The following is a 56,035-nucleotide window of genomic DNA, read 5'->3' on the forward strand; positions in this document are numbered from 1 at the left end:
GTGCCGCCCTTGCGCTCCCCGCGCTTGGGCTTCTCCAGCACGGAGGGGTCGGTCTCGTAGCCCTCGATGGTGGTGAAGGGGATGTCCTTGCCGATGAGCTTCTCGATCTCCTTGAGCGTCTTCATGGTCTCGCGCGTGACGAAGGAGATGGCGAAGCCCTCCTCGCCGGCACGGCCCGTGCGGCCGATGCGGTGCACGTAGTCCTCGGCCATGTCGGGCAGGTCGAAGTTGATGACGTAGTTCACCTCGGGCACGTCGATGCCGCGCGCCAGCACGTCGGTGGCCACCAGGATGTCGGTCTTGCCGCGGCGGAAGTTCTCCAGGGCGCGACGGCGGCGGCCCTGGGTCTTGTCGGAGTGGATGGACTCGGCGTGGAAACCGGCGGCCTCAAGCGCTTCGGCGCATTCCTCGGTGCGGTTCTTGGTGCGGGCGAACACGATGACGCGCTCGTGGCCCTTGTCGTTGAGCACCGCTTCCAGAAGCTCCTGCTTCTTGCGGTTGGCGATGGGCATGATGTACTGGGCCACGGTGGCAGCGGTCTCGCCGTTGCGGGCGATCTCGATGATGGCCGGGTCCTTCAGCAGGTTGCCCAGGTTCTTCTGGATGGAGCTGTCGATGGTCGCGGAGAACAGCAGCGTCTGGCGCTCGGCCGGCGTGTGCTCCACGATTTTGGTGACGTCGGGCAGGAAGCCCATGTCAAGCATGCGGTCGGCCTCGTCGAGCACGAGCACCTTTGTCTCGGACAGGTCGACCACGCCGCGGTCCATCAGGTCGTTCAGGCGGCCGGGAGTGGCGATGAGCACGTCGGTGCCGCCGCGCAGCTCGCGGATCTGCGGGCCGTAGGGCGTGCCGCCGTACACGGTGGTCACGAAGTGGCCGGTTTTGCGGGAGATCTGCATGCACGTGCGGCTGATCTGCTGAGCCAGCTCGCGCGTGGGGCTGACGACGCAAACGCGCGGTGCGCGGCCGCGGCCCTTCATACGCTCGAGCGTGGACAGCGTGGGCAGCAGGAACGCTGCGGTCTTGCCGGTGCCGGTGGAGGCGGCGGCGATGACGTCGCGGCCTTCCAGGATGTAGGGGATGGACTGCTCCTGAACGGGCGTGGGGGAGTCGTAGCCCATGCGCTCGACGGCGGCGAGCGCTGCCTCGGACAGGCCCAGTTCTGCAAATGCGGTCATGTAAGATCCGTTTCTCTTCGCGGAAGCAGCGCGCAGCAAACCAAGGCGTCCGGAAACGGGCGGCATCGGTTTCAGTCAAGCGCTTGCAACCTATGTACCAATTCATCGCACCCGCCCCAGGCGGCGTGCTTGCGCTTGACGCGAGCCGCTTTCTATATGCCTTGCGCGGTGCGTGGAAGAGCGCGCGAAAAGAAGATTAGAAAGAATTTCGTGAGAAGCAACCCGCTTATTATGATGGTGTTTTCACAAAAGGGAAACGCTTGAGCCCGAAAAGTCCGCGATTGTGCACGAATCTCCACGGCTTTCGGTCTTTTCTGCTGAAGTGGAGCAACTTTGTACCCGCCCCTCCACTGCGGGATATAATGGTAAGGCTATTGCCCCGAGACTTGAGAGGTTTATTCATGACATTGCTCGAGCTGCTTCAGCTTATGCGCAAGCATCTGAAGCTCATGATCGTCCTGCCTATCGTGTGCGCGCTTGCGACCGCCTTGGTCTGCTTCGTCGCGCTGCCCAACACGTATACCGCTTCCACCAGCATGTACGTGCTTGCGAAGCAGTCTTCGGCGAGCTCCGACAATGCTGCGAACTACTCCAACCTCAACGCCAGCCAGATGATGGCCAACGACGTGTCCACGCTGCTCAAGAGCGACCGCATCGAGGCCGACACCGCAAAGGACCTGCACCTCGAGTCGCTGAAGGGGTACTCCACCAAGGTCACCAGCGAGACCACCTCGCGCGTCATCACGCTTTCCGTCACCGGCACCGACCCGGATATCGCCGCCACCATCGCCAACGACATGGCCAGCAACGTCTCCAAGGTCGCGCAGCAGGTCATGGACGTCCAGTCGGTCAACGTCATCGATCAGGCCACGGCCCCCACGGCGCCCTCCGGCCCCAATCGTCCCATGTACATCGCCGTCGCGCTGCTCGCCGGCTTGTTCGTCGCCATCGCCATCGTCGTGGTGTCCGATATGCTCAACACGAAGGTGCGCAACGCCGACGAGATCGAAGACCTGCTGGGCCTGCCCGTCATCGGCCGCATGCCTGCTCTCAAGGGAGGTAAATAAGCTATGGCTCGCAAACCCAAAGGCGACGATATGGAGATGCAGAACGCCGCGAAGACCCTGATGGCCAATATCCGCTTCATGAGCGTCGATAACCCCATCAGTTCCCTGGTGTTCACTAGCTCCATTCCCAATGAAGGCAAGTCCACGGTCGCGTGCAACGTCGCCCGCGCCATCGCGTCCTCGGGCATGCGCGTGTGCCTGGTCGAGTGCGACATGCGCAACCGCACGCTGGCGGGCATGTTCGGCGTGCGCTCCACGGGCGGTCTGTATTCGGTGCTCTCCGATACCATGCCCATCCAGCAGGCCATCGTCTCCACCAACACCGAGAACATGTTCCTGCTCGATGCCGAGCCGCACATCCCCAATCCCGCCGACATCCTTGCCTCCAAGCGCTTCGCCGCGCTGGCCCATAAGCTTGAGCAGATGTTCGATTACGTCATCTTCGACACGCCGCCCGTCGGCATGTTCGTCGATGCCGCCGTGGTCTCCACCATCGTCGACGCCGCCGTGCTGGTGGTGCGCGAGAACTTCACGAAGCGCCAGGCCGTGCTGCAGGCCTACGACCAGCTGAAGAAGGCCGGCGGCAACGTAGTGGGCGTCGTCATGAACTACTGCAACGTCGAGAAGTCCGAGTACTACTACGCCTACTACAACCAGCAGGGCAAGCGCGAGAAGGGCACCTCTTCCGCGGTGAAGGTCGATTCCCGCAACCTCGGTCCCAACGTCCCGCGCGGCGGCGGTAAGCATGGCGGCGCCGCGAACCCCGCTAACTACGGACATCAGAACAACGGTGCTCGTAGAGGGTAGTCGACGTGCTTGACCTGCATTGCCATATCCTTCCCGGCGTTGACGACGGGGCAAGCTGCCTCGGCGAGAGCGTGCGCATGATCCATGCCGCGTACAAGGCCGGCATCACCGAGATCGTGTGCACGCCGCATTGCCGCGACCCGTACTTCGATTTCGATGCCATGTGGGATGCATTCAACCAGCTGGCCCCGCGTTCGCCCATCCCCATGCGCATGGGCTTCGAGGTGAACATCCGCAAGCTGCGCGAGCTGGGAATGGACTGGGCGCCCTACCTGTGCTTCCAGGATTCCAAGACGCTGCTGCTCGAGCTTTCCACGCATGCCACCAAACGCGATTTCGAGGAATACGAACGTGAGATCTATGAGCTGCAGGGCATGGGGCTCGACGTGATCATCGCCCATCCCGAGCGTTACAAGGCCATCCAGGAGGATGCCTCCATTGCGGCGCGCTTGGTCAGCTGTGGGTGCGTGTTGCAGGCATCGTCCGACTTTATCCGTGGCGGGCGTATGGGCAAGGAGCGCAAACCTGCCCAGCGTTTGTTCGAAGCCGGTTTGTATACCTACATCGGCAGCGATGCCCACTGCGTCGAGCACTACGAGGCGTTTTCCGAAGCGGTGTATAAATTCGGGCATATGTTGCGAACGGAATAGCCGGCAAAGGAACAGAATGGATCACAGGTTTTTCGGCCTGCCCTCCCAAACGGAGGGCGGGCCTTTTTTCGATAAGGAAGCGCGAACTGCACGAATGGGAGCGGCGAACAGGAGACGGGGGTGAGTGTGAACACGCCTCCGTTCCCTGTCTACGATATGCTTGCGAGTTGAGAGAGGAACGCTTGTGCGCACTATTTCTTTGGGATCTACCGGTATCGTCACGCCGCAGAATGCGTTCGGGGCGTTGCCGATTCAACGCGTTTCCGAGCAGGACGCCGTCGCATTGGTTTGCCGCGCGTTCGAGGGCGGCATGACCTTCTTCGACACGGCGCGGGCGTAGTCCAATAGCGAGGAGCGCGTCGGCCTTGCGTTCGAGGGCATGCGTGATAAGGTGGCCATCGTCACTAAAACCCAGGCCCGCACGCCCGAGGCGTTTTGGGAGGATCTGGAAACGTCGCTGCGCCTTTTGCGCACCGACCATGTCGATCTGTACCAGTTCCACTGCGTCGACCAGTACTACAAGCCCGGTGACGGCATCGGCATGTACGAGTGCGTGCTCAAGGCCAAAGAGCAGGGCAAGATCGCCCATATCGGTGTGACGGCGCACAAGCTTGAGGTGGCCTTCGAATGCGTGGAAAGCGGCCTGTATGAAACGCTGCAGTACCCGCTTAGCTACCTTGCCTCCGATCGCGAGCTTGAGCTGGTGGCCCTGTGCGAGCGGCGTAACGTCGGCTTCATCGCCATGAAGGGCCTGGCCGGCGGCCTCCTCAACAACGCCCGCGCCTGCATGGCGTTCATGACGCAGTCCCCCAACGTGGTTCCCGTCTGGGGCGTGCAGCGCGAGGAGGAGCTCGACGAGTGGCTTGCGTTCATGACCGCCACGCCGCAGCTCGATGACGGGATGCGCGCGTTCATCGCCTCCGAGCGCGCTGAGCTTGCCGGCGATTTCTGCCGCAGTTGCGGCTACTGCATGCCGTGCCCGCAGGACATCGTCATCAACCAGTGCGCCCGCATGTCGCTCATGATCCGCCGCGTGCCGTCGAAGGGGTGGCTTAGCGAAGAGTGGCAGCAGCGCATGGGCGTCATCGAGGACCGCACCGAGTGATACGCCTGCACCGCCCGCTGCCCTTACGAGCTGGATATTCCCCAGCTTCTGAAGAAGAACCTGGCCGATTACCGTGCCGTCCTGGCGGGAGCCGTCGACGTGAAGGGCGCAGGGGAGGAATAGCCTCAGGACAAGCTCGCCGCAGCATGTCATCCCTGGTAATTTGGCTTCTTATGTGGTTACATAATCGCTAGCAAGCGAAGCGGGCGCGCCCCTTTGGCGCGCCCGCTTTCACGTTCGGCGGGCTGAATAGGGGTTCACATGGAAGCTTGGCTGCAGGGGATCTTCGCCGACACGCCGGTGCTCACGGTGCCGTGGAGCATCGACTATTTCAGCGTCATCGCCGGCGTGCTCACCGGCGCGCTGTTCGCGTGCGATCGCAAGCTCGACATCATCGGCACGGTGGTGTGCGGCCTGATCACGGGTTACGGCGGCGGCGTGCTGCGCGACACGCTCATGCAGGGTACGGGCGTGTACTTCACCTCGCATCCCGACCTTATCGTCACCTGCATCCTCATCTGCGCGTTCGTGTTCTACTTCCGCGGCGTTTTCAAGCACCTTGAGGCAACGGTATTTCTAGCCGATGCGTTGTCGGTGGGCCTGTTCGCGTTGGCGGGCGCCTCGAAGGCGGTGGCCTTCGAGCAGGGCATGGTGCTGTCGGTCATCATGGGCGGCATCACTGCGGTCGGCGGCGGTGCTATCCGCGACATCTGCGTTGGCGAAGTGCCCGGCGTGTTCCAGCGCAGCAACTACTACGCCGTTGCGGGGCTTGGCGGCGCGGCGGTGTACGTGGTGCTGGCGCGCTTCGGGTGTCCCTTGGCGCTTGCGGGCATCGCATGCGTGTTTGCCGTGGTGGCGCTGCGTTATTGGAGCGTGTACTTCGATTGGCGCACAACCTCCGAGGCCGACCTGACGCCGCGTGTCGCCCGCGGTCTGCATTGCGCAGGCGAAGTGCTGTCGGGGCTTTTCCTGCACGGCGGCGACTCCGAGCGGCATCAGCGGCACGCCGGCGCGCGCATCGCGCGCGGTGCGAACCGTGATGACGAAGCGTGCGGGGGCGCATCGGGCTCCGGCGGCGATGCCGCGAACGGCGACTGGCCCGCCAACATGCGCTAAGCGGGGCATGGGGGTCTTGCGGCGATTGGCGCTGCGGGAAGCCCGCGTGCGCGGCGGCTGGTACAATAGCGCAATCGATCTACGTTATCTTGCAGAACCGAAAGGCCCCATCACATGGCTGATTACATCGAAGGCAAGCGCCCCGTCATCGAGGCGTTCCGCACCGGCGTCCCCATGCGCCGTATCCTTATGGGCGACTACATGAAGCGCGACCCCATGATCGAGGACATCATGCGCAAGGCCAAGCGCAACGGCGTGAAGGTCATCCAGGTGCCGCGCGACGAGCTTGACCAGAAGTCCGCCCGTGGCAGCCATCAGGGCGTTATGGCCGAGGCCGCGCCGTTCAACTACGTGGGCATCGGCCAGGTGGTCGACGCCGCCAACAGCTACGCCGAAGAGCATGACGGCCGCGCGCTCGTGGTCCTGTGCGACCACCTCACCGATGCGGGCAACCTGGGCGCCATCAGCCGCTCCTGCGAGGCCGTGGGCGCATCGGGCCTGGTCATTCCCAACAAGCGCAGCGCACGCGTCGAGGCTTCCACGTACAAAAGCTCTGCGGGCGCCATCACGCACGTGCCTGTGGCGCAGGTGTCCAACATCGTGCAGAGCATCCACCGCTTGCAGGAGGAGGGCTTCTGGGTGTGCGCCGCAACCGAGCACACCGACGACCTGGTGTGGAATGCGAACCTGAAGGGCAAGATCGCCATCGTCTTGGGCAACGAGCACGACGGCGTGTCCCGCCTGGTGCTCGAGCATTGCGACATGTACGCGAAGCTGCCGCTGGAAGGCGAGGTCGCCAGCCTGAACGTGGCGCAGGCCGCCACCGCCGTCATGTACGAGTGGCTGCGCCAGAATTGGGTTTCGCTGGCCTAACGGCCAGCGAACCTGCTCGACGTTGCGGGGCGCTCTCGCACCCCGCCTTCGACTTCAGCTGCACGGCATGGCCCAAAGGCCTATGCCCGCTTGCTTCATCCGAATTCGGGGCACGAGAGCGCCCCTCGCTGACTTTTAGTGAACCTGTAATGCGCAATACGTGAAAGGAGGGATGCGTGATGGCAAAGCAGCGCAAGAAGATCCTGCTGGTGGACGGCTACAATTATCGCTCCCTCCTATTTTCGAACCCCCTGTTCAGGGGGCTTTTTCATTTTTAGGGCGTGGAAACCTCCCGCACCCATGGCTCCGGATCCGACCGAAAGCCTACCTATCCCATGGGCGAACCGCGGAAATGCCCCCGATCGAGTTGTGTTTTTCTCTCCATATGGACCGTTTATGGAGAAAAGCGCCTTCGTTTGCCGCAAATCGCGCAACCCGCGCGTTGAAACTCCCCCTCAATGGGCATAAAGAGCCCCAGGCCGCCGCAGCCGGCGGCTTAACCTCCGAGACGGATGGCTTGGGAAGGAAGGAGTCGGGGTTTGGAAACGGTCAACAGGATCGTGGTGTCGGGGCTCGTGTTCGGGCCCGTGGAGTTCACGGAGCCGGACAGAGGGCCCGCGCACGCGCGCTTCTGCCTGTCCCAGGAGAAGGCGGCGGGCTCGCGCCGCGTCGAGCACAGGTTCCACTGCGTCGCGTTCGGCCCGGTGGCGATGGCCGTGGCGGCCTCCCTCGCCCCCGGCGTCGCCGTGGTGCTCGAGGGGGAGCTGGCCGAGACGAGGGCGGCATCGTTTCTCGACGGCCGTCCGAGGAGGGCCGAGGCCGGCGGGCAGAGCGAGATCAAGGTATCGACTTTCCTCAAGGTCGACGCGCGCTGATTCAGGCACGGGTCCAAACGGCCTGTGCCTTTTTCATCCCACGCATCAGCATACATACGCATGTACGCATATGCGCATATACGCAACCGCACATTTTCGTTTTTGCGTATTTGTGCGATTACGCATCTGCACATTTGGGTAGATACAGACACAGGATGCGGGCCTGGGCCCGCGATGGATGACCATGGAGGGATGGCATATGGGAAGGAAAGATTCCGCCGGGAATCAGGCCGGCACGGCGAGGATGACGGTCGGCGATAGGTTCTGGGCGCGGCGTATCCGCCCGATCTTCGACGACGGCGACCTCACGCTCGAGCAGAAGTCGGTCTTCTGCTGCATCGTGGCGCGCGATCCCATGTCGGTGGCGATTGAGTGCCCGGCGCGCGACATCGCGGCGGCCGAGGCCGGCCTGCCGCGCCGCGACTACGACGAGGCGCTGGCCGCGCTCGAGCGCGGCGGCTACATCGTCGATATCGTGACGCCCTACGGCGAGGACCGGGACGGGGAGCTCTGCATGGTCCCGATCCCCGCCGAGGTCGTGCGGGAGGGGGTGCAGTGCCGTGAGTAGCGCAAAGGAGCGCGGCATGGCGGCACAGCCCGCCGGCCGCACCCGCGACGAGCTCGACGAGACGTTCGAGATCCTGGACCGCGACGGCGCGGTCGTCGTCTTCGGCGGCGACCTCATGGAGCGCGGCTTCGGCATCGTCTCGGCCAAGGCGACCGAGGACACCCGCCTGTCGTCGTCGGCCAAGGGCGTCTACGCCTACTTCTGCGCCCATGCCGGCGCGGGCACCCATTCGCTGTTCCCGTCCGTGGACACGATCTGCACCCACCTCGCGATGTCGCGCAACACCTACTACCGCCACCGCCGAACCCTGGTCGAGTGCGGCTACATCAGCGTGCACCAGGGTCGCGCGCAGGGCCAAGGGCGCTATCTCTCGAACCGCTACGTGGTCAATGCCGAGATCCCCGAGGAGCGCCGTTTCGTGCCTGTCGATAACTCGAAATCGACTGAGGCGGGCGCTGTTGAAAACTTGCCGGGGGAGGGGGTCGAAAACGAGGTTATCAACAACCCGCAGGATTCACCGTGTACCAAAAATTGGTACACGGGCGACCAAACTAACGTTAGTTTGCAACTAGATTCACCGTGTACCAAAAATTGGTACACGGGCCCAACTGGGGAAACGATTTCACCGTGTACCAATTTTTGCGACACTAACAAGGATGTTGTTATTGATGTTAGTGGGAGAGGGCGCGCGGGCGCGCTGCCGTCTGTCGAAAACTCGGCGGTGTCGAAGGCCGCGGGCGACTCGGTCACGGTCGTGAAGGTCGCATCGGAGGCCGGCCTTGGGCTCGAGACGGAGGTCCCGGTCCCCAACGCCGAGGTGCTTGCCCTCATGCGCATGTCCATCGGCAAGGCGGAGGTCTTCGCCGACGTCGCCGAGGCTTATGCCCGCGCCCTCGCGGACGGCTGGACGCTTCCGCGCATCGGTCGCGCCTACGACACATACCGCCGCGAGTACGCGGCATCGCACACCGACGGCCGCTACATCATGTCGCTGCCCAAGTTCCTCGCCGCCGGAAACGGCCTGAGGTTCTACGACCTGAGGGCCGATCTCGTCGATTCCGGCGCCGTGGCCGCAGCCGAGGAGAAGGCCGCCCCGTCGAAGGCGCCGACCCGCGAGCAGGTCCGAAAGTACGTGCACGAGAAGGGCTATGACGCCCCCGACCCGGACAATCCCGCCTACCGCGTGATCGACCCCGACGAGTTCTTCGACTACTACGAGGCCACCGGCTGGGTCCGCGCGGGCGGCGTGCCGATCGTCCGATGGAAGAACGTCGTGAACACCTGGCGCCGCAAGCCCGCGCCGCGCTCCGCCCGTAAGTCCGGCCCGTCTGGCGCGAAGAGGGCCATGAGCGTCGCCGAGCGCGTGGCCGCCGACAGCGATTTCAGCGAGTTCAACGACGATTAGCTCAGACGGAGGGAGAACCGAGATGAACGACACGCAAGCGCAGGCGAGGCCGAAAAGGCCCGCGCTCGAGGAAGTCGAGGCCTACGTCCGCGGGAAGGGCTACGACGACCGCGGCTCCGCCAACGCCTTCTACGGCAACTTCTTCTATGCATACCACGATGCCCGCGCCTGGCGGCGCGCGGACGGCACGCCGGTGCTCGATTGGAGGGCGGAGGCGGACGCGTGGCACGAGATGGGGCCGCATTACCTCGAGCCGGAGCACCCGGCCCTCGCCGCGGCGCCCGTTCGGACTCCGGTGCCAGCGGCGCCCGTGCCCGAGGCCCCGGCTGCAACAGCCGCGCCGCTTCCCGTCGGCGGCGCCCTGCCTCCGCTCGAGATCGCGGACGTAGCCGCCCTCGCCGCGACCGATCCCGCGTTCCATGAGGCGGTCGTGCGCAAGACCGGCATCCCGCCGCGCTTCGCCCGCCGCATCGCCGAGGGAGTGGCCGCCCCGGAGCATGCCTACGACGCGCGCCTCGCGCACGGCGGCGGGCTGTACATCTACGGTCCGCGCGGGGTCGGCAAGACCGAGATGGCGTGCCGTATCGCCTACGACTACGCCGGTTCGCGCCTCGATCCCCGCTTCGGCAACTGGGCGTACCGGCCCGTCCCGAAGGGCAGGCCCAAGCACGGCGTCAGGTTCGTCGTCTCGGCGGACCTCATGACCGAGCTCCGCTCGACCTTCGACAAGGGCGGCGACAGCGAGGCCGACGTAATCCGCAGGTACGTGAACGTCCCGGTCCTGATCATCGACGACCTGGGCAAGGACTCCTCGACCCAGTGGGTGCTCGCGAAGCTGTTCCAGATCGTCAACGGCCGCTACGAGGCCGAGCGCGCCACGATCGTCACCAGCCAGTACACCCAGGCGGGCCTCGCCGCGGTGCTGTCGGAGTACGGCCGCAAGGAGGACGCCCTGGCTATCGTCTCGCGCCTGGCCGAGATGACCGAGCGCGTCAAGATGGACGGCCCGGACCGCCGCATGGCGCCCTGCGATGCCGAGGGGGCCGGGCGATGAGCCGCCGTGCCCCCCAGGAGGGGCGCAGCTACGAACAGGCCCTCTACTCCGTCGTCCTGCTGGTGCCGCGCCTCCCGCGACCCGAGCGCACCGGGACGGTGAGGGTCCTGCTCGACTTCATCGCCGACCTCTGGGAGCTGGACCGGTCGCGCGTCGATGCGGACTTCGCATCGCTCGTCCGCGGGCTTCCTCGCTGACGTCCGCATGGGTATGCACATGCGCGTCCGCACATCTGCGCGTTTGCGCATGCGCATACCTGCGCAGATACACACATACGAGGGCGCACGGCCGCGCGCCCTCCCTGAGGGATTGGGGTTTCCCGTGGAGAAGATCGAGGACATGTCCGCCGGCGAGGCCGAGGAGCACATCGCCGCGCTCTACGGCGACGAGCTGTACGGGCTCGAGCTCGACGGCGAGGTATCGGGCGAGGGCGCCATGCGGTGCGCCTGCTCGCCGGTCCATGACGAGGTGAGGGGCATCTGCGATATGCTGGGGCTGGACTTCACCCGCGTCGACCGGATCGCGACCGGGCGCGCCGGGATGCTCTGGGCGGGCGAGGGGATGCCGCACCGCTTCGACGCGTGCTTCGAGATCCGCGACATCGCGCGGCGCCTGCGCGCCCTGCGGCCCGACGGCGCTTCCCGTTCGGAAAGCCCCGACCCGCACCGCCGGCCCCATCGGTGATCGGCGCTAGCATTTTGCAGAAGGACACGCATGGGCCAGATGCGCCTGGGCAATGGAATGGAGTTTCAAGATGGACGGGCAGATGATCGAGGGCATGCTGGGCGACGCACTCGAACGTGAGATCATCACGGCGAAGATGGTAGACGGGGCGTATCCTCCCGCCGTCGCAGTCGGGATCCTTGACGGCCGCGGCGGCGAGATCGGCTTCGGGCATGGGGAAAGCCAGCTGACGGTGATTCTCCCTGACATCGGGGACTGCGCGCGCTTCGTCGACTCATGCAAGGCCCTCGGCGGCAAGGTGCCGTTGGGAACCTATGGCGGCGAACTTGTCTCGGCGATGGCCCGCGAGCTCGAGCGCGAGGAATCCGCCCCCGCGCTCGCCGCCCTGGAATCCGCCCTGGATGGCGCGAGGCGAGGCGGCTATTGCGTATTCGACCGGGGCATCCACGATGACGTCCCGGACCCCGGCCTGGTCTACCTGTGCTCGACCTACCCGGCGGCCGTCCGCCTGAAGGATTCCCTGGACTCCGTCCGTGCCCAGGGCAACGACCCCGACTGCCGCACGCTGGGCGTCTACCGCGTGGTGGACGGGCACGATTACTTCATCATGGGGGAACTGTACGGCGACACGCAGGCGGACGCATACGCCGTCCACGGCGACCTTGCCGGGGACTGGGGCGCCGGCGAGGTCGCCTTCCGCATCTCCGACCTTAAAGCGAAGACGTTCTCGTACGATATCGATGCCGACGGTGGGCAGAAGGCGTCGACGCTCGTCTACTACACCGATGAGGGGGCCGACCCGGTCCTCTTCCAGCAGGCCGACGGCGACTGGCGCCTGGCGAGCGACAACTTCCTCGCGGAGAACGCGATCGTCGAGGACTTGGAGCGGGCCTATACCGGCGAGATCTCGCCGGTATATCTCAATCGGGATATCGTCGACATGGAGGAGATGGCCGAGGCCTACGGCTGGGTGAGGCCGGAGAGGACCCCGGCCTCCATCGCCGCCGTCGCCCGGAAGGCCGCCGCGTCCTCGGCAGCCGAGAAGCCGTCGCCCGGCAAGGTCGCCGACGCTGCCAGCGAGGTCTCGAAAGACTCCGCGCCCCGGCACTGATACCATGGGGGTGCGGATGCGCCCGCAGGCGCTTTGGCATACACACGCAAACGCTCAACCGCGCATCCGCACATACCCATACATCCGCATCCGCATATATGCGTAAAGGTGGCACGCCATGATCGGGAACGTTCTGAAACCCGACGGCACGGTGCATATCGAGCAGCAGGTCGGCAACATGCGATACGATCTCACGACGGGGCAGGTGGATACGGTGGTCCCCGGGGCGGGCGCCACGAACCTCGTCTTCGGCGCCGACGGCCGCCCGCACGTCGAGCTCACGACCGGCAGCATTCGCCAGGGTCTGGGCAGGCCCGGTTTCGATACGCTCCTGCAGGTTCCGCAATCGCGCATACGCATACACGCACATATACGCAGTTGCGCATACGCACACTCGCACAATGGAACACATGCACGTCGGCATATCTACGCACATGCACATAGCCGCACACGCGCCCATCGGGCTCCCGCCCCGGTGGGCGCCCTGTTTTTCCAATCGTTTTCAGTTCCGGTGTTTAAGCCTCTGCATACGGGGAATAACCACCTGAGGGGAAACGGACAGCGCCGAGGGAGGGCGCGCACCGGAATATTTCGGAAGGAATGGAGAACTGAAATGAGAATGTCCGCAAGGGCGCTGAAGCCGCTCGCCGCCATGGCCATAGCCGCAGCATCGTTCGGCTGCATCGCGCCCGCGGCTTACGCCGAGAACGCGACCGCCGCCGTGATCTCCGACGACGGCGGCCATGTCGTCGTCGACGTCGACCTGAACGGAAGTGCGCCCGTCGGCGACGCGACCGAACAGGCCGATATGAAAAGCAGTCAGGGCGAATCGGTTTCCGACGCGGAACCGGACGAGGCCTTGAAAGCATTCGAGGCCCTGATGACGGCCAACGACATCATTATAAGATCAGCGTTTTACTACATCTTACTGCCGTCTCTCTTCGCGATGGCCTTGCCTCTCCTCTTATACGAATTGCTGGAGCTACATGATCGCCGCCGCCTTTGAGTCCCGACGGTTGGACTGAACCGGTGCCGTGCCGATCGTGAGCCCGGCCCGCGCTCGACGAAGTTGTCTATAACCGGGCGGCTCTGCCCGAGCCGCCCTTGAAGGGAAGGAAACCCTATGATGCTTTTCGAATCTTTGATCTTCAACCTGCTCCCCGCAGCCGTCGGTATCATGGTTCTCGTGCTGGTGTTCGAGAGCTGCTGGCGCAAATGCCCGCCGGATAAGCTCATGATCGTCTCCGGCGCCGGCAAGATGCGCTCCGTCTCCGGCAAGGGCACCTTCGTGATCCCGCTCCTCCAGCGCGTGGACACCCTCTCGCTGGGTGCCGTGCAGGTGCAGCTGACCACCGAGAACGATATCCCGACGCAGGACGCAATCCTCATCCACGCCTGCGCGGTCGCCAACTTCCAGATCGGCCAGACCCCCGAGCTGATCGAGACCGCGTCCAAGAACTACCTGAATTTGGACAAGGAGGAGATGACCCGCCAGGTCACCGAGGTCATGCTGGGCAAGATGCGCGAGGTCATCGGCCAGATGGACCTCAAGGAGCTCATGCGCGACCGTGAGAGCTTCAACGCGAAGGTCTTCGGCGGCTCCAAGGATGACCTCGCCAACCTCGGTCTCGAGCTGCGCACCTTCAACGTCCAGGACTTCTCCGATTCCCAGGGCATCATCCGCTCCATGGGCGCCGACCAGGCGGCCGAGATTAAAAAGGAAGCCGAGCTGGCGCAGATCAAGGCGGCCGAGGAGGTCGCCATCCGCCAGAACCAGCTCGACTTGAAGCAGGCCGACTTAAAGAAGCAGGCCGACAAGGCGAAGGCCGAGGCCGATATGGTGAAGTCCACCGTGACGGCCGAGAAGCAGCGCGAGCTCTACATCGCCCAGCAGGAGGCCGAGATCGCCGCGGAGACCAAGAAGGTCGAGCTCGCCGAGCGCCAGGCGGACGTGAGGGAGCGCGAGCTGAACGCGACCGTGAAGAAGCAAGCGGAGGCCGACCGCTACGCCGCCGAGCAGGCGGCAGAAGCCGATCTCTACAAGCGCACGAAGCAGGCCGAGGCCGCCCGCATCGAGCGCCAGAACCAATCCGACGCCGAGCTGTATTCCGCCCAGAAGGACGCCGAGGGCATCCAGGCCCGAGCGAAGGCCGAGGCCGAAGCTACGCGCCTGAAGGGCGAGTCCGAGGGTGCGGCCGAGAAGGCCCACGGCGAGGGCGTCGCGGCGGGCATCAAGGCCCAGGCCGAGGCGTACAACGGCATGGATAACCCCTACCTGCTCGCCAGCCGCTACATCGACATCATGCCCAAGGTAGCCGAGCAGGTTGCGAAGCCCCTCACCGCCGTCGATTCCATCAAGATGTACGGATCGGGCAACGCGCAGAAACTCGTAAAGGAGACCACCTCGATTGTCGACCAGGTCGCATCCGGCCTGAAGGACAGCACGGGAATCGACCTGCCGTCCCTGCTGAACGGCCTGATCTCGAACCCCGATATCGATGCCGACTCCGCCAAGAACTCGGTGGAGTGATGGTCGTCCCGCTGATCGCCTCGGCCTTGCTGCTCGATTTCTTCGGCTGCATGATGCCCCTGGCATTGGTCGAGGACACCAAGGCATTTAAGGTCGGCGTGTTCCTGATTTGGGCGGCGCTGGTGGCGGATTCCGTCCTGATGGGCTTGTTCTATCCGAGGGAGCTGGCGGGGGTGAATCCCCTGTTGGCGGCAGGTCTCGAATCGATATGCCTCATCTGCGCCATGTATCCCCTGCATGGGTTCGCATCGAACTTGGCTCCCTGTGGCATCCGGGTCGATACTGCCGCGGCCCTCGCCTTTATAGACTTCCTCGTGACCGCTGTGGGATATGTCTCCCTGCTCTTGGGTACGATCTGGCTTATATTCTTCTAGGCTCGCAGGCATATGAACCTGTCGACCATCAAGCCGGAGGGTTCCGAGGAGTAGTACCGGCGCGGGCCGCCCGCACGTCGCGCAGACCGTCGGGCGGCCTTTTACATCGAAGGGGAGTGTGTCCCATGGAGGGGAAACGAAACCGCGGCGAGGTGACCGCCGAGCTTTCCGAGAAGGTATGGGCGAGGCTGAGGCGGAAAAGCTCATGCGAGACCGGCGCCGGTTTTCCCGTATAGATCACCGGCACATCTGTCCGGATGCATATCCGCACATCGGCATACATACGCCGAGGCACATACGCGCACACGCATATATACACACCAGCACCATTGCACATATGCGCGCACGCATAAAGACATAGACGCACAGATGAACAGGCCGCGACCCCTTACGAGATCGCGGCCTGTTCTCGGACCGAAGTCCCGCCCATGAAAGAAATCCGCGATGCCCGCATGGGAAAGACAAGCCGTTCGGCTGCGCGGGACCCACATCATTCTGAGGCTATCGTACCCGTTTGCGCATCGGGGTATACGGGCGCGCGGGGAAATGCGCGGAAGCATATCCGCCCCGCTTTCCAAAACTTCCTATAGTTTCTGCGAAACCCCCGTTCAGCGTATATTTTTTCGCTTGCGCGGGTATCAATTCGCCGTTACTGGTCGAACGGATGACGGGATATGGAAATGGCAGACGGTGACCGCTTTACACCGGAACAGGCCGAGGCGCTGAGCGCGCTGAGGGACGGGAGGAACGTGTTTCTCTCGGGCAACGCCGGCACGGGTAAGAGCTACGTGCTCAACGCCTTCATATCGGACCTGAAGGCGCGCAATGTCGATTTCCTCGCCCTGGCGCCCACCGGCATCGCCGCGCTGAACCTCACGGACGGCTCGACGATCCACCGCACGCTGAAAATCGCGCCGGGGGTCTGCGCCCCCGATGGCCCCAAGGGGTCCCGCAAGGTGCTCGACGCCGCGAAGGTAATCATCATCGACGAGATCTCGATGTGCCGCATCGACCTGTTCGACCACGTGATGGGGATGATCTCCCAGTCCATGACGCGCAACGGCGCGAAGCAGGTGGTCCTCGTCGGCGATTTCTTCCAGCTGCCGCCGGTCGTGACCGAACGCGACTCCGCGCTGCTGATGAAGTTCTATCCCGGAAACCTCCAGGGCTGGTGCTTCAAGTCGAGGTACTGGACCGGCTTCGATTTCGAGCCGCACGTCCTCAAGACGGTCGTGCGCCAATCCGACCCCGATTTCATCGACAACCTGAACCGCGCCCGCGTCGGCGACGCGTCGTGCCTCGATTACTTCAACGCGCACTCGAAGAGCTCCCGCGCCTACCTGCCGAAGGACACGCTGGTGCTGTGCGCCAACAACCGCATCGCCGATTCGATCAACCGCGAGAACGTCGACGCGCTCGACGCACCGAAGGTCGAGTTCGCGGCCGCCGCGACCGGCACGGTGTCAAACGGCGACAAGATGGCGCCGGAGAGGATCGTCCTGTGCCGCGGCGCCCGCGTGATGTCGCTCGTGAACAGCCCGCAGGAGGGTTACGTCAACGGCACGCAGGGCACCGTCACCGACGCGTCCGCGGACGCCGTGACGGTCAAGTTCGACGGGGTGGACGAGAAGGTCCGCATCGAGCGGCACAGATGGGAGATCAACAAGTCCGAGGCCGTCGTCGAGATGGACGAGGAGGGCAGGCCCGTCAACAGGGTCAAGACCGCCGTCGTGGGCACATATACCCAGATCCCGCTCAAGCTCGCCTACGCCATCACCATCCACAAGTCGCAGGGCCTGACGTTCGATGCCTGCTGCGTCCACACGAAGGTCTTCGCCGAGGGCCAGCTGTACGTCGGCCTGTCCCGCGTGCGCTCCGCCGCCGGCCTCACCGTGTTCCCCAAGATCGAGCCGAACCGCCTGATCGCCAGCCGCGAGGTCGTGGAGTTCTACGATTCCCTCGAGCACAGGATGGAGGAGCCGGTCCAAATCGAGTGCCCGCGCCGCTACGAGTCGCGGGTCCGCGCCTACATCCGAGACCTCATGGACGGCAGGGACCCCGACGCCCCCCCGCCTTCCGCCCTGGAAGGCGCCCTGGAGAACAGCAAGGGAGGTGCCCCGGAACCGGGGACCGAAAGGCCGGCTCGAACCCTCGAAGAGAAGATTGGGGCGGATATAGTTGCCCGTGCCACCTTCGCCCTCAAATTTGCAGTTTCGGGCGCCATGTCCAAGGACCATCTGGAGGCCAAGATGCTCCTTGCCGGGTACGTACTTGATTGGGGACGCGCTCCGCATGAGCTCTATGTCGTCTGCAAGGAGGGCGGTTATCGCGTCAGCGCATCGGAACTGGGCATCCGGCGCTCCGAGATTGAGGCGAGGATCGCGAAAAACTCCGGCTTCGACTTGGGCTCCGCTCGTCGTCAGCCGAGCCCGTCCGACTCTCGTCCTGGGAAGCGGAAGGGCCCGGCGAAAGAGTCCGCCGGTCGCACCCGAAATACACGCAAGGCGAATAAGCGGTAGCGACAACGGAAATGGGAAGGCCGAATCTCCCGGCCTCCCCATTTCATTTTCGCGGGCGGGTCGCTACCGTCTGCCGGTGAGCTCCCAGTCCCAGATATACTCCTCGACCTGCTCGGCGAGATGGAGCGGGGCGGGAAGGTTCACCCTCATATCGTTCTTGTAGAGCTGCACCATGCAGCCGCGCAGGGCCTCGGCGTATTTGACGCTGGCAAGCGCCTCGGCCTCGCCGCCGGGCGACAGAAGGCAGTACTCGTTGATCGTCTTCTCGCAGAACGCCGCGGTGGGCGAATCGTACTTCGATCCGCGTGCGGACCATTTGTACTGGGCGTCGCCCGGTCGCGGGGCCAACGCGAGGAAGTAGCCGTCCATCTTGAAGAGTCCCTGCTTGTCGCGCCTGTTCGGCACGGTGCCGTCGTCTGCGCCGCTCGCGGCCACCTCGTCCGTGAACCAGTCGGGGACCTCGCCGTTGAGACCGGAGCGTATACGCAGGATGCGCAGCTTGCTGCCCGCGAGGTCAAGCGGCTCCTCATAACCGGTCGGTCCGTAGCTCAAGGGTCCCGACTCGAGGCCGGAGTCGCTGATGCCGGGCCACCAGTCTCTCTGGCGGATGCGGCCGTAGGAGTTGACGAGGAGGAGTTCCGGTCTGTCGCCGGTGGCGCGGACTATGCCGTGGAGCATCCTCTTCAGGGCCATTCCGTTCGCCCGCTTGCAGGAGTCCGGAAAGCCCTCGGAACCGCTCAGCCGGGCGAACTCGATGAGGGCGCGCCAGTACGGTAGGCTTCCGTCAGGTAGGAGGGGGCAGTACACGGTGACGGCACCGCTTCTCATGTCCTGTCGGACGCAATAGGGGAAGCTCGCCCGCGCCTTGCCGTTGCCGGAGTTGTAGACCTTCAACCCTATCGCCGGGATCGAGATATCGATGCCGCGCGAATTGCGTGCCGGTTCGGGTACGAAACCGAGCTGACGCATGAGGTCGCGGACGGCGACGCGCGCGCGGATCTCGGGACTGTCCTTCGAGTCCTCGGGTTCGATGAATTGGGTCAGGCGCCCGGTTTTCGCGAACGCGATGCGCAGGGCGCGCTTGGGGTCTCCGCCGTCGTCTTTGCCCTTGGGCTTGTAGCTCTCGGCGCCCGGCAGGACCACTATGCACGCGGTCGGGTCGGTCGCCTCGGGAAGCGCGGCGGCGACTTTGCGCCAGCGGATCTTCGCCTGGCTGTCGCCGGTATTCTCCATGCGGTTCAGGAGTTCGTTTGCCGGGATGTTATCGATCTCGACCTCGAAGCCGTCGACGGCCCCCTCCCCACCGAGAAAGCGGGAGATCTCGGCCCTTGCCATATCGAGGAGCCGGGCATCGTCCTGGTTGCCGATCAGCTGGAATACGGCCCTGTCCCTGCCGGTGCAGCGGGCGAGTCTGGCGCGGTTGGCCCGGCCCCAGGCGTCCTGTCTCGCCCGTGCGCTGACGGGGTCCTTGTCCCAATCCGCCTGCCTGGGTTCCTCTATGGACGCCTTGAGATGGGTCAGTTGAAGCGAGTCGAGCGCACCGACGGGCTCCGCGATATCTTTGAGCCGAGCCGCGACGGCCTCGAAGAACATGGCCTTGTCGATGACGGATGCCCCGCTTGCGACCGAGGGCTTCGATGCCCAGGAGGCGGTCATCGCGTAGGGGGATAGGATCTGCGGCTGCGAGCCGTCGCGGGCGTACCTGCCCATGTCCTCAAGATACTCGCGGACTGCGGGCAATCCGGTCCCGCTGGCGAACTCGTAGTTCGCCAGGGCCGCGGGGTCCCAGGCCAAGTCGCGCTTCTGTTTGTCGTAGCCGTAGGGGACGACGCGGAGCGTGCCGCCTTCCGTGCGGACGTAGGCGTTGACATCGTGTTTGAGGAACGGGTCGTCCTGCCATGGCTTGCCGATGAAGCGGCGGACGGCGACATCCATGTTGAGCCTTGCCTTGCGGCCGACCGGCAGCGTCTCGACGTGGAATCTGAGGGCGAACGCCCACGGGTCCTCCTTGTGCCAGTGGATATCGGAAATCAGCTCGTAGACGTTTCCGTTTCCGCGTGAGACTCTGCTGAAGTTCTCGACCATGCCGTTGGCGAGTTCGAGGGGGATGTCGGCGATGGCGTCGGCGACTTGCGCGGAGAATGCGGGGAAGGTGAGCCCGCCCGTGGGACGGCCGTCGCCGCTGAACAGGCAGATCTCTTCGCCACGCACGGCCTCCTCGAACGTCTCGGGGTGCAGCATCCCCATAACCTTGCGGAAAGCCGGGGATTGGGTATCGATGTCCTTGCGGGAGGAGATCCAGACCGCGATGACGTTGCATAGCTTCGCGAGATCAATGGGGGCGAGGGCGATAAGCCAGCTGTCGGTATGTACGTTGGGGCGTACGGGGTTCAGCTCGACGGCCCGGTCGAGCCAGCAGCGCAGGTCGTCCTTGAGGACTTTGGTGTTGAGGTAGCCGCCCTCTTTCCTCGGGGGCATGAGCGTGAAGAGGGCGTCGCGCAGGCTGTCGGGCAAGCCGACGACGTGCACGGTCGTCTTGGTGTCGGGGACGGGTGCGAATGACATGAGGTGCAGCTTAGAGTCCGACATTTCCGATTCCTTTCCTGAATGACTCGTAGAACGGCCCGTAGAGGGCTTTGGCGACCTCCGGCTGGTCGCTATCGTGCATGAGGCGTTCCATGTAGGCGCCGAGCTCTTCCAGGGTCCTGAACGAGAGCTTCCCGTCGCCGCCGCGGAAGGCCGCATCGGCGAAATAGACATGCGGCGCGGGCCTTTCCTTATCGGCAAGCCTCGCCAGGCGCCCGAATATCTGGATGATCGTGACCATGAGCGTGGAGATCGCGTCGTCTACGAGGAATTGCCTTCCCATGGTCCTCCATGCGCCCATGGGAAGGTTCTCGTCCCGCTCCATGGTCTTCCATGTGCGCCAGGCGGAGGCCCTGACCTCGGTCGCGAACTCCCCGGGATTGGCCGGGTAGTCGCCGACCTCCCTTTCGATGAGGCCGTTGAGCTTGCGGTATCGCCCGCCGAGGTCGTGCGGTGTGCCCATCGGGCGCACCGAGAAGATGAGGCTCGTGAACACGGCATGGCCGCCGCGGTCGACGATATTGAAGCCGCGCTCGATGGCCATGGCCGGCGCCACGAGCACTTTGGCCGGATGGTCGCAGAACTTGTAGACTTCGCTCCGGGGCACGAAGTGCTCCCTGTGCTCGTGGTTGTTGCGCACCAGGGCCGCGACCTTGATTGCCTGGCCCTTGCGTCGGAACTCTTGCTCGATGCGGTCGCGTGCGTCCTCGGCCTCCCGGTAGCTGTTCACGATGACCAGGGCCTTTCCCGCGCCATCCGCGTCGAGTTCGTCCCTCAACGTGGCCATGGTCTGCGATAGGACGATGCCGAGGTTGCCGGAACGCATCTCGGCGGCGCTGCCGGACACGTTCTGCTCGATGCCGAGGTCCCTCACGGTCGAGGTGGAGAGCTTGGCCGCCTTCCACGGCTCCGCCTCGAGGAGGTAGTCGACCGGCCTGTTCACGTGGTATTGCAGGCAGCCGGGCTCCCAGCTCGAACCGGAGAGCAGGAGCGCGTGCGGCCCCAGCGCCGCCCCGGCGGGGTCGGTATCGAGCCAGGGCAGCGAGCACATGAAGGCCCGCCCGAAGGCGAACTGCCGGAAAAGCCTGAGGTCGTTGCCGTCGAGCTTCATCCCGAAGATGTTGCCGATCAGCGAGTTGGGGAGATAGTGCTGCTGGCGCGTGTAGCTGAACTTGAGGAAGTTGTACAGCTCGTCGACGGAATCGTCCTTGAAGCTGAGGAGGTCCTGCGCGGAGGCGAGTTCGCGCAGATACGAGTCGAACCGGATGACCTTGAGGGCGAAGGAGAACCTGGTCCGCAGCTCGTCGGGAAGCTCCGAGCATCCGCGTGCAGCGAGGTATTCGTTCAACGAGTAGCTGTGGGTGTCGTCGTCGATGCCCTCGCAGGAGGTCGCGACCGCCTGCGAGAGCTTGTTGAGGGCCGCGTCGCCGCCATCGAGGCTCTTCTTGGCAATCTCGAATCTATAGGGGTTGATGAGTTTGTCGGCATCCTCGTAAACCTGTTTGGGAAGGCCCTGCTCCAGGAGGTCGTTCAGAAGCGAGAGCGACGTGAACGCCTCGTCCTTGACGATGCGCCATTTCGCCACGCGGTCGTCCCTGACGGATTTGAGCAGCGCCTTCGCGACGGGCTCGGATTTCTGGCGCAGGTCGTAGAAAAGCTCCTCGTTGAAGTCCCTCATCTTGTCGTCCGGGCGCCGCTTCATGGCCGCGGCTGTCGGGTCGGCGGCGTTGCGGATGAGCTCCTGGAAGCTCATGCTAGGGGCGAAGCAGCCGTCGAGCTGCGCCTGCACGCGGTCCGCCTCATCGAACAGGACGACGTCGAACTGCTGAAGGGCCTCCTCGAAGAATGCCTTGCGCTCCCTTCCGACGATCATGGTGGCGAAGCCGGTGGGAGTCGTGACCACGACGTCGGATGTCAGGGACTCGCGGGCCATGGCCTGCGATGGGCACACGTCCCAGTACGGGCATGAGTTCGCGCCGCCCTTCTTGGACCGGAGGCCGCGGCATGGCGTGCTGCCGTATCCGCAGGCCTCGGGATCGGAAAAGGAGAGCCCGTCCATGATGCAGGCGGTCTCCAGGTATTTGGATGCGGAATGGCCGAGGAGCATGGAGTCATCGTGGTCGAAGAACTCGTCGAGCCGTTCGATGCGCCTGCCGCGCGACACCAGGGGCGAGGCGCTGATTCCCGCCTCGCGAAGCAGGATGACGCTTTCCATCACGTCCGATACCGAGTTGAGCAGGGATACCGCGCGCAGGCCGCGCTTCGCGAGGCAGACGATGAGCATGTTGGCGAGGACGGACTTGCCGGCGCCGACGAGGCCGACGAGGCTCACGACCTCATCGAGGCGCAGGCCGTCGGCGACGGATGTGCCGCCGCCGCGGGCCCGCTTGAGGAGCCCCTGGTCCTTGACCCTTCTGAGCACGGCGGCGTAGTGGGTCTTCCCGGTCTTCTCCCCGACTTCGTCCGCGGTCGAGATGAGCTCGTCGAGGGTGATATCGATGGGCGGGCGCCTGCTCTTGCGGGGGATATCGTCAATCTTGCCCGTTTGGGGCGGCACGGCATCGGGTATGGTCACCCAACGGATCGATCCGGTTACCGTGGTATCGCCGGTCGCCTCGGGCTTGCATGTGTAGGAATACCGTCCTTTGGGTCTCGCGACCACGTTTTTATGGGAGAGTTTGACATCGCCGAGGAGGCGGTCTATATAGATCGGCATGCGGTCGATCCCGGTAAGGGGGTGCTCGCGCAGGGCCATTCCGCCGTTGGCGATATCGAAGAACCGGTACCGCTCATATTCCGCGCGCTCGTAGAGGCCCAGCAGTCGCCGCCAGGCCGTGGATGAGGCCAGCGAGAACAGGTGTCGGCGCGCCATCTGCATGAGGTGGCCGTCCGCGCCGATGGTCTCGGGCCTGATGAGCTGGTAGTTCGATAGGAGCCTGTCGGCCTTTCGGGGATCGGCTCCGGGACCGCATACGCGTACCGCGAGCGCGAGCAGCGACTCCACATTCAGGAACTCGTCGAGGGATAGGTCGCTGTCCTCGGGATAGCGCACCTCGAGATTGCGCTTCAGCTGGTCGAAGCCTTCCTGGGCTGTATCATTCGGCTCGTTCATCGCGTGCCTCCCTTCGCGGCGGCATTGAGTCGTTTCGAGAAGTTGCGCAGCGTTTCGCATGAATAGCCGGTCTTGCCGCGCAGGACGGCATTGCATAGCGCGCGATATCCGGGATGGTCCCGTTCGACTTGGTCCGGCACGACATAGGCCACCTCGTCCGCGCACATCTGGGTGATGCCGGTGTCGTCCTCTATCTCGCGGGCAAGCCGCTCGGCGCGGCCGTATGCTTTGGCGTCGACGGCAAGCTGTCGGCCGTCCGGCAGATGGATCAGGATGTCGCAGGTGTCCTTGAGGGGCCACATTTCGTATTTCAGACCGAGGCCCGCTGCGGCCTCGGCGATCGCCAGCTCGAGCTTTCCGGGGGAAGAGATGTAGTGCATGACGCCGCGGGATAGGCGGAAGGCGTCGTGCGCGACGCTGTCCAGCTTGTCGAAATCGCCTGTGACGGCCTTGGCGCACGTCGCCGATGAGCAGTGGGGCTGCTTGCCTCGCATGGTCATCGTCCAGCCGCAATTCGGGCATACTTTTGCGGCGCCCGGGACAGGTTCGTAGGCCATGGAGACGAATTCCTGCAACCACACCGGGTCGATGGTGTCGGCTTCGCCCTGGTCGAGGGGGTCGGGGTCGCCCAGGACGAGCCCCGTCTTGATCCTGACGTATTCGTTCCAGGTGAGCAGCGGGTGGCGGATGAGCATCCTGCGTCCGTACACGTATTGCTCCTGGGTGCCGGCTCGGAGGAATTCATACACCCTGCGTTCCTGATGGCCGCCCAAGAGGTCGTTTTCCGCAAAGCGCAGCACCTCGTAGCATTCCGACGTCGCGGCGAAGTAGTCGCCGTCTACTGACGCCAGGGGCCCGATCTCGATGGACCGGCGCCCTTCGACGGCTTCCCTGCACTCGTCGCGCCACCGGGCCGTCCACTCGCGCACGTCTGACGCTGCGCTGTTCCTGATGAAATCGGACTCATTGAACGTCGGCAGCAGCTCTTCCGCATCGTCGGAGCACTCGGCGCACAGCGCGGCGAGGATATTCATGCCGTGTCTGAATGCCTGGCTGTAGGGATACCTATGCGGGTCGGCCTCGTAGAGGCCGTCCTTCTCGGCGATGCCGTATGCGATGAGGAATACGGCGGTCTCGAAGCGGTTGGCGATATCGCGGGCTTTGCCGGCGGCTTCGGCCGCGGCGATCGGGTCGGACATGGACCACCTCTTTATTGGAATTGGCATACACAGCAGCTTTGATACCCGTCCCCGCCGCGCTTTACACGCCCCTACCGAAACTCGACGGATAAAAATGCCCCCGCACCGGCTCGAATCGAGTGAAAGACTTCCCGCACACGGGGTAGAAACAGCTGGGACGGTACACATCCGCGCGAAAGGTCGGACATGTCTAGGGTGGCCTACGGGCAAAAGGGATACAGCGGCGCTTCCATGAGCGTGAACGCGCGGGCGGCCTACGAGGCGGGGGAGATGCCCCGCTCGAAATGGACCAAGGCGGCGATCCTCGGCGCCTTGAGGGGCTACTGCGATGAGATGGACCTGCTCTACGACCCTGCGGTCGAGTCCGAGACCAAGGCCGCGCTCTTCGACCGGTTCATCGCCTACTCGTCCTGGCACCACACCGGCGCCTACGCCCGCGAGACGGAGTTCTTCGCCCTGGACGAGGCCGCCGTGGTCGGGGCGTTCCGCGAGCTCGGGCCCGAGGAGGCGGCCGAGCGCGACCGGATCCGGGCGCAGGCTGCGGCCCGGGTGCAGGAGGCGGAACGGCATCGGAGGGAAGCGGAATGCCTATTCGAGTACCGCTTCTCCTGCTCCCCATATAGCGCCATGGCGTACGAGGCGTTCCATCCCGAGCTGTGCGAGCGCCGCGTGAGCAAACGCAGGAAGCAGGAGCTCGTCGTGTACCGGCTGCCGGACGGCAGCGAGCCGTCGGGCTATGCGGAGATGTCCGTCCCGGCGGACTATGCGGACAGCAGCCATGTCGTGCCGTCGGTTTTCATATCCGGCACGGGCGGGGATCGCGCGTGGCGCGATATCGACTTCGACGAGGCCGAGCGGAAATTCGCCGCGGCGGCGAGAAGGGCCGCGGCCTTTCGCGAGGGGAGACCGAAGCTCGTGCAGGACGAGGCCAGGCGCGCTGCGATACGTGAGACTCGGCACCGCGCCTGCACCGCCCCCATTTTGAAGAGCATAAAGGAGATTCACAGGTGACGGGGAAGAATGTCTATACGATGACGGCGATGACGAGGCGAGCGTTCGTGGGCCTCGCGGTCATGGCGGCGCAGGCCGGGCTCGCGGGCTGCGTGAGGAACGGGGCGCCGGACGCCGGCTCCTCCGACGACGGCGCCGGGAAGTCGGGCGATGCCGGCACCTCGTCGCCGTTCGCGCCGCAGCAGTCCGCCCAGGCGTCCGTGGACGGCATCTCGATCGACCGCGTGACGATCGAGGAAGGCACGGGGCCGGACGGCAAGCCGTTCCGCTACATCCGGGTTGCCTATATCTTCGAGAACGTCACGGACTCGGACACTGTCGCACCCTATACCGACATCAACGCATACCAGGACGGGATCAAGCTCGACAGGTCCTACAAGGTGCAGGATCAGCGGGCGCAGAAGCAGATCGAGCCGGGCGGGAAATTGAAGTCGTTCACGGCGTTCGCCCCCGATTCCGAGACGGTTCCGGTCACGGTCAAGGTGATGGCGCCCGGCGAGAAGGAGCCGAGGTCGGAGCGATGCTACTGCATCGTGAACCCGGGCCTGCAATAGGCCGCCCCGCTCGCACGTCCACACATATATGTATATGCGCGTCTATGCGTTTACGTACATGCGCATATGGGTAGACTCACATCGAATAGAGACGAAACGGGAGGGGATGGTCCGCACGGCGCCGTTCATCAGTGAAAATATCGACCTGGTTCCTTGCATGGCCATGGCATTCAACGCGGCGATTGCGACCATGGGTTTTCTGAAAATGGTTGCATGGACCGAGCACGGCATGTCGTCGAGGATGTCCAGATACATCGACAGGTTCGGCAAGATGGGCATCGACCGCGAGATTTTGGAGGTCTATGCGCGATCGTATCTCGACGAGTCGCGCAACGCGCTCATCTGCTGGATCGTTGGCCTCGCCATCACTATGGCTGTGGGGATTGTCATCTGGGCCCACGACGTCGGCGTGGCAGTCCTCCTGACATCCGTGGTCGCGGCGGCGGTATCGATCAGGTGCATCGTCATGGCAGTGAGGGATGTGGCGGATATCCGCGACGTCCTGGCCGAAACCGACCTAGGCACCCCGACCGCGTGATTTGCCCTGGCATCCAATCAATAGGGACAAGCAGACATTCAGAAGGGACTCGATATGGGTATGCAAAGCTATATGGCGACGGTATTTGTCGGCGAGCGTGAGATTGGCGGGCCTTTTGTAAACGGTGATTTTCGTTCAAGCCTGAACTTCGCGAGGCGAGAGCTTCGCGGATACCTGCGCCTGGCTGAGAGTATCTATCGGCAGGAAGTCATGGGTGGTCGCCGTCATGGCCTTCGTTGTGCAACCGCCCCGGCGCTTGATTTTGGCATCCTTACCGAGACGAAGGATAGCGAGACCGGCACCGTGGAGTCCAGCTTTACCGTGACGTCGGCCTACACGGCCGAGGATTTCGTATCGGATACGCGAAGCGCGTTTCTTGCCTGCGTCACCGAAGATTTCGGTGAGCAGGTCGCATCGGGGGCTGCAAGTCTCGTCGATGGTCAAATCGCGTCGATGTCGTGGTATAGGCGCTTCGAGATATGGAACGACCTCGCATCCTACGACATATGCGGCGTTGCGAACGCCGATCATCTCATCGACGGGCTCGAGGAGCTTTCCGTCGCGCTCGCCGATGGCCGCGCGTTCGACGCAAACGGTGGAAACCCCGTCTTCCATGCTTTTCACCGGGCCGAGCGGCAAAGTGGCGACAGAGAGTTACCTGTGCCTGCCAGACGTACTCATCGACATCATTGAGACAGGGGCTTCGGGCAACCGGAGCTCTTTTCTAATATGAGCCGGCACCTCCACGGTACCGGCCCAATAACGACTGCCTACATATCCCGGATCTCGCTCAGCCGCTCATCGTCCGCGGCCTCCTCCTCGAAGCGAAACTCGTAGGGGATGGCCAACCTGGTGAGCTCGAAGGCCACCTTTCTGGTCATGGCGTTCGAGATCCGCGCCGCGCGCGCATCCTCCGCGGCTAAGCCCTGCTCGCGGAAGTAGGGGAGCGGGTAGGGGTTGACGTCCGTCTCGCCGACAATCTTCTCCACCAGGCACCCGACCTCGCGCTCCTGGACTTCTGCTAGGTTCTCGAGGTACTTCCATGCCTCGGCCGTGGCGCGGCACCGCGGCAGACGCGGGCTCTCCCAGTTCTTGACGGTCTTCACGTCGACGCCCGCGACCTGCGCGACGTCGGACTGGTAGAGTCCCAGGCTCTCGCGCAGCACCTTGAAGCCTGCCTTAGTGTGGATGGTCTGCATGTCCGTTCCCTTCATCTTAGATCCTCTTCTCGAAGAGCCCGTGATAGACCCCATCGATCTCGTCCTGGTATTCGCACAGGAATTCGCACTGTCCGCCCTCGAGCGCGGCGAAAAGCCCGCGCAGGGTGGCGATGCCGTAATCGTGGAACCCCGCGGGAAGGTAGAGCGTCCCGTTGTAGGGCGCGCGTCCGACCCGGTAGCACGTGAAGTCACCGAAGGCCGACCCCTCGACGCGGTAGAGGCTGTAGACGTCCCCGCCGCACCGAGCGGATCCGATCGGCTCCGTAGCCCCGGCGATATCGCGGATGATCTTCCCGTCCGCGCGTCTCGCGGCGGCCTCGCGCGCGAGCGTGCGCAGCTCGGGCACGCGGGCGAGCGGGTCGACGGTGTTGACCGTCTCCTCGCTTTCCATGGACCCCTCGCCGTCGAGCGTGATTTCGCTCACGGTGGCGACCCACCGGGCGAAACCGCGCTGACAGGCCTCGACCTTGGAGGCCGCCGCGGCCTCGTGCGCCGCGCGCAGTGCCACCTCCCGGCTGTCTCCCTCGTAATGCAGTACCGGCGAATGGAGCGGTCGCACGTCGATATCCTCGGTTCCCGTGAACAGCAGCTCGCGCGACTCCGTCACGAAGAGCGTTTCCATATAGTCCTCCCATATGCGCGCCGGGCGGCCCCATGCCGCCCGCTCGGTAGTCCTTGTACCCCCTGAGGGGAAACATAAACACGCGTAGCCGAAAAGGATGCCGACCGGTTTTCCCGCCAGGCCGAACCGCCCCGGCGCCCACCGGTACTGGGCCAACCGAAGGAGAACGCAACCATGGATAACCACCACATCACCCGCGCGATGGTCGCTGCGGCCATCCAGCAGGGTTTGATCGTCCCCACACTCGATTCCGGCGCTCTGGTTGCCGACATGGCTGGCTTGGGGAAATACTATGAGAACGACGACTATGGATACGCCCTCATGCTCGGCTATATCGTATGCCAGGAGACCCGCGACTACACCGAGGACATCGAGCAGGGCCTTGAGGCTTCCGACCTGGACTTCGGTGAGGTATGCGACGCGGTTTTCCATACCTTCGAACTGATGGCCGAGGATGCCGCTGCCGATCCGGGCGCCTACGCGACTCATTTCCAGCGCTGCCACGACTACCTGGCCGACGGCCTCGGTGAGGGCTTCGACCAGACCGCGTCATACACCTACACCGACCCTGCGGACGACAGCTGGGAGATCGAGATCCGCGGCGACGACGAGATTGCATCGCCCGCCGCCGCACCCGACGCAAAGCAATCTGCCCGCCGACGCTAGGCACACCCGAGGCATACTAACGCAAAGGACCCGCACGGTTCGAGAGATCGGACCGTGCGGGCCCTTTGCGCATTATCTCGTAGAGCCCGCCCTATTCGCACACCATCCCGCGCAGGGCCACGAGGTCGTCGCGTACCTCGTCGAGCAGCTTCCTGCCCTTGAGCTCCGCGTCCTCCATCGGGCTAACGTATCCCTCCTCATGCGGATCGAAGAGCATATCCGGGTCGGGCAGCCATTTGCCTCCGTCCTCGCCCAAAGCGGTCTCGGTCATGATGTCGCAGAAGCCCAGGAGCTTGACGAAGGTGTCGCTCTCGCCGACATAGGGGGTCGCGCGTCGGCATGCGCGAAGATACGCGGAAAGCGTCTGCAGGAACAGGTCCTCGGTGTCGATCTCCCAGGGAGGGCAGGCCTTATCGGACTCCGGGTTCACCTTGACGTCGTGCAGGATCGAGCCCGGCACGCAGCGCAGGTTCGTGGTCGGCCAGACGAGATGGTCAGTCTCCTCGCACAGGTCGAGGAAGTCGTAGGCCTGGTTCCAGAGTGCGCAGAGCACGTCCAGCTGCCTTTCGCTGAGTTTTTCGTCCATGGTTCCATCTCCTGATTCTATAAGCAGGTCGGAGGCGTCGATGTGCGCCCAGCGGGCGATATCCTCGACCTTCTCGAGATCGCTCGGCGCGTGCGCCCCGCGTCGCCAGTCCTTGATCGACGAGACCGAGACGTGCACGGCCTCACCGAGCTCCCTCATCTTCGCGGCGCCTGCGGCGCCATGCCCCAGCAGCGAATCGAACACGGCGGGGGAGAATGTGAACGGCTTGCCGCCGATTATGTAGGCATCTTTCCGCAATGCGGCAACCTCGCTTCCCTGGTCCTTGAGTCGATGCTATCCGATGCGGGCGCGGCTATGGAGACGAAGCCGGACGGACCTCTAACCGTCCGGCTTCACGGAGAACCACAACCCGTCGTCGCAGATAAGCCCGCGCACGACATATCGCCCGCCGACGTCCACGACCGCGCCGGTCACGGTCGCGTCCGTCTTGCCGAACATGCTGGGGCAGGGCAGCGTCGCCCCGACCCTGGCGATCTCGAAGCGCCGTCCCTCGCAGATGAGCGCCTTCGGGGTGTTGAGCCCGCACCTTCGGTCAATCTCAACCGTTATGGGGACGACTTTGGCGTCGAACCTGTTGCACCCGGCCATGTGCCGGACCCCCTCCCGCTTGGCCGTGCGCCTCGCGCACGGGGCCTCACCGTATCCCTCCATGGATGCCGCCCTGTGATTCCACCATGAAAGGCATCCAGGGCGATACCGCCGCCACCCACGTCGAATCCCGCGGCAATCCCGCGGCACGCGGCTCCCAGCCATTTCTATTCGGCGGGCCCGATGCGGCGTCCGCGCCTGTAGTCGGAATAAGCTCGCTCCCACGCATCCTGGACCCTGCGGGAGTCGCGTATCTTGCAGAAGATGCCCGTCTTGGGCGATCCGTCGCGCAGCATGAACGTGATGAAGCAGAAGTCGCCGATATCGGGGTTGTCGTCCGTCATCATGGCGGCGCACTTGTCCAGCACATCGCGATTGCCCTCCTGCGACCCGTCGAGGATGTCGATCGTGCAGGTGGCGGTATCCGACGGTCCGACGAGGTTTTCGGGCACCGCGGGCAGCGCATCCGGGTCGGCACCGTCGATCTCGCCGAGAAGGCGCGTCTCGAACGTCGGCATCGCCGCGCGCAGGCGCCCGAGGGCGTCCGCGTAGGCGATCGACGAGACGAAGCGCTCGAGCTCGCCGGCAGCCTTCTCGGGGCGCTCCGCATATCCCTGTGGGTCCATATCCATGAGCGCGTCGGCGAGCATGGCGACGGCGGCCTCGGCGATCCTGCCGGACTTGCCCATATCGTCGGCGCACTCGCCGGCGAGGGCTGACAGCGCGCTGGAGTAGAAGGGGATGTCCCCGCGGCGCCCGAACCCCTCGGCGGCGCGCCCGCAGGCCTCCCTCCATTTCTCCATCAGCGCGAGCCTCAGATTCGCCGTATCGTCGTGCTCGACGGGCGGCACCGCTCCGTGATCCGTGGCCATATCCGTTTCCTTCCATCCGTTTCCGGCCGCGCCCGCGGCCTCTCTAGAGAGCCGTTTACCCTGAATCGCCCCCGCTCATGCCCGCTAAATTGAGATCGGGGCGGAACTCCGGGCACCCGTATCTTCCCGCCATCATCGAAACCGGCTGTTTCCGATGCTCCCGGACGGGGTATCAACTAACCGTGTCAGATCGACGACTGGACCGAGGGGGCACTATGTGCGGCAACGATGGGCATATGGACGAGAACGAGATCGAGCGCGCCGTCGCGGGCGATCTGGAGGGGTGCTGGCGGGGCGCGGGCTGGTACCGCGTCTGCTTCAGCGACGGGGCGGGATCGTATCCGGCCGCGTGGTACGAAACCGAGGCCGAGCTTGCCGACGACCTGCGCGGCGCCTACGAGGGCGCCGGCGAGCTGCATCTGCCCTATGCCGAGATTTCCGTGATCGACCAGACGGTCGAGAAGGTCTGGCAGGGCGAGGGATGGTATCGGGTGACGGACGGCTACGGCGAGGAGTGGGAGCCGGACTTCTATGTGACGCGCGAATGCCTCGTCGCCGACATGCGGGACGCCTACGACCAGGCGCGCGTATGCGTCCCGTGCGTCGAGCCGGTCCCGGACCCCAGCCTGCGCCGCGCCCGCTCCCTCTAATCCGTCCTGGAATCCAAACTGGTAGACCGACCTGAAGGGATACCCACGCGTTTCCCACACCCGGCTGCCTACGGGACGGATGGGGTCCCTTCGGGCATCCGGCCATGGAAAACGCGGCCTGCGCGCACGCACGGGCGGGCGAGCGACCGGAAGTCCCCTATAAAAACAAAATTGCGTAAACGCACATCTATGCGTTTACGCAATTACGCATCTGGGTACATACAGACCGACGGCGCGGGCCGCCGCGCCCGGAATGGATACGCAGGCGGGAGGATCAGCCTCCCGCCGGAACCGAAAGGATAGAAGTCAATGAGCATCAACCGCGTCAACATCACCGGAAACCTCACCCGAGACCCCGAGCTGCGCGCCACCCAGAGCGGTTCGCAGGTGCTCAGCTTCGGCGTGGCCGTCAACGACCGCCGCCGCAACCCCCAGACCGGCGAGTGGGAGGACTATCCCAACTACGTCGACTGCACCATGTTCGGCACCCGTGCCGAGGCCGTGGGCCGATACATCTCCAAGGGAAGCAAGGTCGCGATCGAGGGCAAGCTGCGCTACAGCTCTTGGGAGCGAGACGGACAGCGCCGCAGCAAGCTCGAGGTCATCGTCGATGATATCGAGTTCATGAACGCCCGCCCCGCTTCGTCCCCGTCGGCGTCTCCCGCCGCAGGCGGCGGCGAGCCCCAGTACACGGCCCCCGAGGCTCCCGCCCTCGAGATCGCGGACGAGGATATCCCGTTCTAGCCCACATATATATAGCCCTCATGCCCACGCGATTGCCCCGCCGGAGATTTCGGCGGGGCTTTTTCATGCCGCGATCCGCTCTCCACACGTTACCCACAACCGGCGGCCTGCGGGACCGATGGGGTCCCTTCGGCTCACCGGTCATGGAAAACGCAGGTCAGGGCCCTGCCGCCCGGAACCCGGGCAGTGTGCGGCGCACATTCTCAAGTTACACAAACGCGCATTTGCGCATTTACATATTTGTGCGTATACGCATGTGCGCAACTGGGTACATACATACCGGCGGCAAGGGAGGCCGCGACCGCATCGGCGCGGGATCGCCGAATATCGGAAGGAGGCCGTCATGGCCGGTTGCAAGAGGGAAGTAATGGAGCCGAGCGGAAGGGAGAAGGTCGCCGCCGCCGCCGCGCTGGTCGCGGGGCTCGTCGGGATGTGGTTCATGCTCGCATACAGCTATGTCTACATCAACTGCGCCGTATTCCCGGTGGCGGGCGCGCTCATCGCGTACGCCTACGACGTGGCGGAGAGGACGGTGGCGGCACGGAAGGAGTACTGCCGCGAGGTCGAAACGCGCCGCGCGTATCGCGCCGCGAGGGCGTCGGAATACGGCGCATAGCGGCGCCGACGGGCAAGAATAAGTAAACGTGCATCCGCACAGGTATGCAGATGTGCGTTTACGCATCCGCATAACTGGGTACATATATGGCAGCGGCAGGGCCCTAGCGCCCCGCCGTCGGTGGATGCGGGACCGGTAGCGACTCGCCGGCCCCGCATCCACCGCCGGCAGGCGGCAGATATCCGAGAGGGCCGCCCGGAAATCGGGCGGCACCCGTAGAAGGGAAACACATGAAGACAATCGTTTTGGTCAATCAGAAGGGCGGCGTCGGCAAGACGACGTTCGCCGACGAGATCGCCTGGGGCCTCGAGCGCCGCGGGCGCGAGGTCGGCTTCATCAACCTCGACCCGCAGGGTGGCGCGAGTCACGAGCAGAGGACCGTCGAGGGCGAGAAGGCCGTCACCGTCGTCGACACCCCGGGCTATCTGAACGACAAGCTCGGCGGCTGCGTGGAGGTCGCCGACATCGCGATCGTCCCCGTCGAGCCCAGCCAGCGCGGCCTGCGCGCTATGAAGCGCACGATCCAGCTCATCACGAGCGTCAGCCCCGATCTTGAGATCGGGCTGATCGTGAACCGCTATTCCGACAAGCGGGTCATCGACCGCAGCTTCACCGATTTCCTTGCAGCCGACGACCTGCCCATCCTGGGCTGCGTGCCGACTGCCGAGGCGTTCAAGCGCGGCGCGTCGTTCAACAAGCCGGTATCCGAGGTGCAGCCGGGCGGCCGCGCCGCGGACGCGATCGAGGGGATTCTGGACAAGGTGGAGGCGATGCTGTAATGGCACGGACGAAGAAGGCGGACTCCGCCATCAACAGCTTTTTCACGGACACTTCCAAGGAAATGATCGACCGCCAGGAGACGATCGTCGAAAAGGTCGTGAACCCCGCCCCCGAGCCCGAGGCGGGGGAGGCGAAGGCCGAGGGCCCGTCGCACCGCCTGAGCGTGATCGTTCCCGACGACCTCTACTGGCAGCTCAAGAAGTACCTGGTGGAGCACCGCGGCGAGGGCTACCGCAGCGCGAGCGATCTCATGCGCTCGCTGCTCGAGGACCATCTGCGCAAGGACCGCTAGGCGGGCCGTGCGGTATCGAATAGAAGGGAAAACGGAAATGACAGCATTCGAATACAGCGCTCAGGGCTACCGCGTCGCGCCCTATATCGCGGATCTCGGCAAGAAGGAGGCCTAGATGGATGCCGATGCCGGGCGCGTCCGCACTGCCCTGCGACTCCAGGCCGTCGCGGCCCGCGTCCACCACATGGACTGTGCGGGTTTCGCCGAGGAGGTGTGCGATGCCGTGGACGTCGCCGGGCGTCTGGGCTATCTGGGCTGCTTGCACGCGGTCGTGAGGCTCGCGGCGGCCCGCGAGGCGATGCCGGACGCCGACGGGATGACGTGCGGCGAGCTAGGCTGTCTCGCCGGCCTCCGCCGCCAGGCGCGCGCCACCGACACGCTGGATGCCGACAGCTTCACCGCCCGCATCCTCGCTGCCCTGGATATCAAGGGGTGGTCGGATCGATCTTCCTACCAAATCGCGGCGATGCGCCTGGCCGACCTGATTGCCCCGGTCTCGCTGATGGCGTCCCCGGAGCGCACGGAGCGCGGAGACCGCGCCCTGTATTCCTACACCTGCGGGCGATGCGGCGCACGCGTGACCGTATCGGTGTGCACGCGTTGCCCGTCCTGCGGCGCCCCCATGGTCGCCGCAGGACATGGCGCGCCGGTGATGAAAGGGGCGATCCATGTCGACTCGTAAGCTGATAAAGGGCGACCGCTACCGCGCCGGGCTGTGGAAGCTGGAGGACAGCTGCTATGAGGGGCATGTCCGTATGCCCAACGCCAAGTTCATGATCAGAACGTACCGCTGTACGCAAGGCGAGGCGGTCGCGAAGTTCGATTCGTGGGTGGAGGCGGAAGGCCTCGACCTCGCTGAGGATGGGGCCAGGGAAGCCTGCGAAGGCAGCATCGATGACGGTATGGGGACTGCGAGGCGCCCGTTAAACCGCGAGGAGCGCCGTGCGATGGAACGCCGCGACAGGAAGGCGAAGAGGCGCCAGGCGCGAAAGGCGGCATCGGAGCCCGATGCCGCGCGACAGTCACAGGATATGGGGAAGGAAGAGACGGAAATGCAGAAGGTATCGAAAACGGACGGGCAGAAGACGGCGGCCGCGGGGACAAAGGCTCCGGAGACGGAGCCGACCAAGTGCTACACGCTCATGTGCACGGGCGATCTGGGGACGGCCCCGGTGATGGTATTCCGCAACGAGGGCGACGCGAACGACATGATGCGCGCCCTGGAACAGGTCGCGAAGGTGACGTCGCCCGATACCGTCTACGACGTTATGGAGGCCCCGTTCAAGGAGGCCATTTGAAGGGTGCTGAGGGGCCGGGGAGTGCAGGCCGCACAGCTGCCAGAACCTGCCGCCGTCCCAGTCCAGCGCCCCGCGTCTCCCGCCCTGGCTCCCGCACTGAGGACCATATCGGGAGAGACACCGCACTACCGCGCGCGCTTCGAGGTCGCAGCGGCCGACGGCGCGGACGCGGCCGAGGCCGTGAAGGAGATCGTCATGGGCTGGCTGCACGCCAAGGGCCTGGACGTACCGGAGGGCGCCGCGGACATCGCGGTGCCCGCGGGCTGGACGGCCGCCGACGAGCCCGACGCCGCCAAGGCCGTCCGCTTTCTCGGCCTATCCGGCGCGCAAGGCGCGGCATGGGCGGTCGAGGCCGATGAGCTCGACGGCGAGTTCTCGCGCCGCCGCTGGCACACGAGGATCGGCCTCGCACCCGCCGGAGACGGCGGGTGCATCCTCAACGTGCAGGTATCGCATTACGCCGTGAACGGCTTTTTCGGATACCAGCGCAACCCGCTGCCGTCCGTGCCGCGCGTCGTGCGCGATATCCTCGCGAGCGGAAAGCTAGACGTGAGGATCGGCGCGTCGCGCGTGAGCGTCGAGGAGATATACCTTGACGCGGACACGCTAAAGCGCGATTTCATGCCGAGCCTGACCGATCGCGCGCGCTGCCTGCCGATCGTCCTCATGACGACCGACGACGACGGTAAGACACCTGTGTGGGACGCCACCGAGCTCGCATCGAAGCTCGTCGGCATGGCCACGGTATACGTCATCGACATGCGCGACGGCATGTTGGTGCAGGCGTTCCGCGACCTGCTGCCCGACCGGACACCGGCCGGGCGCTACAGGATCGGGCGCAGCGCCGTGATGGTGTACCGCCCGGGAATTGACCTGTCGACCGAGGACTCGCTGTCCGCGTGCACGCTCTTCACGCGCCACAGGGTCGAGCGCTATGCCGCTGGCGGCCGCGACGGTTTCATCAACGTCCTCATGCAGGGCCTCGGTCGCGGCATCGACAGCCGACCGGGCGACGTCGCCGGGATTGGCGACGTGCTGTGGCTGCGCAGCCGCGCGGAGAGCGAGCGACAGGGCGAGCGAATCGAGCGCCTGCGTGCGCGGACGAAGGCGCCCGCTGAGCCGGTAGCCGACATCGACGGCCTGCGCGCGGAGATCGCGCGCCTGCGATCCGACGCCGAGGCATGGGAGGAGATCGCGACGGACCAGGAGCGGAGTTATTCCGACGCCACGGCAAAGGTGGATGAGCTCACAAGGACCGTCCAGCGCCTCGAAGGCGAGAAGCGCGCGCTCGAGCGCAAGGCGGCGCAGTGCGCGGCGCCGTCGGACGACGACGGAGCCGCGAGGGTGGCCGAATGCCTCCAGGTGATCCCGCGCGACCTGGCGGACCTCCTGAAGCTCGCGCGCTCCATCTGGCCCGACCGCATCGTTGTCCTTCCCGAGGCGATGGACTCGGCCAAATCATACGACGGCAACCTCGCCGAGGAGTGGGATATCGTCCGTGGCGCCGCGACGGCGCTCTACGGACTCCTGTTCGAGGACGACGATTGCGAGGGCCAGGTCGCAGACGAGTTCCAGCGCCGTACGGGTTACGAGCTCACCTTCAGCGAGAGCAGCGCCACCAGGGCGCGCGCCGATCTGATGAAGATGCGCGAGAGGAGCTACGGCGGCCGAACCGTCGACATCTCCGCCCACATCAAGGGGAGGAGCCAGAAGAACACCTTCCGCCTTCACTTCTATATCGATCGGGAAAACGAGCTGATAGTCATAGGGCATGCCGGATGCCACATGAAGACCGCCGGCTCGCACCGTCGCGGTTTCAAGTAGCACAGATCCCCGCCATCGGAACCGATGGCGGGGATCCTTTTTGCGCAACGCGCGAAACAGGCGGCGGAAACGGCCCGCGCAATTGCAGGACTACGGATACGTCGGCCGGCGTTTGGGACCGGGCGCTTTTGGGTAGCATCGAATGGTAATGCCGGCGACGTGACCAGAGGGGAGGGAGAATATGTTCGATACCGATAGCGATGTCCCGTACGACATCGAGCCGACCGCGACCGAGAAGCCGAAGGCCTCGACTGCGGACAGCGCAGCCGAGGCTGCCAAGAAGACGGCCGAGGCCGAGAAGCGCGAGAAGCGCCGCGCCCGCCAGAAGCGCCAAGCGTTCACCGAGCAGATGCAGAACTTGACGATGGACGACATCAGACGCCTGATGGAGTCCAGCGTCGACCTCGGCGGCGTCAGCGACCCGCAGGCCGAGATTGAGCGCCGCATCGAGCGCAACGGTATGGCGTACCTGATGAAGGACGGCGCCGTGTATGCCGTGGTGCTCTCGAGCGACGACTACGAACGTCTCGCGGAAAAGAAGGCGTAGATCTTGCATTGGCGAGGGTCGCCGGGCGAGAGGCCGCCACCGGAACACGGTGGCGGCCTTTTTCATGTCGCGACGCAACGCCCGGAACACTGACCGGACAACGATGGAAAGCGAGCGGAAACGCTCGCGGCGGACACGGGCGGCCAGGCCCCGCCGCGCCTCGATGCACGCCTGCCGGAGTCGGGAGGTATCGGATCGGCGCGCACCGAGACGTTGGACACGCGCTCGCGCGCAAGACTCCTGCCGCGATCGGGCACGCAGGCTACTCGCACCCCGTCATAACTTCGAGTGCCACGCGGACATGCCGACATCTCTCCGCAAGCAGCTCGTAGATCGGCGCCGGGTCGTCCACGGCATCGCCATCGGCCGCGAGCAGATCGAGCACAGCGGCCACCCCCTCGATGATACGGGCACAATCGTCAGCATCCATATGACCCTCCTTCTCATCGCTGAAAACAACTTATACGGCCGTGACGGTATCCGAGCCGTATCGGACTTGCAACAGATGAGCAGCGTCCCGTTCGTCGCGAAAGAGACGAGGGACAGCCAAAACGCGGACGGTATAACGGCATCGGATGACCGGTGCAAACCGGTTTAAACCCAGGCAAATAGGGGTAGGATACTGAAAACTTCGCAAGAGACGCATACTTGTACCCCCATCGTAGATGTGGCCACAAGTATGCCGCCGAAGTCGGTCAGATTTCCGCCATCGGGCACAGTCCGCCGACGGAAACCCGCCCGCCTCCGGCGCTTGCCAGGGCTCCGCCCTTGGACCGGGGTCGCGCACGGGTGCGCGAGGAGATAGGAGAGATTTTGACAGCCAGCAGAGACGGCAGGGGACGCTATATCCGCGTTCGCCTGACTGAAACCGAACTGAATAAGGTTCGTGCGAAGGCGGAGCTTGCCGGCCTGACCGTCTCTGATTTCATCCGCGAGGCGGCGATTTACGGCAAGCAGGAGTTCACGCTGTCGAAGCTGCCCGGCGGCGAGTGCGTCGACGTGAAGGAGGCGCTGGAAGGTCTGCTCGACACCGAGCACCGCACCGTGCAGAAGCATTTCAACGTGACGCCCTACGAGGACACCTTCATCCGAGACGCCGCGAGAAAGGCCGGCATGACGCAATCGCGCTTCATGGTCGACCGCATCCTTCACACGCCCATGTACTACATCGGCGACCCCGATTTCTTCCAGAAGTTCTTCTACGAGTTCAACAAACAGGGCGTGAACTTGAACCAGCTCGCCGCCGCGGCGAACACGCTTATACTCCTCCAGGACATGCCCGACATGGGCAGGGAGCGCCGCCGCGAGCTCGCGGCGCAGATCGAGAACTTCGTCGCCACCTTGAAGGACCCATACTGCAAGGCGCTGGCGGAGACGCGCGGCCTCATGATGCAGCTGAGGCGTCAATCAGAAGTGGAGCGCTAGCATGGCGATGCTCAAGACGCTCGCCCGCAAGTTCGGCGGCTGCAAGCAGATCAAGGACTACCTTGCGCGCAACGGCCGAGCTGTCACCTTTCGCTCAAGCTCGATCGATCTCGATAGGTCCGACTGGGACGAGCAGATGAACGCGACGCGCCAGATGTTCGGCAAGGATACGGGCCGCAAGTACTACCACTTCGTGATCTCACCCGATCCCGAAGACGGCCTGGATGCCAAAGCGGTCGACACCTTGGCATACGACTGGGTGCGCGAGCGCTACGGCGGTTACCAGTGGGTGATTGAGACACATATAGACAACGGCATCCCTCACGCACATATCGTCGTCAACTCCGTCAACCCCGTCGACGGTAGGAAGATACACCTCGACGACGACGATGTTCAGGCCGACGCTATGGAGCTCCAGCGCATCTGCCGCGATTACGGCTACAGCGCATTCGACAACTTCAAGTTCACGAGGGACGAGGACGGTTCCTGGTACGCGCGCACGCCGCGCCCCGACAGCCGCCGCGAGGTCGTCTTGCAGGAGGCGCGCCCGGCGCGCCGACACGAGACGGACGCCCAGCGGCGCGCCAGGTACAGCGGAAGGAAGCTCTGGACCGACGCGATGCACGACGACATCGAGTCGGCATTGCAGGGCTGCCGGACATGGTCTGCACTCGAGTGCCGCCTGGCTGAGAAGGGCTACCGCATCAATATCAACCGCCGCGGCGTGCTGACCTTCTACCCGCCCGAGGGTAAGGGGCGCCCCGTGAAAGGTTACAAGCTGGACGACTCATATACAGTCGAGGGATTGCGCGAGCGCCTTTCCGTGCGCCTCGAGGGACGGCGTCCGAACGTGAGGATGTGCGCCGAGGACCTTGTCCCGGACGTCAAACTACCGCCCATGACATTCGAAGCCGTCGCGTCGAACAACCTCGAGCGGTCTAAGAAGATCGAGCGCTCCGCCGCGCGCCTCGCCGCCGCAGCCGACGCCGTGAACATCATCCGCGAGCGCGGCTACCTCAGCTACGCGGACATGGCGGCCGATGCCAAGCGCCTCGCCGCAGAGGTCGAAGCGCTCGACGCGAGGGCCGACGCACTCAAGCTGGAGGCCGAGCAGACGGCCGAGGCGATCCGCCAGGTCGAGGTGTACACGGCCTGCGCCGCGCAGCTGACCGCGCGCCCGGACGGCCACGGCGCGCTCGCGGCATGGCGCGAGGATAACGCCGCCGAGCTTCGCGAGATGGAGGTGATCCGCAAATGGATGGCCGAGCGCGGCATCGAGCTCACCGTTAGGACCTACACGGACCTCCTCGAGCGCCGCGATGGCGTCAGGGCGGACGCCGCGAACCTCATTTCCGCGGCAGGCGATATCCGCAACCGCTCGCGCCGCCTTTCCGCCGCGGTCGATGTCCTGACCTCATCGCAGATGCCGATCGGCCCCACCGATGTGCGGGGCCGCGGCGAGAGACAAAAAGGCGCCGGGCGCAACAGCCGCGGCGCCAAGGTCATCACCGCCGAGCAGACCGCAATGCTGACGAGCGAGTACGTCCGCTACCGGAAGGCCTATTCGGAGTCGATCGCGGCGGGCGCGCTCACGCCCGACAAGATCAAGCAGATCGAGCGCGACCATGAGCGCGCCAAGGCGAAGATCATCGGCGAGCAGCGCGAGGAGGACCTGCGCGCGGAGCGGTCGGCCTACGGCATAGCCGGAAGCGAATGGGCGCAGGACGCCCCCGTGACGATCGCCGCGCCCGGCGAGACGGACAGGAGCGCGAAGCCCGGATGGAAGCCGTACCTCCAGCGCCCCGCAACCGACAGGCAGATGAAATATCTCGAAGACCTCGTGGAGTCCGGCGTCATCGCCAAGGCCGACATCGACAGCCTCGGCGGTGAGCCGACCATCGCCGACGTCAACGCATTGCTGAACAGCCATCCGAAGGTCAAGAACCTCGAACTCGAGAAGAGGGACGAAGGCAAGACGAGAGACGCGCGGACGTATACGCAGATCCGAGAGGATATCGACGACGACGGCTATACGCCGGCGAACTACACAAGGAGGAGATAGACGGTGAACATCATCGTGAAGATGCATGACAGGGCCCGCGTGATCGAGACGACGCGCATGGACCTGCACAGCGGCATCATGCTCGAGGACGATTTCCTCGACATTTCCGATTACCTGAACCAGGGCGTGCTTCTAGAGCGCAGCGTGTTCATCACAACAAGCGACGACATGCAACTCCTCAAGCGCGCCGTGACGATCATCGAGCCGGACGAGCTGGACGCCATAGACGGCGTCTATGCGGACGGCAAGCCGATCCTCGTGAGGACCGAGGACGGTTCGCGTTTGGCTCCGGCCGTCTTCGAGGTGCTGTTCGACGACAGCGGCAACTACTTGGGCGACCACGGGCAGGGCCTCTGCATCTACTATGAGTCCGGCAGCTACGAGACAATCGTGCCGACTGTGCTCTCATTCGGGGACGGCATGCTCATGGCCGACGACCTGATCGATTGGAACGACCTGGACTCGGGCATCACCTGGACCCGCGGAACCTGGACGCGCGGCGACCGGAACCTTATGGAGCTCCGCCCCGAGCCCACGGTCGTGGTCGACCCGGAGCAGTACGCGCACATGGAGCTCATGACCTTCGGCGGCGCGCTCGTGGCCATGAAGACCGCGGGCGGCATGGTGAGCGGCGGCGGCACCGTCTCGGACGATCCCGATGCCGACGATGCCGAGACCGAAAGCGAACCGCAGCCGTCCCAAGACGCGGAAACCGATGGCGCTACGGCAGACGCCGCCGAAGACGGCACCGACGACCGAGCCTCAGCGGAAGACGGCCCCGATGCGGATTCACCCGAGTCTACCGCGGACACCGCGGGAGACGGCTCGGAGGCAGATATCGACCTCGAACCCGGCGGCTCGGAGACTGAGTCCGCCGAGATTGACAGACTTGAGTATGAGTACGGTCTATTGAAGAAGGTCGAGGATTACCGGGCTGGCAGGCTTGAGACCGTGACGCTCGACGAGCTGGAGGAAAGCCTTGACTTGGCGAGTCGAGGTCGACAAGGACATCCAGCGTTCGATGAAGACAGTGACGACGATGATGACAGCGACGACTACGAGGAAGACGATTCGATGTTCGCCGACCTCTTCTAGAAAGTAACAACAGTGATACCAGCGGCGGCAAAACGGCCGCCGCGGGCGTTTCACCTTCCCGTTACAAATTGAAACACTTGGGGAAGTTAAGCCATGGAAGTTAACAAGGAAGATCGAGCGAAAGAAAGCATAGCTATAAACCGCTTGATCTATTTGTTTCGCAAGATGACAGCAACGCTGATCTGCTTGCTCACTCAGTGAATCTCCATCGTTTGTTCGCTACCTGATAACGGGCTCCTGTTTGATAATCGGATATATGGAAGATTGGATAAAAGACGGCAACGGCAGAATGAGACGCGTTCACAAGCGATACGTTGACGTCGTCGCGCACGTGCGCGACGATGGCTTTTTGGAGCCACTAAGCATCGCGTGGCGCGACGGTCGCACCTTTAGAGTGACGCAAGTGATCGAGGTGGGGAGTTCCGCCCTGGCTTCGAAGGCTTCTTCACGGCTAAATACCGCGTAAGCATTGGCAACGTTCGTATAATTGTCAGAACAAGCTAATGGTATTACGCCTTCATATGCTCGCGACACCTACGCCAAGGCACCCGGAAACCGGGTGCCTTTTTCGATATTTACCCCGTTCAACGAATAGATTTTTCCACCGCGGGTAGAACTCTGGACATTGGGGGCGTATCCCCGCATATCGATTGAAGACCCGAAATCGCATTTGTGGGAAAGGAAATCGAAATGTCCGTAAATGTAAGTGGTCTGTATGGCCTTGAAGACAGGTTGGAGAGGGTTGCCGACGAGCTGCGCAAGCGTAACGAGATCGAGGCCCAGAAGCTCGAGCTGCTGAAGCAGGTCGAGAGGAATCTATCCGGCAAGGACAAGGAGTAGACCGATGACCGTTTCCGAATATTGCCGACACGAGACCGGCGTCCGCGAGCTCGTCATCATCCGCAGGGGCGGCTGGACGTACTGCGCCGCCTACATCGACCATGAGGACCTGTTCCGCCTTCCGGGCGATATCGCCCGTGCGGACGTTATCGAGTCCTCCCACGACCATATCAAGGTCCTGGACCCCCGGGGCGGATACGTCAGCGTCCCGTGCACCTACCTGGACATCGAATAGGGAAGTCGACAGTGAGCCGAGACAGGATCGCCGTTATCATCCCGTGCTACAACGAGGCTCCGACGATAGCCAAGGTCGTGGACGACTTTCGCCGTGAACTGCCCGAGGCGGCCGTCTACGTCTACGACAACAACTCGACCGACGGCACCGCCGAGATCGCCCGCGCGCACGGCGCCGCCGTCAGGCGCGAGCCGCGCCAGGGCAAGGGCAACGTCTGTCGCCAGATGTTCCGCGACATCGATGCCGACTGCTACCTCATGGTCGACGGCGACGACACCTATCCGGCGGAATCGGCGCGAGCCCTCTGCGCTCCCGTTCTCGCGGGCGAGGCCGATATGGTCGTGGGCGACCGCCTGTCCAACGGCGCCTATGCGCAGCAGAACGCCCGTGCCTTCCACGGCTTTGGCAACGACCTCGTGCGCGCCATGATTAGGTGGATATACGGTTACGGCTTCGAGGACGTCATGACCGGGTACCGGGCCATGTCCAGGCCGTTCGTGAAGACCTTCCCGGTGCTATCCGAGGGCTTCCAGATCGAGACCGAACTATCGATTCACGCCGTCGACCGCCGTTGGCGCATCGCCGACGTCCCGGTGGAGTACCGCGACCGTCCCGAGGGCTCGGTCTCGAAGCTGAACACCGTGAAAGACGGGTTGAAGGTGATCGCGATGATCGGCACCCTTTTCAAGGACTACCGCCCGTTGAAGTTCTTCTCGCTGGTCGCCCTGATATTCTGCATCGGCGGCCTGTGTGCCGGCATGCCGGTAGTGACCGAATACCTCGCCACCGGCCTCGTGCCGCGGTTCCCGACCGCCATCCTCGCCGCGGCGCTCATGTTCACGGCCGCCATCTCGCTCGCCACGGGCTTCATCCTGGACGCCGTGGCGAAAGTCGAGCGGAAGCAATGGGAGCTCCGCGTATACCGCCAGACCGAGGAAGACTGAAAGAGGGGAGCCATATGCGCACCGATCGAATCTATATCGCGAGAGACGGGAAGTCGGGCATGCATGTCCTCGTCAGGATCCTGGCAGTTGGCGATATAGGGGCAGATTGTCTCCCGATCGACCCAGACGGTTTCAATGAGCTCATGATGGCGAGGGATGCGCGCTCGCTGGTCCTGGCGGCCCAGGGTCTCGGCCCCATGTTGGCCTCGGAAGGCGATCTCGCAAGCCGCATCTTCGTACCGAGCGAGCTCCAACGGGGCATCGCGGGCGAAATGGACCTAGTCCCATCCGACCTAGGAGGTCTGCTGTCCGAGTGTTACTTCGATCCATATGCCGAGCCCGTAGGAACAGGCGGCACGGGCTATAGGGAAATCGGCAGGACGGGAAAGAAGGCCGCAAGGGAGCTTATCGACGGGTTCGACTTCTCGAATGCCGAAGACCTATCCTACCTCGATTCGCAGTTCCGCGCCGTCGTCGAGCCGTTGCACGATTGGGTCTTTGCGAGGAACCTGCTCTCGATAGTCCTGCGCATAGGAGGGCTCTACAGGGCCGGCGCCGACCCGAAGGCCATCCTGGAGGCCGCACGGTTTCGCAAGGTCGAGCCATCGGGTCAGAAAGACCGGTTCGATATGGGCCCGGCAGCCTGCTTTGCGATCCCAGTGGCATACAACCCGTTCTACCGCACAGATACCATGGCGATTTCCGACGCGCCTCTCGATATACGAAAGGCGTGGCCCCTTTACGCCGACCTAGTCGACATCGGAAGACCGTCGACGCGGCCCGTCATCGATCATCGCCTGAAAGGCGAGGGGAACGGGTTCATCAGGTTTCTCACCTCGCTCGAGACGAAACAGCCCGACGGTACCGACCGCAAAGGCCGCCCGGAAGAGGACAGATGGTGCTATCTGGTCGTAAGTTCAGATATCGGCAGTAAGCCCGTGAAAGATCAGATGCGGATAGCGAATCGACTGCTACAGGCATTTGATGGAAGGCTGTTTCAGCCCCGCCTGGCGTATTCCGGTGTGAAGATGACCGAGATCGCCCCCGAGCGAAAGCCTCGAAACATAATGGAGGCCATGTGGTTACTCGCCAGAGACCATCCCGACCGCTACCTCCTGACATGCAGGAGATGTATGCGGACCGTGCTCTCGGGAACCCAGGGTGGCGAACGCTCATTTTGCAGCAACTCATGCCGTGCGACCTGGAGCAAGGAGCACCCGGCTAAAAAGCGATAGCGACAGCATGGCAGTCCCCGCCGGAAATCGGCGGGGACCACATCGACCCTAGGCAGGCACCCGGACACTGGGTGCATTTTATTCGATAAACTCCCATACGCGAGACGCCCGAAACGGATATGACCGCCGCCCAGACCGTGCCGGCGGCCAAGATAATGCCCCCACACCCATCTCTTTAGGAAAGTCCAAGATTCCTTTTCGGCATGCCGGCGGTCGAAATCGATCCCGACGATATCTCGGTTGCGAGCCTGCGCCTGGCATGCTCGACCTGATCCGAGATGCCGAGGGAGGCGGCGACGCGGCCGTAGCACTTTTCGACGATAGCGTTGAGGGCATCGCAGTGGTTATCGAAATCGTGCATGCGGTCGAGAACGGCAGGGGATAGGAAACGCTGCATCTGCCCGGTGAATGACCCGTCGGCATAGCAGACGTGTGCGCGTTGCGTACCGACAGCGATCATGCTGGCAAGGGGCACGGGACAGCGGTAGTCATCGTGCTTTGCCGCGACAAGTGCGGCTACGGCAGAAAAGTCGATTTCCTGCGCACGGACGATCCAGGGAATGTCCCAGAGGTCGCGGTGCCTGATATGCGTATCGGTGGCGGAGAATGAGATCAGCTTATCGGCCAAGATTTCCTCGAGCGTCTGGCACCGGATTGTAAGGTCGTCATACATTCCGGCGAGCTCGGGATAATTGACCGCGACGCGGCGGACCGTGGATGTATGCGCCGGAACGGACGCGATCTCGAGCTTGATTCTCTGTTTCGGCAAATCGGGGCGCGCGATGTTGGTGTTTACCGAGACCGTCCATCTCCGCATTCCGACGCCATCGAACTCGTTGACGACCTTTAGTTCCCTGACGCTCACTTCGGTATCGTAGGATCTCAGCAGGTCGCAGCGCAAAGTCTTTGAGAAATCGTCCAAGGGAAGCGAATCGAACTTATCGCCGGCGACGAAATCGAGGTCTTCGCTATATCGTTGCGATCCGTAGCAGAGGCGCAGTGAAGTCCCGCCCTGAAAGGTGATGTCTTGAAGCAGACCGTTCCTCCCGAGGGACCGGATGATCTCGTAATGGACGATTTCTTTTTCGATGACGGGCGTGACCCCGGCGCCATCGACCTTGCTGGCGATCTCCCCGGCAAGTTCTTCAAGGTCAATCAGCATCCACTTCATCCCAATCGATAAGCTCCAGGCTGCGCTTCCTCGAGACGAGGTCGTGCAGGCAGCGCTCCTCGGTCGCGATCGGCAGCCGATTCCTCGGCATACGGTCGAGTATTCCCCGTTTGACGTCATTCAAACCATCGTTCGTGTGAACGAACTCGATGGCACCGAAGCGGGTATCGACGAGACCTTCCGCGCCCGTCGTCACGCATGAGATGCGTCCGAGCGGGATCTGCGAGATGAAGCCCCACTGCGATGCTGCGGACTCGAGGCTTTCATAGGTGACCTCGCCGGGGCGCAAGAACGCCGCGATATGGCCGAGCAGGTCGCAGCCGTTGGGGTGGAAAAGCAGGTAGAGGTACGCGTCATGGGCGATGCGCTCGAGGAGGCCGTCCGCGGTGAGCCTCTTGATGGTCGAGCGGAGCGTATCGCCGGACTCACCGAAAAGGGCCCCCAGCTCGCGGCTGCGGAAAAGGATTCGGCCCTCCAGGTCGCACCCATGCAGAATCTTGATTGCCTCGACGCTTTTCACAGAAACCCTCCTGTCTCCCTACCGACAACTATACCAATGTGGTCTAAATATAAACCACTTACCGCAAGAATACCATTCCACAAGACCCAACCCAAACCTCCCTCCCTGGAACGCGAAAGGCCATCCGCCCCGTGATGCCATCTGTACAAAATGGGTATAAGCCCACTGGTCGGAAACGTCGGAAACCGATATCCACGATGAAAGGGACGACGATGGCCGTAGAGAGGTCCCGGAAGACAAGTTGGAAAACGAGACCTGTGATCGACTACGAGACCGACGGGCGCTGCGCATCACATCGCCATGACCCCGAAAGCGAAAGAAGGCGCCCTCGGAAACCGAGGGCGCCTTACCGACCGCACCTATTGTACCGCACGCCGATCATGTTGAATACCGTGCTCGCGGTAATCGGTACCCGGAGCGCTATTCCCCGCGGCGGCCATCGCCGCGGCAGCCATCGCCGCAGGGCTCTTGCCGCCTTTGACCTTCGCCGGTTTGAAGAACTCCGGCGCAGGTTTCGGCTCGTCCCCATGGTAGAAATGGAACCCGTTTACGGACGATCCGTAGCGGACGGCCTGGCTGATCGCGGCGGGCGATACATGCAGGGGGCGGGCCGCGGCAGGATTGCCCATGAAGGTCTCGCCGGTTTCCAAGCAGACGATGGGACGGGTTTTCGAATGGCGCTCCCTGAAGAACTCCGGCGCCGGTTTCGGCTCGTCGCCGTAATAGAAGTGCAGCCCGCCGCGCTCGACGCCCGTGCTGGCCGATGTGCGCACGCCTCCGGGCGTGATGCCGAACGCGCGGCCCGCCTGGAATGCCGATTCGAACGTCTCCCCGGTATCGAGGCACACCACGGGGCGCGGCGCCCTGTTGGGCGGGATGAAGAACTCCGGTGCCGGCTTCGGCTTGTCGGCATAGTAGAAGTGCAGCCCTTGGGTGCAGGTGCCGCGCTGGATGGAGCGGAAGATGTTGCGCGAGTCGGCGAAACCGAGCTCCTTGGCCGCCCGGTAGGCGGAGTCGTAGGTCACCCCGGACTCCAGGCACGTGATGGGCCTCTTGCGTTTGGCGTCCCGATTGTCCATGGCGGCACCCCTACTGCCTAATTCTGGCGCCGCGCGCACGGTCGCCGGCGGTCGAGCTGGCCGCGACTGAGGCGCGGTGACCAAGTTCGACGGGATCGGGCTTCACCGCGACGGCGATTTCGGGCTTCTTCTCGGAATACTCGATGCGCCCTCCGAAGGGGTCGGAGAAGCCGAAACAGTCCTGGGGGGTGTACAGGTCGATGCGGTCGGACTTCCACTCGCCGCGCACGGGTTCCATCATCGTGTACGCGATGTCGTGCGGGTCAATCTCGAAATCCCTGTCGAGCACGGTGCCCATGGTGCCGCCGCACCCGCCAACGGGGTCGTAGATACCGAAGATGGGTTCATACGTTCCGGGCTTGACCGTGAACGTGCCGGCGTTTTCGCCCTCGCCGCGGCAGATCATCGACAGGCTGGCATCCAGGAACGCGTCGAGCGGCAGCGTCGCGAGGACCGCGAGCCCGACAGGGCGATTCTGCGGCATATTGAAGATATCCTCGCGGAAGCTGCGCTCGAAAGGCGTAACGGGGTCGTTGACGACCTTTTCGACGGTCGTGCCCTGCGAGGCGCACAGCTTGTCGAAGATGCTCTCGGGGATGTCCGCAGGACGCGTGAAGGGCCTGTAGTCCTCGGCGGGCTCGTACTCCCACCTGTCATCCTCGCCCTTGCCGCCCCTATGGCAGACGCAGAGGAGGTAATCTTCCTGCCAGTCGCGCGCCGCATCGATGACGTCGCCCTCGGAATACAGGTCGTTGACGGACAGTATGAGCGAGGTCTTGAAGGAGAGCCCGCTGAAATCGATGTCGTAGAAGAACCCGAACTTATCGGTCAGATCGTCGCGGAGGCAGTCGCCGTCAACGTAGAGCGCCCGCCCGAGATGCCCCGACCCGACCCGAGATTCGATTGCCCGGGCGAACTCATCGGCGATATTCTTGCAATCCGCAAGTCTCGCCTCATCGAGCCCGTCATTGAACCTGTCCGTGAGCACGCAGGTGACGGCATGCGACAGGTCGCCGGCGGTCAGTCCCTTGTGCGTCTTGATCTTATCCGGGTCGATGAGGCCATCGGCCCACGCAAGCGAGGTGTCCGCGAGCAGTTCGCCGCAGATGCGCGCGGCATAGTCGTACTCCCCGTATTCGGGCCAGTAGTCGAGGTGGATATCCCATCCGTTCAGGATGGCCTTCACTATGTCCTGCCGGTTGAACCGGTTGCCGACGGCATCCGCGAGCATCGCGGCGGCCTCGCCGGCGCCGAGCAGGTTCACGACGTCATCGTAGCTGTCGATCTCGAGGCCATCGGTAAGAGTCGCGCTGTCATTAGGGTTGATATCGGCCATGTCGGCACCTCCAGTGAAACGGTTGTCTCCATCGATGCTACCCGTCGCGAACCCGCACGGAAACGCCCCTTCCCGAACGGGAAGGGGCGCCCCTCCACCGCCGCGCCGAGGGTATCCTTTTGCAAAAGACCCGTCAGTTCGGAGAGGACATGACCGTAGAGCGAAAGTTCGATGCGAAGTCGATGCTGGGGATGCTGAGGAGATACGAGGCCACGGTCGGCGACCTTTTCGCCGTCGTGCCTCCCTTGATGTCCCGGGACAGCGTGAAGGCCGCCGACATCGACGGGGTGACCCTTAGGCGCATCTCAGTGAAAGACCTGACGGAAGGCATCCTAATGCCGGAGGAAAAGGTGGAGGGGGTCGAGCTCATCCGGGTCGATGCGGCCAAGGCGGACCGTTACTGCCTGCGTGCGGGCGATATCCTGATGTCGAGGATGCTGCCCAGGCACAAGTACGCGGACTACATGGTGGTGAACGTGGAGTATGCGGAGCAGGATCTTGCCTCGTCCCACAACATGATAACCATACGCCCGCGGGCCGTGGATATGGCCGAAGGGGAGCGCATAGCGTATTCCGAGATGATGCCGACATGGCGCTTATAGGCCCAAGGCCTGAACGCCCGGCTTTTTGCGCCGAGTTCGAGAAGCGCATTCACGGCTGGAACTATCGCACTCTAGTGAAGCCAGGGCTCAGCGACCTCGCGCAGGTGAGGGGTGGCTATGACCTTTTGTCGAAGAAGAAAGTTGCACTCGACTTGTGGCGCGTGGAGTATCCCAGCCTGCGTATCGCGCGCGTCACCGATCCGCCGCACTCCTCGATCATATCGACGGCCTTGCGCTTCTGCTCGTCCGTGTAGCTCGGCATTCGCGAACTCCTAACCGAACCGATTCGGTCCAACTACTTGTCCGCATCCCCCCATTTGTCTCGAATGCAACGACGCGATGTCCAACTATGGCTCAGCCTTCGCAACCTGCTGGACTGCTCAGCAGTGCCCAGTAACTACTTAGTGGATACCCAGTAGCTGCGGTGTGGCGCAGGTAGTCGGCGATGAAAGACGCGGGGTGCGCCTTGCGGCCCGTCCTAGATGACGCCGCACGGTAGCGCTATCGGACAGCTGCGCTACCGCAGGTAGACGTTCCTCAGCACCTCGACGACCTGCTGCGCCCCGACGCCCTTGATCTTGAGCGCCTTGGGGTCGACGGGGTCCGACTCGTAGGCCTCCAGGAAGCGTCGCATGTCGGCGCGGACCCCATCGCTCATGGCGGGGCGCTCGCCGCCCGCGAGCAGCGTGGCGAGGCGGCAAACGTCGTTTCGGTGCTTCTTCACGCTCTTCTCGTCGACGGCCTGGCCGCCCGCCCGCCTGGCGGAAAGGTCGAGCCACGCCTTGGCCTTGAAGGGGATCAGCCCCTCGACCGACAGGACGGCGACGCCGCCGGCCGACGCTCTGTTTTCGACGAGCAGCCGATAGTAATCTTCGTCAAGCAGAATCGCCGAAAGGCTCGACACCTCGTCGTCGATGTGGATCGGCATGAGGCCGGACTCCGCGTCGCGCAGGTCGACGTCGGTGCGCGCGAACAGCTCCAGCATGGCGGGGAAGGCCGGGTCATCCGGCTTGGAGAACCGGTAGAACTGAGGCTTTCCGCTGCTCTTCTGTCTGTTCTCGTACCCGCCCTCCTTGACGAAATCCCAGAAGATCTGGCCGAACTCGGGCGTCAGCGCCTCCACCAAAAGGACCAGGTCGAGGTCCTTGGTGGCCCTGAAGTCCTGCCCGGCCTCGCCGAACAGCAGGTCGCAGGCGCCGCCGCCGATCAGGACGTACTCGCCGTCGTGGCCCGCGAAGCGCTCCTTGAACTTATCGATTCCCCTCATGATCGCCTCCAAGCACCCGGGTCAAAACGTTCTCGATCTCGCCCGCGACGCGCGGGTCGTCCCTCTCGTCGGCGGGAAGGGACAGGATGGCCGAAAGCGGGTCGACCGCGCATCCCGGCGCCGGCACGGGCTCGTAGCGCAGCACCTGCACCACGCACGCGGGATCCTCTGGCTCGTCGAGGCCGGCGTCGCGCGCGTCGGCCGCCAGCTCCAGAGTGCGCTCCTGCGCTTTGGTTGCGGCGAAAGTCGGCCAGGGGTCGTCCTGCAGCATCGAGAGTCCGCACAGCGCCGAGAGCCCGCCAAGGGGAAGCTCCGCATCGGGCACGCGGCCCAGGCGGTGCTCCCTCGCGACCGGACTCGACATGCGCGGCTCCAAGTGACGCCACATCTCCATCTTGTCTCTGCCGGGGCGCAGCACCCGCCGCCGCCCCTCGGCGGCGACGATCGAGGGGTCGGCGGCCGCGAGCTCGTCGAATGCGCGAGAGGCGGTCATCTTCGCCGTGCCGAGGAGGCCTGCCGCCTGGGTGACGCTGGCGCCGTCGAGGTCGCCGTAGAGCGCCATGAGCGCGAGGCGCTGCGCCTGGGGCGAGAACGTGCCAACGTCTGTCTGCCGCCTGTCGCGCGCGTGGCTCCTTCCGCTGCTCAGCGCGATTCCCAGGAACGGCAGGTACACCTGCTTGTCCGGGGCGATGAAGGGCAGGCCCGCCTCGAGCATTCGCCCGACCCTGTAGCCCGTGGCGCCCTCGAGGGCGAAGGACACAGGGGTCCCCAGGGCCGCCTCCAGGGCGTCGCGGTGCTTCGCCAGGGTTTTCACCGTCAGGCTTTCGACGGGGGAGGCCACGGCGAATGGCACGCCGAAGGCGGTCCACCGCTCCAGGGAGTACAGCCCCCTCAGGTAGAGGGGGAGCCTCGAGGCGTCGACGGGCTCGCAATCGACCCTCGTGTGCAGCGTCTTCTCGACGTATTCCCTCATGCTCTGCCTCCTCATGTAACTAAACAATTATCAATGTACCATTATGAATGGTACATAGCAAATCAATTAGTTACATTTAATGACGCCTTGCGAGCCCTCGTGGGCTTTCGGAATCGCGATGCCTCTAGCAGGGCGCTCCGCTCGTTTTTCCCTGCGTTTTCGTCTTGACAAAAGGGATATCTCACCAGGAGCCGAGATGATCGCGAGGTTCCTGGACGTCCTGGAGGATACCGTGAAGAACCCGACATGGCGCCCGGCGGAGCTCCAGGCGATCGACGCGCCGCCGGCACTGGACTACCGGACGCCAGACTATACGGCAAATGCAGCGAATTACATGGATCTGTACGGCGTCAAGCGCCGCGCGGAGGCCAAGTATGCGGAGGCCCTGGAGAGGGCCGAGCAGGCCCGCAGGAATGTCGCCGTCGTCCTCGAGAAGGCATCTCCCGTCACCCTCGCGGCCGCGGCAAAGAAATCGGCGGCCGCCGGCATAGCCGACAGCCGCCGAGACGATCCCGCAAAGACGATCCGTTAGCCGGTAGGCATCGACGCCCTAGTGCTTGATGCCGCCGGCCTCGTCCGTATGCGAACCGGCAGTTCGGTTCGCCGCCGCGCTCGCGGCCTTGGCGAGATCTGCGGGATGCCTGTCGCCGCCATGCGCTTGCGCGCCGTTGTGCGCCGGCGTGCCCTTCACAGGATCGAGCGTCATGGCGTCCCCGTCGAGGTGAACATCCGTTCGGTGCACCGGCTCCGAGTCGCGCCCGTCGTAGGTGAAGACATGCACCGGCGTCGGGTAGTCATCCTGGAGCTCAGCCGGCGTCGCCTCGATGAAGGCGAGCTGCCCGCTGCCCTTGCCGTCGGGCAGGTTGATATCCACGCTGATACCGCCCGCGAACGGGCTTGCGACAAGCTCGCCGAAATCGGTCATTACGGAAATAGGCTCGTTCATAACATACGCTCCTTGATACCCAAATTGACATCGGATTGATTCGCGCTCCGCGCGGCCGCCCAGGCGGCCACGATCGTATCGGGGAAGTGCCCCCGGGCGCGGCTGAAATCGGGTGCGACGGTCTCGCACCAGCAGAAGTCGTAGCCGCACGTCCAGACCTTCTCGCCGCCCACCTCGACGGGCACCGACATGTGCACGGGCGAGCCGTCGAAGGCCTCGATGACGTTTTCCCCGTCGAACAGGATGGGGAAATCGTCCCCATCGTCGATCAGCTGCGCGACGATCTGCTCGATGGACTCGCGCGGGAAGTAGTAGATCGGGCCGTAGTTCCAGCCGACCCCCATGGGGTCGCAGTAGGCGCGAAGCCCGTCCGGGTCTCCGGTGCGCTCCGCGTAGACGCCGTCGATATCGACATGGCATGCGAAGAGGCAATCGGCGCCGCAGGTCTCCCCGACGGGGGACCGCCCGGCGATCTCGGTGAAATACGAGTCCAGCCACCCGGCCGCGGCGGAGCGCATCCCCGCGTTTTCCCTCAATGCCCCGACGATGCCATCGCAGGCAAGGCAGCCCCGGACGATATCGCACCGGGTTGCGCCCTGGGGGAGCATGAAGGCGGGGCCGTCTGGACCGAAGCGGCAGGCGACCTCGTCGCCACGGCGCTCGAGCTCGATGGCACCCTGTGCGCGGGCGATATAGATATCCTCGAAGGTGGGGAAATCAGGTTTACGGGAGAAGTAGTCCATGCAGATCGCCCTCCTAGATATGAAGCCCGGTGCCGTCATCGGCCCCGCCGGCGGTCTTTGCCGCCGCGGCCCTCGCGCCCTCGAACAGGCGCTCTGGGATACGCCCGGGGATTACCTTCCTGTCTACCCTTTTGGCGTTTGCCCGATACGCCTTCACTGCCTGGGCCACATCGTCGACGCCTCTGGCCGCCTTCTCGCTGTACGAGGGGAAGCACTCGATCCAGGCGGGGCAGTTTCCGACGAGCTCCTTGATGGATTCTGGGTCATCGGTGACGAGGCCGGCGGTGACGCCGTCGCCATCCATGCCGACGGCATCCTCGAACCAGTCGAGGCGGTTGAGGCACGAGCCATCCCACCCGTCGTCGAACCCGAAGGAGGGCACGTCGTTGAGCGTGACGCCGCCGAAGAGCTCGAAGGACTTGGCCGGAAGCCCGCCATCGGCAAAGCCGGCGAAAACGTTCAGAAGGTAGCCGTTATAGGACGGGTCGGTATCGACCGCGTCGGGGCACCAGTAGTACCCGACCGGTAGGCTCTCGATATTCTCGATGGGCCCGCGCGCGAGATACGAAGGGTTCTCGAAGCGCTTGAGCGCATCGATGATTTCAGAGGTGTTCAACGTCTTCTCGTCGGGACCGCAATAGGGGTTGAAGCATCGCGCCCACACAGCGCCGGTGGCGGTCGTCTCGCTCGCGATCCAGTCGTTGAGCGTCATGTCGTCGGCGAAGGTGAGCTCCACGGTCTCATCCATCACCATGTCCATCCAGGACCACTCGAGGTCCCTGATTGCGAATCGCACAGGGCCGTCGAGCCCGATCCCGAGCCTCACGTCGTAGCTGCCGTCATCGAGACGGCTAATAAGGATACCCGGCTCGTTCGAGCGCTCGGACCACCCGAGCGGGCACCACAGGAAGCCGTCCTCCGCGTCCAGGTCGCGCAGCGTCGGTGAGCCCTCGATGAGCTGATAGGTCTCTTCCATGGCTATGCCTCCCGCCTAGTGCTTGATGTCGTGAGTGCCGTCGGCATCGCGCTCGGCGCTCTTCGCGGCTGCCTCCTTGGCCGCCGCGGCCACATCGCCGGGGACGTGCGCCGGCGTCTCGGCGCACGTCTGCCCCTCGAGGACCATGGCACCGTCGAGATGCATGTCGGCGCGGTGATCCGGCTCCTCGTCGCGTCCGTTGTAGGTGAAGGCGCGCACGGGCGTCGGGTAGAGGTCGCCGGCCGCCGGGTCCGCATCAACGAAGGCGATATCGACGCACTTGCCGCCGGGCAGGTTCATGCCGACGCTGATGCCGTCCTTTTTGGCGTTGGTGACGAGCTCGC

The 56,035-nt window shown here is 64.1% G+C and carries 61 protein-coding genes and 1 pseudogene (1 of these 62 only partly in view); 42 read left to right on the top strand and 20 right to left on the bottom strand.

Annotation, left to right across the window (positions count from 1 at the left end):
* On the bottom strand, nt 1-1,178 hold a 1,178-nt coding region (locus tag DW178_RS05550), incomplete at its 3' end, for a DEAD/DEAH box helicase (protein ID WP_147363823.1).
* A 401-nt stretch (nt 1,179-1,579) separates the two neighbouring features.
* Here DW178_RS05550 and DW178_RS05555 point away from each other — a divergent pair.
* From DW178_RS05555 to DW178_RS05635, 18 genes and pseudogenes are all read left to right on the top strand, one after another.
* Entirely contained in the window at nt 1,580-2,245 is a 666-nt protein-coding gene (locus DW178_RS05555; RefSeq protein ID WP_118350083.1) for a YveK family protein, read from the top strand.
* A gap of 30 nt (nt 2,246-2,275) precedes the next feature.
* Nucleotides 2,276-3,052, top strand: a complete 777-nt coding sequence (locus DW178_RS05560; RefSeq protein WP_286168529.1) for a CpsD/CapB family tyrosine-protein kinase — start codon at nt 2,276-2,278, stop codon at nt 3,050-3,052.
* A 5-nt stretch (nt 3,053-3,057) separates the two neighbouring features.
* Complete coding sequence (locus tag DW178_RS05565) at nt 3,058-3,702, top strand: CpsB/CapC family capsule biosynthesis tyrosine phosphatase (protein WP_118350085.1); 645 nt, start codon at nt 3,058-3,060, stop codon at nt 3,700-3,702.
* 184 nt (nt 3,703-3,886) lie between these two features.
* Nucleotides 3,887-4,042, top strand: a complete 156-nt coding sequence (locus DW178_RS11535; RefSeq protein ID WP_286168531.1) for a hypothetical protein — start codon at nt 3,887-3,889, stop codon at nt 4,040-4,042.
* Between the two features lie 18 nt (nt 4,043-4,060).
* Nucleotides 4,061-4,807 (top strand): annotated as a pseudogene (locus tag DW178_RS05570) (aldo/keto reductase); the annotation flags it as partial.
* 261 nt (nt 4,808-5,068) lie between these two features.
* Entirely contained in the window at nt 5,069-5,923 is an 855-nt protein-coding gene (locus DW178_RS05575) for a trimeric intracellular cation channel family protein (protein ID WP_118350086.1), read from the top strand.
* 114 nt (nt 5,924-6,037) lie between these two features.
* Nucleotides 6,038-6,796, top strand: a complete 759-nt coding sequence (rlmB, locus tag DW178_RS05580) for a 23S rRNA (guanosine(2251)-2'-O)-methyltransferase RlmB (RefSeq protein ID WP_118350087.1) — start codon at nt 6,038-6,040, stop codon at nt 6,794-6,796.
* A gap of 512 nt (nt 6,797-7,308) precedes the next feature.
* On the top strand, nt 7,309-7,671 hold the full coding sequence (locus tag DW178_RS05585; RefSeq protein ID WP_118350088.1) for a single-stranded DNA-binding protein: 363 nt from the start codon (nt 7,309-7,311) through the stop codon (nt 7,669-7,671).
* Nucleotides 7,672-7,870: 199 nt separating this feature from the next.
* Complete coding sequence (locus DW178_RS05590) at nt 7,871-8,239, top strand: hypothetical protein (protein ID WP_147272559.1); 369 nt, start codon at nt 7,871-7,873, stop codon at nt 8,237-8,239.
* 16 nt (nt 8,240-8,255) lie between these two features.
* Nucleotides 8,256-9,644, top strand: a complete 1,389-nt coding sequence (locus tag DW178_RS05595; RefSeq protein WP_118350089.1) for a helix-turn-helix domain-containing protein — start codon at nt 8,256-8,258, stop codon at nt 9,642-9,644.
* Nucleotides 9,645-9,666: 22 nt separating this feature from the next.
* Complete coding sequence (locus tag DW178_RS05600) at nt 9,667-10,698, top strand: ATP-binding protein (protein ID WP_118350090.1); 1,032 nt, start codon at nt 9,667-9,669, stop codon at nt 10,696-10,698.
* Entirely contained in the window at nt 10,695-10,895 is a 201-nt protein-coding gene (locus tag DW178_RS05605) for a hypothetical protein (RefSeq protein ID WP_114526616.1), read from the top strand. Before DW178_RS05600 ends, DW178_RS05605 begins: the two co-directional genes overlap by 4 nt.
* Nucleotides 10,896-11,019: 124 nt before the next feature.
* Nucleotides 11,020-11,382 carry a hypothetical protein gene (locus DW178_RS05610; protein ID WP_118350091.1) on the top strand — a complete coding sequence of 121 codons (363 nt, stop codon included), beginning with the start codon at nt 11,020-11,022 and terminating at the stop codon, nt 11,380-11,382.
* Nucleotides 11,383-11,434: 52 nt separating this feature from the next.
* Nucleotides 11,435-12,493, top strand: coding sequence for a hypothetical protein (locus tag DW178_RS05615; protein WP_118350092.1), 1,059 nt, complete (start codon nt 11,435-11,437; stop codon nt 12,491-12,493).
* Between the two features lie 118 nt (nt 12,494-12,611).
* A complete protein-coding gene (locus DW178_RS11540) occupies nt 12,612-13,499 on the top strand; it encodes a hypothetical protein (RefSeq protein ID WP_286168532.1) in 888 nt (295 codons plus the stop codon).
* 117 nt (nt 13,500-13,616) lie between these two features.
* Nucleotides 13,617-15,023: a flotillin family protein gene (locus DW178_RS05625; protein WP_118350093.1), complete on the top strand. Its 1,407-nt coding sequence runs from the start codon at nt 13,617-13,619 to the stop codon at nt 15,021-15,023.
* Nucleotides 15,023-15,397 (top strand): hypothetical protein, encoded by a 375-nt coding sequence (locus tag DW178_RS05630; RefSeq protein ID WP_035585818.1) that lies wholly within the window; start codon nt 15,023-15,025, stop codon nt 15,395-15,397. Before DW178_RS05625 ends, DW178_RS05630 begins: the two co-directional genes overlap by 1 nt.
* A 674-nt stretch (nt 15,398-16,071) precedes the next feature.
* On the top strand, nt 16,072-17,916 hold the full coding sequence (locus tag DW178_RS05635) for an ATP-dependent DNA helicase (RefSeq protein ID WP_118350094.1): 1,845 nt from the start codon (nt 16,072-16,074) through the stop codon (nt 17,914-17,916).
* Nucleotides 17,917-17,979: 63 nt separating this feature from the next.
* Here DW178_RS05635 and DW178_RS05640 read toward each other — a convergent pair whose 3' ends face one another.
* From DW178_RS05640 to DW178_RS05650, 3 genes are read right to left on the bottom strand one after another with little or no spacing between them, the layout of a single operon-like run.
* The gene (locus DW178_RS05640; RefSeq protein ID WP_118350095.1) at nt 17,980-20,505 is read right to left on the bottom strand and encodes a pPIWI_RE module domain-containing protein; all 2,526 of its coding nucleotides are present in this window, start codon (nt 20,503-20,505) and stop codon (nt 17,980-17,982) included.
* Nucleotides 20,492-23,614: a pPIWI_RE_Z domain-containing protein gene (locus tag DW178_RS05645; RefSeq protein WP_118350096.1), complete on the bottom strand. Its 3,123-nt coding sequence runs from the start codon at nt 23,612-23,614 to the stop codon at nt 20,492-20,494. The genes DW178_RS05640 and DW178_RS05645 overlap by 14 nt, the downstream gene beginning before the upstream one ends.
* A complete protein-coding gene (locus tag DW178_RS05650) occupies nt 23,611-24,813 on the bottom strand; it encodes a restriction endonuclease-related protein (protein WP_118350097.1) in 1,203 nt (400 codons plus the stop codon). The genes DW178_RS05645 and DW178_RS05650 overlap by 4 nt, the downstream gene beginning before the upstream one ends.
* A gap of 186 nt (nt 24,814-24,999) precedes the next feature.
* Between DW178_RS05650 and DW178_RS05655 the strand changes: the two genes are divergently transcribed.
* From DW178_RS05655 to DW178_RS05670, 4 genes are all read left to right on the top strand, one after another.
* Nucleotides 25,000-25,824, top strand: coding sequence for a hypothetical protein (locus DW178_RS05655; protein WP_118350098.1), 825 nt, complete (start codon nt 25,000-25,002; stop codon nt 25,822-25,824).
* The gene (locus DW178_RS05660) at nt 25,821-26,378 is read left to right on the top strand and encodes a DUF5067 domain-containing protein (RefSeq protein WP_286168533.1); all 558 of its coding nucleotides are present in this window, start codon (nt 25,821-25,823) and stop codon (nt 26,376-26,378) included. The genes DW178_RS05655 and DW178_RS05660 overlap by 4 nt, the downstream gene beginning before the upstream one ends.
* Nucleotides 26,379-26,568: 190 nt before the next feature.
* The gene (locus tag DW178_RS05665) at nt 26,569-26,916 is read left to right on the top strand and encodes a hypothetical protein (protein ID WP_286168534.1); all 348 of its coding nucleotides are present in this window, start codon (nt 26,569-26,571) and stop codon (nt 26,914-26,916) included.
* Between the two features lie 54 nt (nt 26,917-26,970).
* A complete protein-coding gene (locus DW178_RS05670; RefSeq protein WP_286168535.1) occupies nt 26,971-27,609 on the top strand; it encodes a hypothetical protein in 639 nt (212 codons plus the stop codon).
* A 77-nt stretch (nt 27,610-27,686) separates the two neighbouring features.
* Here the strand turns inward: DW178_RS05670 and DW178_RS05675 are convergent, their stop codons facing one another.
* Both DW178_RS05675 and DW178_RS05680 read right to left on the bottom strand, forming a co-directional pair.
* A complete protein-coding gene (locus DW178_RS05675; protein WP_118350099.1) occupies nt 27,687-28,130 on the bottom strand; it encodes an XRE family transcriptional regulator in 444 nt (147 codons plus the stop codon).
* A 1-nt stretch (nt 28,131) separates the two neighbouring features.
* Entirely contained in the window at nt 28,132-28,758 is a 627-nt protein-coding gene (locus DW178_RS05680) for a hypothetical protein (RefSeq protein ID WP_118350100.1), read from the bottom strand.
* A 174-nt stretch (nt 28,759-28,932) separates the two neighbouring features.
* Between DW178_RS05680 and DW178_RS05685 the strand changes: the two genes are divergently transcribed.
* Complete coding sequence (locus DW178_RS05685; protein ID WP_118350101.1) at nt 28,933-29,424, top strand: hypothetical protein; 492 nt, start codon at nt 28,933-28,935, stop codon at nt 29,422-29,424.
* A gap of 91 nt (nt 29,425-29,515) precedes the next feature.
* On the opposite strand, the gene DW178_RS05690 is transcribed toward DW178_RS05685, so the two are convergent.
* From DW178_RS05690 to DW178_RS05700, 3 genes are all read right to left on the bottom strand, one after another.
* A complete protein-coding gene (locus DW178_RS05690; RefSeq protein ID WP_118350102.1) occupies nt 29,516-30,268 on the bottom strand; it encodes a helix-turn-helix transcriptional regulator in 753 nt (250 codons plus the stop codon).
* Nucleotides 30,269-30,349: 81 nt separating this feature from the next.
* Nucleotides 30,350-30,619 (bottom strand): hypothetical protein, encoded by a 270-nt coding sequence (locus DW178_RS05695; protein WP_147363820.1) that lies wholly within the window; start codon nt 30,617-30,619, stop codon nt 30,350-30,352.
* 167 nt (nt 30,620-30,786) lie between these two features.
* The gene (locus DW178_RS05700) at nt 30,787-31,491 is read right to left on the bottom strand and encodes a hypothetical protein (RefSeq protein WP_118350104.1); all 705 of its coding nucleotides are present in this window, start codon (nt 31,489-31,491) and stop codon (nt 30,787-30,789) included.
* A gap of 182 nt (nt 31,492-31,673) precedes the next feature.
* Between DW178_RS05700 and DW178_RS05705 the strand changes: the two genes are divergently transcribed.
* The 9 genes from DW178_RS05705 (at nt 31,674) to DW178_RS05745 (ending at nt 38,242) form a co-directional block, all read left to right on the top strand.
* A complete protein-coding gene (locus tag DW178_RS05705) occupies nt 31,674-32,141 on the top strand; it encodes a hypothetical protein (protein ID WP_286168536.1) in 468 nt (155 codons plus the stop codon).
* 309 nt (nt 32,142-32,450) lie between these two features.
* Nucleotides 32,451-32,885: a single-stranded DNA-binding protein gene (locus tag DW178_RS05710; RefSeq protein WP_118350106.1), complete on the top strand. Its 435-nt coding sequence runs from the start codon at nt 32,451-32,453 to the stop codon at nt 32,883-32,885.
* 343 nt (nt 32,886-33,228) lie between these two features.
* Nucleotides 33,229-33,501: a hypothetical protein gene (locus DW178_RS05715; protein WP_117716734.1), complete on the top strand. Its 273-nt coding sequence runs from the start codon at nt 33,229-33,231 to the stop codon at nt 33,499-33,501.
* A gap of 230 nt (nt 33,502-33,731) precedes the next feature.
* Nucleotides 33,732-34,280 carry a nucleotide-binding protein gene (locus DW178_RS05720; RefSeq protein ID WP_117716733.1) on the top strand — a complete coding sequence of 183 codons (549 nt, stop codon included), beginning with the start codon at nt 33,732-33,734 and terminating at the stop codon, nt 34,278-34,280.
* Complete coding sequence (locus tag DW178_RS05725; protein WP_117716732.1) at nt 34,280-34,573, top strand: hypothetical protein; 294 nt, start codon at nt 34,280-34,282, stop codon at nt 34,571-34,573. The genes DW178_RS05720 and DW178_RS05725 overlap by 1 nt, the downstream gene beginning before the upstream one ends.
* Before the next feature lie 115 nt (nt 34,574-34,688).
* A complete protein-coding gene (locus tag DW178_RS05730) occupies nt 34,689-35,255 on the top strand; it encodes a TFIIB-type zinc ribbon-containing protein (RefSeq protein ID WP_015760200.1) in 567 nt (188 codons plus the stop codon).
* On the top strand, nt 35,242-35,871 hold the full coding sequence (locus DW178_RS05735) for a hypothetical protein (RefSeq protein ID WP_118350107.1): 630 nt from the start codon (nt 35,242-35,244) through the stop codon (nt 35,869-35,871). The genes DW178_RS05730 and DW178_RS05735 overlap by 14 nt, the downstream gene beginning before the upstream one ends.
* Before the next feature lie 195 nt (nt 35,872-36,066).
* Complete coding sequence (locus DW178_RS05740) at nt 36,067-37,695, top strand: hypothetical protein (protein ID WP_147363821.1); 1,629 nt, start codon at nt 36,067-36,069, stop codon at nt 37,693-37,695.
* 181 nt (nt 37,696-37,876) lie between these two features.
* Nucleotides 37,877-38,242, top strand: a complete 366-nt coding sequence (locus DW178_RS05745) for a hypothetical protein (RefSeq protein WP_118350109.1) — start codon at nt 37,877-37,879, stop codon at nt 38,240-38,242.
* Nucleotides 38,243-38,504: 262 nt separating this feature from the next.
* Here the strand turns inward: DW178_RS05745 and DW178_RS11260 are convergent, their stop codons facing one another.
* Complete coding sequence (locus tag DW178_RS11260; RefSeq protein ID WP_154270134.1) at nt 38,505-38,672, bottom strand: hypothetical protein; 168 nt, start codon at nt 38,670-38,672, stop codon at nt 38,505-38,507.
* A gap of 383 nt (nt 38,673-39,055) precedes the next feature.
* Between DW178_RS11260 and DW178_RS05750 the strand changes: the two genes are divergently transcribed.
* The 7 genes from DW178_RS05750 (at nt 39,056) to DW178_RS05780 (ending at nt 46,078) form a co-directional block, all read left to right on the top strand.
* Nucleotides 39,056-39,667 (top strand): plasmid mobilization protein, encoded by a 612-nt coding sequence (locus tag DW178_RS05750; RefSeq protein ID WP_118350110.1) that lies wholly within the window; start codon nt 39,056-39,058, stop codon nt 39,665-39,667.
* A 1-nt stretch (nt 39,668) separates the two neighbouring features.
* A complete protein-coding gene (locus tag DW178_RS05755; RefSeq protein ID WP_117716726.1) occupies nt 39,669-41,729 on the top strand; it encodes a relaxase/mobilization nuclease domain-containing protein in 2,061 nt (686 codons plus the stop codon).
* A gap of 3 nt (nt 41,730-41,732) precedes the next feature.
* A complete protein-coding gene (locus tag DW178_RS11405) occupies nt 41,733-42,824 on the top strand; it encodes an ICP22 family protein (RefSeq protein ID WP_199669250.1) in 1,092 nt (363 codons plus the stop codon).
* A 690-nt stretch (nt 42,825-43,514) separates the two neighbouring features.
* Nucleotides 43,515-43,664 carry a hypothetical protein gene (locus DW178_RS11265; protein WP_158552011.1) on the top strand — a complete coding sequence of 50 codons (150 nt, stop codon included), beginning with the start codon at nt 43,515-43,517 and terminating at the stop codon, nt 43,662-43,664.
* A gap of 4 nt (nt 43,665-43,668) precedes the next feature.
* Complete coding sequence (locus tag DW178_RS05770; RefSeq protein WP_117716724.1) at nt 43,669-43,899, top strand: hypothetical protein; 231 nt, start codon at nt 43,669-43,671, stop codon at nt 43,897-43,899.
* Between the two features lie 11 nt (nt 43,900-43,910).
* Nucleotides 43,911-44,843 carry a glycosyltransferase family 2 protein gene (locus tag DW178_RS05775; RefSeq protein WP_118350112.1) on the top strand — a complete coding sequence of 311 codons (933 nt, stop codon included), beginning with the start codon at nt 43,911-43,913 and terminating at the stop codon, nt 44,841-44,843.
* Between the two features lie 14 nt (nt 44,844-44,857).
* Nucleotides 44,858-46,078 (top strand): hypothetical protein, encoded by a 1,221-nt coding sequence (locus DW178_RS05780; protein WP_118350113.1) that lies wholly within the window; start codon nt 44,858-44,860, stop codon nt 46,076-46,078.
* A 175-nt stretch (nt 46,079-46,253) separates the two neighbouring features.
* Here DW178_RS05780 and DW178_RS05785 read toward each other — a convergent pair whose 3' ends face one another.
* The 4 genes from DW178_RS05785 to DW178_RS05800 all read right to left on the bottom strand — a co-directional run bounded on the left by DW178_RS05785 (nt 46,254) and on the right by DW178_RS05800 (nt 50,184).
* Nucleotides 46,254-47,249, bottom strand: a complete 996-nt coding sequence (locus DW178_RS05785; RefSeq protein ID WP_286168537.1) for a nucleotidyl transferase AbiEii/AbiGii toxin family protein — start codon at nt 47,247-47,249, stop codon at nt 46,254-46,256.
* On the bottom strand, nt 47,230-47,769 hold the full coding sequence (abiEi, locus tag DW178_RS05790; RefSeq protein WP_118350114.1) for a type IV toxin-antitoxin system AbiEi family antitoxin: 540 nt from the start codon (nt 47,767-47,769) through the stop codon (nt 47,230-47,232). The genes DW178_RS05785 and abiEi overlap by 20 nt, the downstream gene beginning before the upstream one ends.
* 359 nt (nt 47,770-48,128) lie before the next feature.
* Nucleotides 48,129-48,848 (bottom strand): hypothetical protein, encoded by a 720-nt coding sequence (locus DW178_RS05795; RefSeq protein ID WP_118350115.1) that lies wholly within the window; start codon nt 48,846-48,848, stop codon nt 48,129-48,131.
* Nucleotides 48,849-48,858: 10 nt separating this feature from the next.
* Nucleotides 48,859-50,184: a hypothetical protein gene (locus DW178_RS05800; RefSeq protein ID WP_118350116.1), complete on the bottom strand. Its 1,326-nt coding sequence runs from the start codon at nt 50,182-50,184 to the stop codon at nt 48,859-48,861.
* 149 nt (nt 50,185-50,333) lie between these two features.
* Here DW178_RS05800 and DW178_RS05805 point away from each other — a divergent pair, with 149 nt between their 5' ends.
* Nucleotides 50,334-50,786, top strand: a complete 453-nt coding sequence (locus DW178_RS05805; protein ID WP_118350142.1) for a hypothetical protein — start codon at nt 50,334-50,336, stop codon at nt 50,784-50,786.
* Nucleotides 50,774-51,040: a sugar transferase gene (locus DW178_RS11650; protein WP_118350117.1), complete on the top strand. Its 267-nt coding sequence runs from the start codon at nt 50,774-50,776 to the stop codon at nt 51,038-51,040. The genes DW178_RS05805 and DW178_RS11650 overlap by 13 nt, the downstream gene beginning before the upstream one ends.
* 263 nt (nt 51,041-51,303) lie before the next feature.
* On the opposite strand, the gene DW178_RS05815 is transcribed toward DW178_RS11650, so the two are convergent.
* Nucleotides 51,304-52,053 (bottom strand): hypothetical protein, encoded by a 750-nt coding sequence (locus DW178_RS05815; protein WP_118350118.1) that lies wholly within the window; start codon nt 52,051-52,053, stop codon nt 51,304-51,306.
* Entirely contained in the window at nt 52,037-53,041 is a 1,005-nt protein-coding gene (locus DW178_RS05820) for a hypothetical protein (RefSeq protein ID WP_158574079.1), read from the bottom strand. The genes DW178_RS05815 and DW178_RS05820 overlap by 17 nt, the downstream gene beginning before the upstream one ends.
* Nucleotides 53,042-53,222: 181 nt before the next feature.
* On the opposite strand from DW178_RS05820, the gene DW178_RS05830 reads away from it, so the two are divergent.
* The gene (locus DW178_RS05830; protein ID WP_118350120.1) at nt 53,223-53,558 is read left to right on the top strand and encodes a hypothetical protein; all 336 of its coding nucleotides are present in this window, start codon (nt 53,223-53,225) and stop codon (nt 53,556-53,558) included.
* An 18-nt stretch (nt 53,559-53,576) separates the two neighbouring features.
* On the opposite strand, the gene DW178_RS05835 is transcribed toward DW178_RS05830, so the two are convergent.
* The 4 genes in view from DW178_RS05835 to DW178_RS05850 are tightly spaced (at most 15 nt apart) and all read right to left on the bottom strand, a layout consistent with a single transcriptional unit that may run on beyond the window.
* Nucleotides 53,577-53,972: a hypothetical protein gene (locus DW178_RS05835; RefSeq protein ID WP_118350121.1), complete on the bottom strand. Its 396-nt coding sequence runs from the start codon at nt 53,970-53,972 to the stop codon at nt 53,577-53,579.
* Nucleotides 53,969-54,715 (bottom strand): hypothetical protein, encoded by a 747-nt coding sequence (locus tag DW178_RS05840; RefSeq protein ID WP_118350122.1) that lies wholly within the window; start codon nt 54,713-54,715, stop codon nt 53,969-53,971. Before DW178_RS05840 ends, DW178_RS05835 begins: the two co-directional genes overlap by 4 nt.
* A gap of 13 nt (nt 54,716-54,728) precedes the next feature.
* Entirely contained in the window at nt 54,729-55,691 is a 963-nt protein-coding gene (locus DW178_RS05845; RefSeq protein ID WP_118350123.1) for a hypothetical protein, read from the bottom strand.
* 15 nt (nt 55,692-55,706) lie between these two features.
* Nucleotides 55,707-56,035, bottom strand: the final stretch of a protein-coding gene (locus tag DW178_RS05850; RefSeq protein WP_118350124.1) for a hypothetical protein. It continues 889 nt past the right edge of the window; only the last 329 of its 1,218 coding nucleotides appear in the window; its start codon lies beyond the right edge, outside the window; it ends in the stop codon at nt 55,707-55,709.

It is taken from the genome of Eggerthella sp. AM16-19, from assembly GCF_003474385.1.
In the GTDB taxonomy this organism is placed as follows: Bacteria; Actinomycetota; Coriobacteriia; order Coriobacteriales; family Eggerthellaceae; genus Senegalimassilia.

Coding starts and splice junctions, on each gene's coding strand:
- DW178_RS05585 (WP_118350088.1), top strand. CDS start 7,309: ATGGCTTGGGAAGGAAGGAGTCGGGGTTTGGAAACGGTCAACAGGATC.
- DW178_RS05560 (WP_286168529.1), top strand. CDS start 2,276: ATGGAGATGCAGAACGCCGCGAAGACCCTGATGGCCAATATCCGCTTC.
- DW178_RS05730 (WP_015760200.1), top strand. CDS start 34,689: ATGGATGCCGATGCCGGGCGCGTCCGCACTGCCCTGCGACTCCAGGCC.
- DW178_RS05695 (WP_147363820.1), bottom strand. CDS start 30,619: ATGGCCGGGTGCAACAGGTTCGACGCCAAAGTCGTCCCCATAACGGTT.
- DW178_RS05575 (WP_118350086.1), top strand. CDS start 5,069: ATGGAAGCTTGGCTGCAGGGGATCTTCGCCGACACGCCGGTGCTCACG.
- DW178_RS05725 (WP_117716732.1), top strand. CDS start 34,280: ATGGCACGGACGAAGAAGGCGGACTCCGCCATCAACAGCTTTTTCACG.
- DW178_RS05835 (WP_118350121.1), bottom strand. CDS start 53,972: ATGAACGAGCCTATTTCCGTAATGACCGATTTCGGCGAGCTTGTCGCA.
- DW178_RS05785 (WP_286168537.1), bottom strand. CDS start 47,249: ATGAAGTGGATGCTGATTGACCTTGAAGAACTTGCCGGGGAGATCGCC.
- DW178_RS11650 (WP_118350117.1), top strand. CDS start 50,774: ATGGCGCTTATAGGCCCAAGGCCTGAACGCCCGGCTTTTTGCGCCGAG.
- DW178_RS05555 (WP_118350083.1), top strand. CDS start 1,580: ATGACATTGCTCGAGCTGCTTCAGCTTATGCGCAAGCATCTGAAGCTC.
- DW178_RS05655 (WP_118350098.1), top strand. CDS start 25,000: ATGTCTAGGGTGGCCTACGGGCAAAAGGGATACAGCGGCGCTTCCATG.
- DW178_RS05845 (WP_118350123.1), bottom strand. CDS start 55,691: ATGGAAGAGACCTATCAGCTCATCGAGGGCTCACCGACGCTGCGCGAC.
- DW178_RS05680 (WP_118350100.1), bottom strand. CDS start 28,758: ATGGAAACGCTCTTCGTGACGGAGTCGCGCGAGCTGCTGTTCACGGGA.
- DW178_RS05670 (WP_286168535.1), top strand. CDS start 26,971: ATGGGTATGCAAAGCTATATGGCGACGGTATTTGTCGGCGAGCGTGAG.
- DW178_RS05665 (WP_286168534.1), top strand. CDS start 26,569: ATGGGTTTTCTGAAAATGGTTGCATGGACCGAGCACGGCATGTCGTCG.
- DW178_RS05780 (WP_118350113.1), top strand. CDS start 44,858: ATGCGCACCGATCGAATCTATATCGCGAGAGACGGGAAGTCGGGCATG.
- DW178_RS05605 (WP_114526616.1), top strand. CDS start 10,695: ATGAGCCGCCGTGCCCCCCAGGAGGGGCGCAGCTACGAACAGGCCCTC.
- DW178_RS05800 (WP_118350116.1), bottom strand. CDS start 50,184: ATGGCCGATATCAACCCTAATGACAGCGCGACTCTTACCGATGGCCTC.
- DW178_RS05740 (WP_147363821.1), top strand. CDS start 36,067: ATGGGCTGGCTGCACGCCAAGGGCCTGGACGTACCGGAGGGCGCCGCG.
- DW178_RS05720 (WP_117716733.1), top strand. CDS start 33,732: ATGAAGACAATCGTTTTGGTCAATCAGAAGGGCGGCGTCGGCAAGACG.
- DW178_RS11260 (WP_154270134.1), bottom strand. CDS start 38,672: ATGGATGCTGACGATTGTGCCCGTATCATCGAGGGGGTGGCCGCTGTG.
- DW178_RS11265 (WP_158552011.1), top strand. CDS start 43,515: ATGTCCGTAAATGTAAGTGGTCTGTATGGCCTTGAAGACAGGTTGGAG.
- DW178_RS05745 (WP_118350109.1), top strand. CDS start 37,877: ATGTTCGATACCGATAGCGATGTCCCGTACGACATCGAGCCGACCGCG.
- DW178_RS05590 (WP_147272559.1), top strand. CDS start 7,871: ATGGGAAGGAAAGATTCCGCCGGGAATCAGGCCGGCACGGCGAGGATG.
- DW178_RS05595 (WP_118350089.1), top strand. CDS start 8,256: ATGGCGGCACAGCCCGCCGGCCGCACCCGCGACGAGCTCGACGAGACG.
- DW178_RS05815 (WP_118350118.1), bottom strand. CDS start 52,053: ATGAGGGGAATCGATAAGTTCAAGGAGCGCTTCGCGGGCCACGACGGC.
- DW178_RS05770 (WP_117716724.1), top strand. CDS start 43,669: ATGACCGTTTCCGAATATTGCCGACACGAGACCGGCGTCCGCGAGCTC.
- DW178_RS05625 (WP_118350093.1), top strand. CDS start 13,617: ATGATGCTTTTCGAATCTTTGATCTTCAACCTGCTCCCCGCAGCCGTC.
- DW178_RS05700 (WP_118350104.1), bottom strand. CDS start 31,491: ATGGCCACGGATCACGGAGCGGTGCCGCCCGTCGAGCACGACGATACG.
- rlmB (WP_118350087.1), top strand. CDS start 6,038: ATGGCTGATTACATCGAAGGCAAGCGCCCCGTCATCGAGGCGTTCCGC.
- DW178_RS05640 (WP_118350095.1), bottom strand. CDS start 20,505: ATGTCGGACTCTAAGCTGCACCTCATGTCATTCGCACCCGTCCCCGAC.
- DW178_RS05630 (WP_035585818.1), top strand. CDS start 15,023: ATGGTCGTCCCGCTGATCGCCTCGGCCTTGCTGCTCGATTTCTTCGGC.
- DW178_RS05820 (WP_158574079.1), bottom strand. CDS start 53,041: ATGAGGAGGCAGAGCATGAGGGAATACGTCGAGAAGACGCTGCACACG.
- DW178_RS05650 (WP_118350097.1), bottom strand. CDS start 24,813: ATGTCCGACCCGATCGCCGCGGCCGAAGCCGCCGGCAAAGCCCGCGAT.
- DW178_RS05840 (WP_118350122.1), bottom strand. CDS start 54,715: ATGGACTACTTCTCCCGTAAACCTGATTTCCCCACCTTCGAGGATATC.
- DW178_RS05600 (WP_118350090.1), top strand. CDS start 9,667: ATGAACGACACGCAAGCGCAGGCGAGGCCGAAAAGGCCCGCGCTCGAG.
- DW178_RS05715 (WP_117716734.1), top strand. CDS start 33,229: ATGGCCGGTTGCAAGAGGGAAGTAATGGAGCCGAGCGGAAGGGAGAAG.
- DW178_RS05675 (WP_118350099.1), bottom strand. CDS start 28,130: ATGAAGGGAACGGACATGCAGACCATCCACACTAAGGCAGGCTTCAAG.
- DW178_RS05735 (WP_118350107.1), top strand. CDS start 35,242: ATGTCGACTCGTAAGCTGATAAAGGGCGACCGCTACCGCGCCGGGCTG.
- DW178_RS11540 (WP_286168532.1), top strand. CDS start 12,612: ATGATCGGGAACGTTCTGAAACCCGACGGCACGGTGCATATCGAGCAG.
- DW178_RS05710 (WP_118350106.1), top strand. CDS start 32,451: ATGAGCATCAACCGCGTCAACATCACCGGAAACCTCACCCGAGACCCC.
- DW178_RS05615 (WP_118350092.1), top strand. CDS start 11,435: ATGGAATGGAGTTTCAAGATGGACGGGCAGATGATCGAGGGCATGCTG.
- DW178_RS05685 (WP_118350101.1), top strand. CDS start 28,933: ATGGATAACCACCACATCACCCGCGCGATGGTCGCTGCGGCCATCCAG.
- DW178_RS05755 (WP_117716726.1), top strand. CDS start 39,669: ATGGCGATGCTCAAGACGCTCGCCCGCAAGTTCGGCGGCTGCAAGCAG.
- DW178_RS05805 (WP_118350142.1), top strand. CDS start 50,334: ATGACCGTAGAGCGAAAGTTCGATGCGAAGTCGATGCTGGGGATGCTG.
- DW178_RS05645 (WP_118350096.1), bottom strand. CDS start 23,614: ATGAACGAGCCGAATGATACAGCCCAGGAAGGCTTCGACCAGCTGAAG.
- DW178_RS05635 (WP_118350094.1), top strand. CDS start 16,072: ATGGAAATGGCAGACGGTGACCGCTTTACACCGGAACAGGCCGAGGCG.
- DW178_RS05830 (WP_118350120.1), top strand. CDS start 53,223: ATGATCGCGAGGTTCCTGGACGTCCTGGAGGATACCGTGAAGAACCCG.
- DW178_RS05795 (WP_118350115.1), bottom strand. CDS start 48,848: ATGGACAATCGGGACGCCAAACGCAAGAGGCCCATCACGTGCCTGGAG.